Annotated in this window: 60 protein-coding genes (1 of these 60 cut by a window edge); 44 read left to right on the plus strand and 16 right to left on the minus strand. The window is 69.9% G+C overall.

Features of this window, described 5'->3' with window-relative positions:
* Positions 1-13: 13 nt before the first annotated feature.
* From ABJF88_16475 to ABJF88_16495, 5 genes are all read left to right on the plus strand, one after another.
* Entirely contained in the window at positions 14-142 is a 129-nt protein-coding gene (locus ABJF88_16475) for a flagellin (protein ID MEP0548532.1), read from the plus strand.
* A gap of 472 nt (positions 143-614) precedes the next feature.
* Complete coding sequence (locus ABJF88_16480; protein MEP0548533.1) at positions 615-917, plus strand: flagellar export chaperone FliS; 303 nt, start codon at positions 615-617, stop codon at positions 915-917.
* A 29-nt stretch (positions 918-946) separates the two neighbouring features.
* A complete protein-coding gene (gene fliD / locus ABJF88_16485; GenBank protein MEP0548534.1) occupies positions 947-2,422 on the plus strand; it encodes a flagellar filament capping protein FliD in 1,476 nt (491 codons plus the stop codon).
* A gap of 13 nt (positions 2,423-2,435) precedes the next feature.
* Positions 2,436-2,774 carry a hypothetical protein gene (locus tag ABJF88_16490; GenBank protein MEP0548535.1) on the plus strand — a complete coding sequence of 113 codons (339 nt, stop codon included), beginning with the start codon at positions 2,436-2,438 and terminating at the stop codon, positions 2,772-2,774.
* Between the two features lie 105 nt (positions 2,775-2,879).
* Positions 2,880-3,230, plus strand: coding sequence for a hypothetical protein (locus ABJF88_16495; protein ID MEP0548536.1), 351 nt, complete (start codon positions 2,880-2,882; stop codon positions 3,228-3,230).
* Positions 3,231-3,302: 72 nt separating this feature from the next.
* On the opposite strand, the gene ABJF88_16500 is transcribed toward ABJF88_16495, so the two are convergent.
* A complete protein-coding gene (locus tag ABJF88_16500) occupies positions 3,303-4,748 on the minus strand; it encodes a sigma-54 dependent transcriptional regulator (GenBank protein MEP0548537.1) in 1,446 nt (481 codons plus the stop codon).
* Between the two features lie 232 nt (positions 4,749-4,980).
* On the minus strand, positions 4,981-5,718 hold the full coding sequence (locus tag ABJF88_16505) for an ATP-binding protein (protein ID MEP0548538.1): 738 nt from the start codon (positions 5,716-5,718) through the stop codon (positions 4,981-4,983).
* Positions 5,719-6,027: 309 nt separating this feature from the next.
* Here ABJF88_16505 and ABJF88_16510 point away from each other — a divergent pair, with 309 nt between their 5' ends.
* From ABJF88_16510 to ABJF88_16650, 29 genes are all read left to right on the plus strand, one after another.
* Positions 6,028-6,366 carry a flagellar basal body protein gene (locus ABJF88_16510; protein ID MEP0548539.1) on the plus strand — a complete coding sequence of 113 codons (339 nt, stop codon included), beginning with the start codon at positions 6,028-6,030 and terminating at the stop codon, positions 6,364-6,366.
* Between the two features lie 11 nt (positions 6,367-6,377).
* Positions 6,378-6,881 carry a flagellar basal body rod protein FlgC gene (gene flgC / locus ABJF88_16515; GenBank protein MEP0548540.1) on the plus strand — a complete coding sequence of 168 codons (504 nt, stop codon included), beginning with the start codon at positions 6,378-6,380 and terminating at the stop codon, positions 6,879-6,881.
* 5 nt (positions 6,882-6,886) lie between these two features.
* Positions 6,887-7,165: a hypothetical protein gene (locus ABJF88_16520; GenBank protein MEP0548541.1), complete on the plus strand. Its 279-nt coding sequence runs from the start codon at positions 6,887-6,889 to the stop codon at positions 7,163-7,165.
* A 14-nt stretch (positions 7,166-7,179) separates the two neighbouring features.
* Positions 7,180-7,494 (plus strand): flagellar hook-basal body complex protein FliE, encoded by a 315-nt coding sequence (fliE, locus tag ABJF88_16525; protein MEP0548542.1) that lies wholly within the window; start codon positions 7,180-7,182, stop codon positions 7,492-7,494.
* A gap of 50 nt (positions 7,495-7,544) precedes the next feature.
* Positions 7,545-9,158, plus strand: a complete 1,614-nt coding sequence (gene fliF / locus ABJF88_16530; protein ID MEP0548543.1) for a flagellar basal-body MS-ring/collar protein FliF — start codon at positions 7,545-7,547, stop codon at positions 9,156-9,158.
* Between the two features lie 8 nt (positions 9,159-9,166).
* The gene (gene fliG / locus ABJF88_16535) at positions 9,167-10,228 is read left to right on the plus strand and encodes a flagellar motor switch protein FliG (GenBank protein MEP0548544.1); all 1,062 of its coding nucleotides are present in this window, start codon (positions 9,167-9,169) and stop codon (positions 10,226-10,228) included.
* 3 nt (positions 10,229-10,231) lie between these two features.
* Positions 10,232-11,014, plus strand: a complete 783-nt coding sequence (locus ABJF88_16540) for a hypothetical protein (GenBank protein MEP0548545.1) — start codon at positions 10,232-10,234, stop codon at positions 11,012-11,014.
* Between the two features lie 3 nt (positions 11,015-11,017).
* Complete coding sequence (locus ABJF88_16545; protein ID MEP0548546.1) at positions 11,018-12,349, plus strand: FliI/YscN family ATPase; 1,332 nt, start codon at positions 11,018-11,020, stop codon at positions 12,347-12,349.
* 75 nt (positions 12,350-12,424) lie between these two features.
* Positions 12,425-12,880: a flagellar export protein FliJ gene (locus ABJF88_16550; protein MEP0548547.1), complete on the plus strand. Its 456-nt coding sequence runs from the start codon at positions 12,425-12,427 to the stop codon at positions 12,878-12,880.
* Positions 12,880-13,440 carry a hypothetical protein gene (locus ABJF88_16555; GenBank protein ID MEP0548548.1) on the plus strand — a complete coding sequence of 187 codons (561 nt, stop codon included), beginning with the start codon at positions 12,880-12,882 and terminating at the stop codon, positions 13,438-13,440. The genes ABJF88_16550 and ABJF88_16555 overlap by 1 nt, the downstream gene beginning before the upstream one ends.
* A gap of 1 nt (position 13,441) precedes the next feature.
* Positions 13,442-14,977 (plus strand): hypothetical protein, encoded by a 1,536-nt coding sequence (locus tag ABJF88_16560; protein MEP0548549.1) that lies wholly within the window; start codon positions 13,442-13,444, stop codon positions 14,975-14,977.
* A gap of 23 nt (positions 14,978-15,000) precedes the next feature.
* A complete protein-coding gene (locus tag ABJF88_16565; GenBank protein ID MEP0548550.1) occupies positions 15,001-15,738 on the plus strand; it encodes a FlgD immunoglobulin-like domain containing protein in 738 nt (245 codons plus the stop codon).
* A 31-nt stretch (positions 15,739-15,769) separates the two neighbouring features.
* Positions 15,770-16,165: a flagellar biosynthesis protein gene (locus tag ABJF88_16570; GenBank protein MEP0548551.1), complete on the plus strand. Its 396-nt coding sequence runs from the start codon at positions 15,770-15,772 to the stop codon at positions 16,163-16,165.
* Positions 16,166-16,312: 147 nt separating this feature from the next.
* A complete protein-coding gene (locus ABJF88_16575) occupies positions 16,313-17,560 on the plus strand; it encodes a flagellar hook protein FlgE (GenBank protein MEP0548552.1) in 1,248 nt (415 codons plus the stop codon).
* Between the two features lie 246 nt (positions 17,561-17,806).
* Positions 17,807-18,598: a MotA/TolQ/ExbB proton channel family protein gene (locus ABJF88_16580; GenBank protein MEP0548553.1), complete on the plus strand. Its 792-nt coding sequence runs from the start codon at positions 17,807-17,809 to the stop codon at positions 18,596-18,598.
* A gap of 14 nt (positions 18,599-18,612) precedes the next feature.
* Positions 18,613-19,323 (plus strand): flagellar motor protein MotB, encoded by a 711-nt coding sequence (locus ABJF88_16585; protein MEP0548554.1) that lies wholly within the window; start codon positions 18,613-18,615, stop codon positions 19,321-19,323.
* Positions 19,308-19,811, plus strand: a complete 504-nt coding sequence (locus tag ABJF88_16590) for a flagellar basal body-associated FliL family protein (GenBank protein ID MEP0548555.1) — start codon at positions 19,308-19,310, stop codon at positions 19,809-19,811. The genes ABJF88_16585 and ABJF88_16590 overlap by 16 nt, the downstream gene beginning before the upstream one ends.
* Positions 19,808-20,776 (plus strand): FliM/FliN family flagellar motor switch protein, encoded by a 969-nt coding sequence (locus ABJF88_16595; GenBank protein ID MEP0548556.1) that lies wholly within the window; start codon positions 19,808-19,810, stop codon positions 20,774-20,776. The genes ABJF88_16590 and ABJF88_16595 overlap by 4 nt, the downstream gene beginning before the upstream one ends.
* On the plus strand, positions 20,766-21,200 hold the full coding sequence (gene fliN, locus ABJF88_16600) for a flagellar motor switch protein FliN (GenBank protein MEP0548557.1): 435 nt from the start codon (positions 20,766-20,768) through the stop codon (positions 21,198-21,200). Before ABJF88_16595 ends, fliN begins: the two co-directional genes overlap by 11 nt.
* 159 nt (positions 21,201-21,359) lie before the next feature.
* The gene (locus tag ABJF88_16605) at positions 21,360-21,887 is read left to right on the plus strand and encodes a flagellar biosynthetic protein FliO (GenBank protein ID MEP0548558.1); all 528 of its coding nucleotides are present in this window, start codon (positions 21,360-21,362) and stop codon (positions 21,885-21,887) included.
* Complete coding sequence (gene fliP, locus ABJF88_16610; protein ID MEP0548559.1) at positions 21,880-22,725, plus strand: flagellar type III secretion system pore protein FliP; 846 nt, start codon at positions 21,880-21,882, stop codon at positions 22,723-22,725. The genes ABJF88_16605 and fliP overlap by 8 nt, the downstream gene beginning before the upstream one ends.
* Before the next feature lie 82 nt (positions 22,726-22,807).
* Entirely contained in the window at positions 22,808-23,077 is a 270-nt protein-coding gene (fliQ, locus tag ABJF88_16615; GenBank protein ID MEP0548560.1) for a flagellar biosynthesis protein FliQ, read from the plus strand.
* A 104-nt stretch (positions 23,078-23,181) separates the two neighbouring features.
* Entirely contained in the window at positions 23,182-23,952 is a 771-nt protein-coding gene (gene fliR / locus ABJF88_16620) for a flagellar biosynthetic protein FliR (protein MEP0548561.1), read from the plus strand.
* Between the two features lie 149 nt (positions 23,953-24,101).
* On the plus strand, positions 24,102-25,175 hold the full coding sequence (gene flhB, locus ABJF88_16625; GenBank protein ID MEP0548562.1) for a flagellar biosynthesis protein FlhB: 1,074 nt from the start codon (positions 24,102-24,104) through the stop codon (positions 25,173-25,175).
* A 9-nt stretch (positions 25,176-25,184) separates the two neighbouring features.
* Positions 25,185-27,275 (plus strand): flagellar biosynthesis protein FlhA, encoded by a 2,091-nt coding sequence (gene flhA, locus ABJF88_16630; GenBank protein MEP0548563.1) that lies wholly within the window; start codon positions 25,185-25,187, stop codon positions 27,273-27,275.
* Positions 27,276-27,287: 12 nt separating this feature from the next.
* Entirely contained in the window at positions 27,288-28,631 is a 1,344-nt protein-coding gene (locus ABJF88_16635; GenBank protein MEP0548564.1) for a flagellar biosynthesis protein FlhF, read from the plus strand.
* On the plus strand, positions 28,622-29,392 hold the full coding sequence (locus tag ABJF88_16640) for a P-loop NTPase (GenBank protein MEP0548565.1): 771 nt from the start codon (positions 28,622-28,624) through the stop codon (positions 29,390-29,392). Before ABJF88_16635 ends, ABJF88_16640 begins: the two co-directional genes overlap by 10 nt.
* Before the next feature lie 21 nt (positions 29,393-29,413).
* A complete protein-coding gene (locus ABJF88_16645) occupies positions 29,414-29,674 on the plus strand; it encodes a hypothetical protein (GenBank protein ID MEP0548566.1) in 261 nt (86 codons plus the stop codon).
* A gap of 9 nt (positions 29,675-29,683) precedes the next feature.
* Positions 29,684-30,472, plus strand: a complete 789-nt coding sequence (locus tag ABJF88_16650; protein ID MEP0548567.1) for a FliA/WhiG family RNA polymerase sigma factor — start codon at positions 29,684-29,686, stop codon at positions 30,470-30,472.
* A gap of 70 nt (positions 30,473-30,542) precedes the next feature.
* Here the strand turns inward: ABJF88_16650 and ABJF88_16655 are convergent, their stop codons facing one another.
* Both ABJF88_16655 and ABJF88_16660 read right to left on the minus strand, forming a co-directional pair.
* Positions 30,543-31,118, minus strand: coding sequence for a Rad52/Rad22 family DNA repair protein (locus ABJF88_16655; GenBank protein ID MEP0548568.1), 576 nt, complete (start codon positions 31,116-31,118; stop codon positions 30,543-30,545).
* Between the two features lie 277 nt (positions 31,119-31,395).
* Complete coding sequence (locus ABJF88_16660) at positions 31,396-32,112, minus strand: hypothetical protein (protein ID MEP0548569.1); 717 nt, start codon at positions 32,110-32,112, stop codon at positions 31,396-31,398.
* Positions 32,113-32,302: 190 nt separating this feature from the next.
* Between ABJF88_16660 and ABJF88_16665 the strand changes: the two genes are divergently transcribed.
* On the plus strand, positions 32,303-35,371 hold the full coding sequence (locus tag ABJF88_16665) for a BamA/TamA family outer membrane protein (GenBank protein ID MEP0548570.1): 3,069 nt from the start codon (positions 32,303-32,305) through the stop codon (positions 35,369-35,371).
* Positions 35,372-35,428: 57 nt separating this feature from the next.
* Positions 35,429-36,253, plus strand: a complete 825-nt coding sequence (locus tag ABJF88_16670) for an aldo/keto reductase (protein ID MEP0548571.1) — start codon at positions 35,429-35,431, stop codon at positions 36,251-36,253.
* A 55-nt stretch (positions 36,254-36,308) separates the two neighbouring features.
* Here the strand turns inward: ABJF88_16670 and ABJF88_16675 are convergent, their stop codons facing one another.
* On the minus strand, positions 36,309-37,148 hold the full coding sequence (locus tag ABJF88_16675; protein ID MEP0548572.1) for an RNA polymerase sigma factor RpoD/SigA: 840 nt from the start codon (positions 37,146-37,148) through the stop codon (positions 36,309-36,311).
* A gap of 299 nt (positions 37,149-37,447) precedes the next feature.
* Between ABJF88_16675 and folP the strand changes: the two genes are divergently transcribed.
* From folP to ABJF88_16695, 4 genes are all read left to right on the plus strand, one after another.
* On the plus strand, positions 37,448-38,398 hold the full coding sequence (gene folP, locus ABJF88_16680) for a dihydropteroate synthase (protein ID MEP0548573.1): 951 nt from the start codon (positions 37,448-37,450) through the stop codon (positions 38,396-38,398).
* Positions 38,395-39,213 carry a diadenylate cyclase CdaA gene (gene cdaA, locus ABJF88_16685; protein ID MEP0548574.1) on the plus strand — a complete coding sequence of 273 codons (819 nt, stop codon included), beginning with the start codon at positions 38,395-38,397 and terminating at the stop codon, positions 39,211-39,213. The genes folP and cdaA overlap by 4 nt, the downstream gene beginning before the upstream one ends.
* A 108-nt stretch (positions 39,214-39,321) precedes the next feature.
* Positions 39,322-39,984, plus strand: coding sequence for a protein-L-isoaspartate(D-aspartate) O-methyltransferase (locus ABJF88_16690; GenBank protein MEP0548575.1), 663 nt, complete (start codon positions 39,322-39,324; stop codon positions 39,982-39,984).
* Between the two features lie 21 nt (positions 39,985-40,005).
* Positions 40,006-40,983 (plus strand): DUF368 domain-containing protein, encoded by a 978-nt coding sequence (locus ABJF88_16695; GenBank protein ID MEP0548576.1) that lies wholly within the window; start codon positions 40,006-40,008, stop codon positions 40,981-40,983.
* Between the two features lie 21 nt (positions 40,984-41,004).
* Here the strand turns inward: ABJF88_16695 and ABJF88_16700 are convergent, their stop codons facing one another.
* Genes ABJF88_16700 through ABJF88_16720 form a run of 5 tightly spaced genes read right to left on the minus strand, consistent with a single transcriptional unit; the run spans position 41,005 to position 44,588 of the window.
* Positions 41,005-41,526, minus strand: a complete 522-nt coding sequence (locus ABJF88_16700; protein MEP0548577.1) for a hypothetical protein — start codon at positions 41,524-41,526, stop codon at positions 41,005-41,007.
* Between the two features lie 33 nt (positions 41,527-41,559).
* The gene (locus ABJF88_16705; protein MEP0548578.1) at positions 41,560-41,841 is read right to left on the minus strand and encodes a EutN/CcmL family microcompartment protein; all 282 of its coding nucleotides are present in this window, start codon (positions 41,839-41,841) and stop codon (positions 41,560-41,562) included.
* Positions 41,838-42,152: a EutN/CcmL family microcompartment protein gene (locus ABJF88_16710; protein ID MEP0548579.1), complete on the minus strand. Its 315-nt coding sequence runs from the start codon at positions 42,150-42,152 to the stop codon at positions 41,838-41,840. Before ABJF88_16710 ends, ABJF88_16705 begins: the two co-directional genes overlap by 4 nt.
* A gap of 41 nt (positions 42,153-42,193) precedes the next feature.
* Positions 42,194-42,601, minus strand: coding sequence for a PaaI family thioesterase (locus ABJF88_16715; GenBank protein MEP0548580.1), 408 nt, complete (start codon positions 42,599-42,601; stop codon positions 42,194-42,196).
* Positions 42,602-42,641: 40 nt separating this feature from the next.
* Entirely contained in the window at positions 42,642-44,588 is a 1,947-nt protein-coding gene (locus ABJF88_16720; GenBank protein MEP0548581.1) for an ATP-binding protein, read from the minus strand.
* A 711-nt stretch (positions 44,589-45,299) separates the two neighbouring features.
* Between ABJF88_16720 and ABJF88_16725 the strand changes: the two genes are divergently transcribed.
* Positions 45,300-46,700 carry an aminotransferase class I/II-fold pyridoxal phosphate-dependent enzyme gene (locus tag ABJF88_16725; protein MEP0548582.1) on the plus strand — a complete coding sequence of 467 codons (1,401 nt, stop codon included), beginning with the start codon at positions 45,300-45,302 and terminating at the stop codon, positions 46,698-46,700.
* Between the two features lie 62 nt (positions 46,701-46,762).
* On the opposite strand, the gene ABJF88_16730 is transcribed toward ABJF88_16725, so the two are convergent.
* The 4 genes from ABJF88_16730 to ABJF88_16745 form a co-directional block, all read right to left on the minus strand.
* The gene (locus ABJF88_16730) at positions 46,763-47,911 is read right to left on the minus strand and encodes a phosphopentomutase (GenBank protein ID MEP0548583.1); all 1,149 of its coding nucleotides are present in this window, start codon (positions 47,909-47,911) and stop codon (positions 46,763-46,765) included.
* Positions 47,912-48,027: 116 nt separating this feature from the next.
* The gene (locus tag ABJF88_16735; GenBank protein ID MEP0548584.1) at positions 48,028-49,476 is read right to left on the minus strand and encodes a hypothetical protein; all 1,449 of its coding nucleotides are present in this window, start codon (positions 49,474-49,476) and stop codon (positions 48,028-48,030) included.
* Between the two features lie 373 nt (positions 49,477-49,849).
* A complete protein-coding gene (locus ABJF88_16740) occupies positions 49,850-51,055 on the minus strand; it encodes a KamA family radical SAM protein (protein MEP0548585.1) in 1,206 nt (401 codons plus the stop codon).
* 59 nt (positions 51,056-51,114) lie between these two features.
* Positions 51,115-51,357 carry a hypothetical protein gene (locus ABJF88_16745; GenBank protein MEP0548586.1) on the minus strand — a complete coding sequence of 81 codons (243 nt, stop codon included), beginning with the start codon at positions 51,355-51,357 and terminating at the stop codon, positions 51,115-51,117.
* A 295-nt stretch (positions 51,358-51,652) separates the two neighbouring features.
* Here ABJF88_16745 and ABJF88_16750 point away from each other — a divergent pair, with 295 nt between their 5' ends.
* The 3 genes from ABJF88_16750 to ABJF88_16760 all read left to right on the plus strand — a co-directional run bounded on the left by ABJF88_16750 (position 51,653) and on the right by ABJF88_16760 (position 53,433).
* The gene (locus ABJF88_16750; GenBank protein MEP0548587.1) at positions 51,653-52,618 is read left to right on the plus strand and encodes a hypothetical protein; all 966 of its coding nucleotides are present in this window, start codon (positions 51,653-51,655) and stop codon (positions 52,616-52,618) included.
* A gap of 240 nt (positions 52,619-52,858) precedes the next feature.
* Positions 52,859-53,188 carry a DUF6883 domain-containing protein gene (locus tag ABJF88_16755; GenBank protein ID MEP0548588.1) on the plus strand — a complete coding sequence of 110 codons (330 nt, stop codon included), beginning with the start codon at positions 52,859-52,861 and terminating at the stop codon, positions 53,186-53,188.
* On the plus strand, positions 53,185-53,433 hold the full coding sequence (locus tag ABJF88_16760; protein ID MEP0548589.1) for a DUF4926 domain-containing protein: 249 nt from the start codon (positions 53,185-53,187) through the stop codon (positions 53,431-53,433). The genes ABJF88_16755 and ABJF88_16760 overlap by 4 nt, the downstream gene beginning before the upstream one ends.
* Before the next feature lie 101 nt (positions 53,434-53,534).
* On the opposite strand, the gene ABJF88_16765 is transcribed toward ABJF88_16760, so the two are convergent.
* Both ABJF88_16765 and ABJF88_16770 read right to left on the minus strand, forming a co-directional pair.
* Entirely contained in the window at positions 53,535-54,536 is a 1,002-nt protein-coding gene (locus tag ABJF88_16765) for a D-alanine--D-alanine ligase (protein ID MEP0548590.1), read from the minus strand.
* Positions 54,533-54,895: the 3' end of a hypothetical protein gene (locus ABJF88_16770; protein ID MEP0548591.1), read on the minus strand. 471 nt of this gene lie beyond the right edge of the window; only the last 363 of its 834 coding nucleotides appear in the window; its start codon lies off the right edge, out of view; it ends in the stop codon at positions 54,533-54,535. Before ABJF88_16770 ends, ABJF88_16765 begins: the two co-directional genes overlap by 4 nt.

Below are 54,895 nucleotides of genomic sequence, written 5' to 3' on the forward strand. Positions count from 1 at the left end.
GGCGCGGAGCCGGATCGAGGACGCCGACTTCGCCAAGGAGCAGATGGAGATCGTGAAGCTCCAGATCCTCCAGCAGACCGGGCTCGCCACGCTGGCCCAGTCGAACTCGGCCTCGCAGTCGGTCCTCTCCCTCATCGGGTAACCCCCCCGCCTGAGTCCGAGCGGATAGCCGCCGCCCTCCCACTCGGGGGGCGGCGGTGCGCGTTTAAGGCCGCGAGCTAGGTACGCGGCAAAACAGGGAATCGTCATCTCGACCGAGCGAAGACACGTGTGTCGAAGCGAGCGGAGAGATCTCCCACGTCGAGCCAATTTGCGCGGTGGGAGATGGGCTTCGCCGACCCCGAAGGGACGCGTCCCTTCGGGGTTCCTCGACTTCGCTCGGGATGACAAGATCGAGATTTCGTCGTGTACTGAGGGCCGCGAGATAATCCGCGCTTGCTCGCTTAGTGCCGAGCCCCCCGCCCCGATAACCGCCCTAACCCCGGCACCGGCCTCGCGGAAAACGATGCCGACCGGAGGAAAGGGCTTCACCGCCCCGCCGCCCGATCCGCCGCTTTCCCCACCTCCGCTTCTTGGAACCAGACTTGCAGCGCGCCATGCATCCCAACGCCCACATGCGCCAGTACCAACACCAAGCCATCGCCACCGCCTCGCCCGAGCGGCTCGTGGTCAAGCTCTACGACCTCGGCATCGCGGCGTGCTACCGCGACGACCGGCCGAAGGTGCGCGCCGTCCTCGTCGAGCTGATGGCCGCGCTCAACCACGACCGCGGCGGCGAGATCGCCGGCCGGCTCCAGGTCCTCTACGAGTACTGCCTCAACGAGAGCGCGCTGGGCAACCTCGGCGTCGTCGCCGAACTCCTCGGCGGGCTCCGCGAGGCGTGGCAGGAAGGTGTCCTCTGCCGCCCTGCCGCCTAGCCCGCCCCCGCTAGCCCGATCCCGCGCCCATGCCCATCGCCGCGTTCAACGCCAACGACCCCTACGAGCAGCTCATCGCGCAGATCATCTCGATCGAGCGCCAGCCGCAGATCGCGATCCGGACGCGGCAAGAAAACCAGAAGGTCTTCAAGGCCGTCCTGACCGACTTCAACAGCACGCTCTCCGCGCTGAACGCCAGCATCGACCGGCTGAAGGACCCCATCTCCAACCCGTTCACCGCACGTGCGGCGACGGTCCCCGAGGGCGCCGGCTTCGGCGTCACGGCCTCCGACCGCGCCGCGACCGGCTCCCACACCGTCCAGGTCGAGCGCCTCGCCGCCACCGACACCCGGCTCTCGCAGCGGTTCGAGCGCGACGGCACCGGGCTCCGCTCGTTCTTCGACGCGAGCGGTGCCCAGACCTTCACGATCGAGGTCGCGAGCCCGACCGACGAGGAGCCCGAGCGGCGCGTCGGCATCGACGTCACCGTCGAGCCCGAGGGGACGACCGACGCCGATATCCTCGCTGAAGTCCGCACGGCCATCAACGACGCGATGAGCGCGGCCGCCGCCGACGGCACGATCCGGCCGGGCGATAAGGCCGGGGCATCGCTCGTCAACGAGACCTCCGACACCTCCCGGCTCACGCTCCGCAGCGGGGACACCGGCTTCGCGAGCCGCCTCACCTTCACCGATTCCGGGGACGGCCTCCTCAGCCTCCTCCAGCTCGACCGCGCCGCGCTCGCCGGGGACATCGGCGCCGGCGGGCAGGTCACGGCCGTCGGGACGAGCGAGACCGACTCCGCGCTCAACAGCGTCTTCAAGCTCGACGGCCTCACGCTCTACCGCAGCACCAACGAGGTCACCGACGCGCTCGACGGCCTCACCCTCTCGCTCGGCGCCGTCGGCGAGGCCGCAACGTTCAGCGTCGGCCCCGACAGCGACGCGATCGTGAAAGACGTCGAGGCCTTCATCAAGAAGTACAACGACGCCCACGCCTTCATCAAGCGGAAGTCGAACGTCGACCCCGACGCGGGTGCGCGCGGCGACTTCGCCGGCGACTCCGCCATCACGAGCCTCCGCTTCGGAATGCGGAACGACGCGCTCCGCACCGTCGGCAGCCAGCCCGAGGGTGCCCCCGCCCGCTTCGCCGACCTCGGCATCGAGATCAACGACGACGGGACGCTCAAGCTCGCCGACCGCGAGAAGCTGCTCACCGCCGTCGAGGCCAGCCCCGACGCCGTGCAGTCGTTCTTCGGAGCCGACGACGGCGTAGCGACGCGGCTCTCGGAGCGGATCGGCACCTTCCTCGGCACCGACGGCATCCTCAAGCGCCGGACGAAGACGATCGAGGACAAGATCGGCCGCTACGACAAGCAGATCACACGCTGGGAGGAGCGCCTCACGATGCGCGAGGACCAGCTCCGCATGCAGTACGCCCAGCTCCAGGAGTCGCTCGCTCTCCTCCAAGGCCAGCAGGATTCGCTCAACTCCTTCTTCTACTAAGCCGCGCTGCTCGATGCCTATCCCCGCCGTGCAAGCCATCCTCGCCTGCGGCGATGAGCTAGCCGCCGCCCTCGAAGCGAACGACTTCGACCGGGTCGCGGCCCTCGCAGCCGAGCGCGGTACGCTCGTCGCCACGCTCCTCGATGGCCCGCCGCTCGGGGCGCGCACCGAGGCGTCGGACGCCGTTGCCGCCGCGCTCGCAACGCAGCACCGCGCGCTTGCCGGGGCCCTCGCTGCCCACAGCGCCGAGGCCGCCGAGGCCCTGGGCTCCCTCGCCCAGCACCGCCGGGCGCAGACGACGTACGACGGCGGTGTGCCCGTCGCCCGCATCCTCGGGCCTGTCCACGGCTAACACGCCGATCGGCCGTACTTTTTTCTTCGCCCGACCACTTAGTACACTTCCGAACCTCCCGATAAAGAGACGGAGCCCCCTTTCCACCGTTCCGCCGTACAGGCCATGAGCATCCAACCCCTCCGCTCCGGTACCGCCCGCCTCGACCCGAAAGCCTCCGACGCTGCCGGTGAGGCCCGCCCGACGCCGCCCGTCGCCAAGACCTCCGACGCCGGCTCGGCCGCGCAGGACCGCATCGAGCTGTCCGACGCTGCCCGCGCCCGGACCAACGAGCCCCAGGACCCGGCCCTCGAGAGCGCCCGCGAGACCCTCCGCAGCCTGCCCGGCCTCGACCCCGAGCGCAAAGCGATCATCCTCGGCAAGCTGGAGGAGAACGCCTACGGTCAGCCGGACACCATCAAGCGCCTCGCCGAGCGTCTCCGCTCCGACCTCAACGGCCAGCCCCCCACCGAGTAGCGCGCCCCCAAACGGAACGGGGGCGGCCGGGTCGCGGCCGCCCCCGTAGGGCGTTTCCCGTAGAAGCTGAGCTCACATCGCGATGTTGAGCTCGGTGTGGCCTTCCTCGCGGTACTTCTTCAGCTTGTTGCGGATCGTACGGGCGCAGATCCCGAGCAGCTCGGCCGCCTCGCGCTGGTTGTTGTCCGTCTCCGCGAGCGCCTCGAGGATCATGTGGCGCTCCATCTCCTCGATCGTCAGGCGCGCCCCGTTGCTCCCCGTGAGCGAGAGGCCGACCGGCATCGCAGGGGTGGCCGCGTTCGAGAAGAACGTGTTCACCACGTCCTCCGGCTGAATGACCGTCGCGTCAGCGGCCATGACCACGCCGCGGTGGACCATGTTCTCCAGCTCGCGGACGTTGCCGGGCCAGTCGTAGCTCTCGAACCGGCGGAGGAGGCCCGCGTCGAGCGTCTTGAGCGGGAGCCCGTAGAGCGTGCAATACTTCTCGATGAACCGCTCGGCGAGGAGGGCCACGTCCGAGAGCCGCGCCCGCAGCGGGGGCAGCGTCAGCGGGAAGACGGCGAGGCGGTGGTAGAGGTCCTCGCGGAAGACGCCCTCGGCCACGGCCTCCTTCAGGTCCCGGTTGCTCGTCGCGATGATGCGGACGTCGGCCTTGCGCGGCTTCGGGTCGCCGACGCGCTGGAACTCCTGCTCCTGCAGCACGCGGAGGAGCTTGGCCTGGACCGCCGGATCGATCTCCGTCACCTCGTCCAGCAGCAGGGTGCCGCCCTGCGCCTGCTCGAACGCGCCGGTGACGTCTTCCACGGCCCCGGTGAACGACCCCTTCCGGTGCCCGAACAGGTGGCTCTCGACGAGCTCGCGCGGGAGGTTCGCGCAGTTCACTGCGACGAACGGGCCGTCGGCACGGTCGCTCTCCTCGTGGACGAGCCGGGAGATGACCTCCTTGCCCGTCCCGCTCTCGCCGTGGACGAAGACGGACGCTTTGCTCCGCGCCATCCGCGGGATCAGCCGGCGCAGCGCCTGGATGCTCTCGTGCTCGCCGACGAAGGGGACCCGCTTGCCCGATCCGGCGCGCCGTGCGCGCGTGGGGGCAGCGGAGGTGGCCGGCGTGGCCGTCGTCGACTCGGCGGGTGCCGCGGCGTCACGCCGGGCGAGGTGGTCGCGGACGCGCTCCAGCAGGGCCGAGGTCGAGAACGGTTTCGGGAGGTAGTCCACAGCGCCGTGCGCCATCGCCTGCACGGCGTGCTGGATGTTCGCATGCCCCGTGATCATCACGACGGCCACGTCCGGGTACTCCTCGCGGACGTGAGCGAGAAGCTCGAACCCGTTCATCTCGGGCATCTGGATGTCCGTGATCACGAGGTCCACGGGTTCCGCGGCGAGAACGCCGATCGCCTCGGCCCCGCTGTGGCAACTCGTGACGCGCATCCCGTGGCGCGTCAGCAGTCGGTCGAGGACCCCGTGCAGCAGTTGTTCATCGTCGACGACCAGGATGTGCGGCTGCTCCTTGTTAATCATGGGCTTAGAGTATATGTGTGGCAAAATAATGGCAGGACACGAACGATGGGGGGCCAACCCGAACATCTTCGACAGAGCACACCGAACATCTTCGACCGATCACAACCGCCAGAAAAACTAAGATTCGACGAATCCAATTACATCTGTCTCAATATAGGAATTCCGTTCCACTTGTGCCCGCCGCGCACCAAGCGTATCTCATGAAGGGGATAGCACCACTCGTCTCTATCCTTCACACATAACATGTAGTAACGCCAGGGAGCAAAAGAGTAAAGGTGATCCCCGGTGTCCGACCGGCCGCGTCGGCGGCGAGGCTCAGGTGCCCTTCGTGCGCGACGGCGATCCGCCGGGCGATCGAGAGCCCGATGCCGAGGTTCTGCGACTTCGTCGTAAAGAAGGGGTCGAAGACGCGCGGGCCGTGCTCGCCCAGGGAGCCCGGATTCCACACGTCGAAGCACACGGCCCCGGCTCCCGTGCGGCGGATCGACAGGCGCACGGGAGCCGCGTCGTCGCCCGCCTCGCGCGCGGCGTCGAGCGCGTTGTGGAGGAGGATGAGCAGGGCTTGCTGGAGCAGCACCGGATCGGCCGCCACCTCGCCCTCGTCCTCGACGACGAGCCGGACGCCGGCGCCTTGCTCGCCCAGCCCGAGGAGCACGCCCTCGGCCACGCGCCGCGCGTCCAGGCTGCGGAGCACCGGCGTGAGGCTGAAGCTGTAGCGCTGGAGATCGGCCAGCATTCCCTCGATGGCGGCGGCGCTCTCGATGATGCGCAGGGCCATCTCTCGTTCCTCGTACGTGCCGAGTTCGTCGGTCAGCATCTCGGTGTAGCACTGGATGCTGGTGAGCGGGCCGCGCAGGCGGTGGGCGAGGATGTGGGCGAGGTCGGCGACGGCCTGGTCCCGGTCGATGCCGGCTTCGAGCGCGGCGGGGAGGTGGGCGAGGGTCGGGGCAGGGGAGTGGTGGTCGGGCATAGTCGAGTCGAGGGGTGGCGCCACGGGCGGGGCGGTCATGTTTTTCCGGGGAGCGAGCGAGCGCGGCGGCAACTTTTTCCGGGGGCGGCCGGCGGCTCTTTCCTGAAACAGCCCTGACGTTCGCTACGGCTGTTTCCGCCCCCCGTGCAGGCGCACACGCGGTTGGTACGGGCACAGAGGGCATAAACCAGGCCCGAACCGGCCACGCCCGACATCGGGACCGGGCGCTCGTTCGCCCCGCCCGAGGCGGCATCGGCGGGGCGGCACGGTGGTTGACAGAGAGCCGATATCACTACGCGCCCTCCCCCTATGGATACGCCCAAGCTCTCCGTCCTCCGCCACGCCATGCAAGCGTACGCGATGCGGGCCCAGACGCTCGCCGACAACATCGCGAACCTCGAGACGCCCGGCTACCAGCGGGAGGCCGTCCGGTTCGAGGACGAGCTGCAGGCGCGGCGCCGGAGCACTCCCGCCCTCCGCAGCCCCGAGGACGTGCAGGCGCGGATCGACGTGGAGGAGGGGCCCGCCATGCTCGAAGACGAGCTGATGAGCCTCGCCGACACGCAGATGCGGACGCAGCTCACCGCGCGCGCCCTCCGCGAGCACTTCGACCTCCTCCGCACCGGCATCACCGGCCGCGCCGGCTAACCCCTGTCCCCATGCCGATCATCCGCAACACCCCATCCCTCTCCATCTTCCGCACCGCCGCCCGCGGGCTCGAAGCGCAGCGCCTCGCCCTCGGCGCGGCCACGGACAACATCGCGAATGCGACGTCGTCGCGCGCCGAGGACGGCGAGCCCTACGCCATCAAACGCGCCGTCCAGACCGCCGACTCCGCGCGCTCCCGCTTCGGCCGCACGCTCACCGAGGCCCAGACCCGCCTCCGCACGACGGACGAGCGCCACCTCCCCAACGGCCGCCTCACCGGCCGCTTCGGCGACGACGACCTCGGCCTCACGACGGACATCGCCGAGATCGACGCCGAGCGGCTCGAGTACGACCCCAACCACCCCCACGCCGACGCCGAGGGCTACGTCCACTACCCCGACGTGAACGTGGTCGAGGAGATGGCCCACATGATCTCGGCCAACCGCGTCTACGAAGCCAACCTCACGACCGTCCAGGCCGCGAAGGAGATGATCAAACGCACGCTCGAAATCTGATCCCGATGAAGATCCCGCACCACCGTCTCTCCGCCGCCGCGGCCTACGAGCGCGTCCAGACGCCGCCGGCCCCGTCGCCCGCCCGCCCCGCGGCGCCGCCCGCCGACGCCGCCCCGGCGAACGCGGCCGCCGCGACGAGCGCGCTCTCGGCCGACGAGCAGCAGATGATCGACCGCTACTTCCCGCCGCAGCCGAAGCTCGAGCTCCGCCTCTACGGCCCCGGCCGCGAGGCGCAAACCGTGAGCCCCGGCGCCGTCGGCGGCCGCCTCGACCTCAGCGCCTGACCGCCCCCCGCATCATGAACGTCTCCGAACTCCAGCGCCTCCAACGCCTCGCCCCCGCCGGCACCGACGGCTTCGCCCGCACGCCCTTCGGCGGCGGCGCGGCCGAGGGCACCGGCTTCGGCGACACCCTCGCGGGCGCCATCGACAAAGTGGACGCCTCGCAGAAGGTGGCCGACGAGCAGGTCGAGGCGTTCGTCGCGGGCGAGCAGGAGAACGTCCACGAAGTGATGATCTCGATGAACGAGGCCAAGCTCCACTTCCAGCTGATGACCGAGGTGCGCAACCGCATGCTCGAGACCTACCAGGAACTCATGCGGATGCAGGTCTGACGCTTGCCAGCCTGACGCCTCCGTAGCCCGCCCCGCCGCCGACCCCGCCCATGCCCTTCGTCCAGAACGCCCGCCAGTTCCTCGCCCGGCTCGCGCCGGGGCAGCAGGCTCTCCTCGCTCTCGTCCTCGTCGGCGGAATCGCCGTGCTCGGCGGCATCGCCTACTGGGCGAACCAGCCCGACTACGCCCTCCTCTTCGGTCGGCTCGAAGCGACTGATGCCAGCCGCGTCGTCGAGACGCTCCGCTCGGAGAACATCCCGTACAAGCTGGAGGAGAGCGGGACGGCCGTCTACGTCCCCCGCCAGCAGGTCTACGACCTCCGCCTCCGCTTCACCGGCGAGGGCCTCGTCTCCGACGGGCCCGTGGGCTACGAGCTCTTCGACGGCAACATGCTCGGGATGACGGACTTCATGCAGAAGCTGAACTACAAGCGCGCGCTCGAAGGCGAGCTCGCGCGGACGATCGCGGAGATGCGGCAGGTGGCCCAGGCCCGCGTCCACCTCGTCCTCCCCGAGCGCAGCCCCTTCCGCGACCAGCAGACGAAGCCGAGCGCGAGCGTCGTCCTCCAGCTCGGCGGCAGCGGCTCGCTCGACCGAGGCCAGGTCGAGGGCGTCGCCTCGCTCGTCGCCGGCGCCATCGAGGGCATGGCCGTCGCCGACGTGACCGTCCTCGACACGCGCGGCACGCTCCTCTCCAACCCCGACGCCGGCAACGCCGACCTCACGCTCACCTCGAACCAGCTCCGCACGCAGCGCGCCGTCGAGGGCCACCTCACCGAGAGCGGGCAGTCCATGCTCGACCGGGTGCTCGGGCCGGGCAAGGCCGTCGTCCGCATCGCCGCATCGCTCGACTTCAGCCGGAACGTGCAGGAGACCGAGGCCATCGACCCCGAGAGCGCCACGGTCATCAGCGAGGAGCGGCTCGAAGAGAACGCCGAGTTCGACAACTCGAACTCCACCGTCCGCAACTACGAGCTGTCACGGACGCGGGCGCGCTCGGAGAAGAGCGTCGGCGACATTCGCACCCTCACCATCTCCGTCATCCTCGACCACAAGCGGAACCCGATCCAGCCCGCCGCCGACACCGACGAGCCCGCGGCCGAGCCCGTCCCGTATACCGATCAAGAGCTGCGCGAGATCGAGGCCCTCGTCAAGAACGCCGTCGGGTTCAACCCCGAGCGCGGCGACCGCTTCGCCATCCACCAGGCCCAGTTCGACACGTCGATCGACGACCAGATCGTCGAGGAGCTGCGCGGGCACGAGAACGCCGAGCGGCTCCAGCTCTACCTCCGCTACGGGCTGATGGTGCTCGCGCTCCTCCTCGCGGCGTGGCTCATCCGCTCCGCCGTCCACCGCGTCTCCGACGCCGCCGCCTCCGACGACCCGCTCCAGCTCAAGCGGACCGACGCCGCGCCCGTCCTCGGCCGCCACACGGCCGGTGCCCTCGCCGCCCAGTCGGCCCCTGCCCTGCCCGCCCCCGCCGAGCCCACCTTCGACGCCGACGACTTCTACACGAGCAAGCTCTCCGGCGAGGCGAAGGCCCGCCTGAAGGCGAAGGAGAAGATGTACGAGGAGACCAAGCAGCAGGTCATCAGCCAGCCCGAGGAGACGGCTGAGCTCCTCCGCGCCTGGCTCGTGCAGGACCAACCCGTCGCCGCCAACTAGCCCCCGCCATGACGCCGCCCCCCGCCCCGCCCGCTGCCCCGCCGCCCGCGCTCGAACCGGCGCAGCTCGATCCTGCCTCGCTGAGCGGTGCCCAGCGCTCCGCCGTCCTCCTCATCGCCCTCGGCGTGGAGGCCGCCAGCAAAGTGCTCCCCCTCCTCCCCGACGCCGACGTCGAGCGGATCTCCGTCGAGATCGCTCGCTTCCGCAACGTCTCCAGCGAGGTCGTGGAAGCCGTGCTGATGACGTACCGCGACGCCACGTTCGGCTCGAACCACCTCGTGCAGGGCGGGAAGACCGTCGCCCGCGAGATGCTCCTCAACGCGCTCGGGACCGAGCGGGCCGACCAAGTGATGATGAAGGTGCAGGCCGCCACGGCGATGTCCGCCTTCCAGCTCCTCCAGACCGTCACGACCGAGCAGATCGTCCGCTTCATCCGGAACGAGCACCCGCAGACGGCCGCCCTCATCCTCGACCGGATGACGCCGCGCCGCGCCAGCGAGGTCCTCGCCGTGCTCGACCACGACTTTCAGAGCGAGGTGGTCTACCGGCTCGCCACGATGAGCGAGGCCGCGCCCGAGTTGCTGCAAGAGGTCGAGGACGTGATCCGGCAGGAGCTCGGGCCCGTCTTCGGCGGAGCCACGGCGCAGGGCGGCGTCGAGAAGGTGGCCGCCATCCTCAACAGCGCGGGGCGCTCCACCGGCACCACGATCATGGAGAGCCTCCGCGAGCGCTCGCCCGACCTCGCCGGCAGCATCAAGAGCTTCATGTTCGTCTTCGACGACCTCATCACGGTCTCGGGCCGCGACCTCCAGCGCCTCCTCACGGGCGTCGACCAGAAGGACCTCGCGCTCGCGCTCAAGGGCGCCTCGGACGAGCTCAAAGCCAAAGTCCTCGAGAACGTCAGCGACCGCGTCCGCGAGTCGATCGTCGAGGAAATCGAGCTGCTCGGGCCCGTCCGCGTCACGGACGTGGAAGAGGCGCAGCAGCGCATCGTCGAGGTCGCACAGGACCTCGAGGAACGCGAGGAGATCGCCCTCTCCGCGCAGCCGGCCGAGGAGGTGCTGCTCTAACCGATGACCGTCCTCAAACACCTCGCTCCCCCCGCCGCGCCTGCGTCCGAGCCCGCGGCCGAGCCGCTCCGCCACCGCGGCGTGCTGCGGAGCGCCCACGCCCGCCGCGCCTCCCGCCCGTTCGAGGTCCAGGCGAACTGGGCGCCGGACTTCCCCGTCGCGCCCGACGCCGAAGCGGAGCCCGAGCCCGAGCCCGGTCTCGACGACCTCCGCGCCGCGTGGGAGACCGAGGCCCAGCAGCGGCTCGACGCGGCCGTGGCAGCCGCCCGCGAAGCCGCCTTCGCCGAGGGCCACGCCGTCGGCCGCGAAGCCGTCCTCGCGGAGACCGCCGCCGCCGCCGAAGCCGCGTACGCCACGGCCGCCGCCGGCCTCGACCAACTCCACGCCGACTGGTCCGACCACCTCCACCGCATCGAGCCCCTGCTCGTCCAACTCGCGCTGGACGCGACCGAGTTGCTGCTCGGCTCCGGTCTCCCCGACGCCGTCCGCGACGCGACGACCGAGGCCCTCACGGCCGCCGTCGAGCAGCTCGCCGCCGACGCCCCCCTCACCGTCGCGACGCACCCCGTCGACTACCTCCACCTGCAGGAGGGCGGCTTCGTGGAGCACCTCGCCGCGAGCCACCCCGGCCTCCGCTGGACGCCGAACCCCGCGCTCGCCGAAGGCGACTGGGTCGTCGAGTCGCCGAAGGCGGCCGTCCGCCGGATCCGGTCCGAGATGCTGCGCCACCTCCACGACCGCCTCGGTCTCCACGCCGACGACGGCACCGACGAGGAGGACGTGTAACCCATGTCCTTCGTCGCCCACACCCTCCAGCAGCTCCACGCCATCCCCACCGGGCCGGTCGTCTACGGGAAAGTGCAGGCCGTCGTCGGTCTCCTCATCGAGGCGAGCGGGCTCGACGCCGCCGTCGGCGAGCTGTGCTACATCCACGAGCGCGTGGGCGGGCGCCGGCTCAAGGCCGAGGTCGTCGGCGTGCGCAGCGGGACGACGGTCCTGATGCCGCTCGAAGAGACGCACGGGCTCCGGGCCGGCTGCCTCATCGAGTGCTCACGCCTGCCGCTGACGGTCCGCGTCGGCCAGGCCCTCCTCGGCCGCGTGATCGACGCGAACGGCCGCCCGCTCGACGGGAAGGGTCCGCTCGCGCTCATGGCTGAGCAGCCCGTCCACCGCGAGCCGCCGTCCCCGCTCGACCGGCAGACCATCCACGAGCCACTCGCGACCGGCGTCCGCGCGATCGACGCCTTCCTCACGATCGGGAAGGGGCAGCGGATCGGGATCTTCGCCGGCTCCGGCGTCGGCAAAAGCACGCTCCTCGGGATGATCGCCCGCGAGGCCAAGGCCGACGTCAACGTGATCGCCCTCATCGGCGAGCGCGGGCGCGAGGTGCGCGAGTTCATCGACGACAACCTCGGCGAGGAGGACCTCGCCCGCTCCGTCGTCATCGCCGTCACCGGCGACCAGGCGGCGATGAGCCGCGTGAAGGGCGCGAGCGTCGCCCTCGCCGTGGCCGAACACTTCCGCGACGAGGGGAAAGACGTGCTCCTCATGATGGACTCCGTGACGCGCGTGGCGATGGCGCAGCGCGAGATCGGCCTCGCCGTGGGCGAGCCGCCGACGACGCGCGGCTACACCCCGAGTGTGTTCGCCCTCCTCCCGCGCCTGCTCGAACGGGCCGGGCCGGGCGCCACCGGCACCATCACCGGCATCTTCACCGTGCTCGTCGACGGCGACGACATGAACGAGCCCATCGGCGACGCCGCGCGCGGCATCCTCGACGGCCACATCGTCCTCTCGCGCAAGCTCGCCCACGCCAACCACTTCCCGGCCATCGATGTGCCCGGCAGCGTGAGCCGCGTGATGAACCGCGTGGCCTCGGCCGAGGCGCTCGCCGCCGCCGACGAGGCGCGCCGCCTGCTCGGCGCCCACCGCAAGGTCGAGGACCTCCTGCGGATCGGGGCCTACGAGCGCGGGCAGGACCCGCTCACCGACCGCGCCCTCGCCGCCCACGGCGCCCTCACCGAGTTCCTCCAGCAGGGCGTCCACGAGCCCATCGATCCCGACCCTGTCGGCACGCTCCGCGCGCTCCTCGCCACGATTCCGACGCCGCCCACCCGCTAGCGCGCGGTTTGGCCGACTCCTTGCATTCCTCCCGACACGCCTCCTTCCCCCACGTATTCGCCCGCTAGAGCCCGCATGTCTGGAAAGAAATTCCGATTCTCCTTGCACGATGTGTTAGAACTGCGCCGCCACCAGGCCGAGCGCGCCGAGCAGGACCTCGCGCGCGCCTATCGGGACCGGCAGGCGCAGGAATCCGCGCTCGAAGCCGCCGAGCGTCGCCTCCACGAACTCGCCCACCGCACGCCGACCTCCGGCGTCGCCGACCTCGTCTCGCTGCGCCAGCTTGCCGCCTACCGGCTCGACGCGCAGCGGGCCGCGCAGGCCGAGGCCCAGACGCTGGAGCGGCTCCGCCGCGAGGAGGCGCAGGCGAAGCGCGCGCTCGTCCTCAAGCGCCGGCCTGAGGAAGCGCTCGCCATCCTCCGCGACGACGAGCACTCCGCCCACCGCAAAGCAGCCGACGACGCCGAGTCGGCGTTCCTCGACGAGCAGGCCGTGGTCGCCCACTGCCGTAAGCAGCGCGAGGCGGCCTGATGAAGCAGGTGATTCTCCCCGCCGTACTCGCCCTCGTCTGCTTCGCCGCGAGCCTCGTCGGCACCTACGCCGTCGTGCCGAAGCCCGCGCCGGAAGATGCCGCCGCCGACAGCCTCGCCGTGGCGGAGGCCGAGGCCAAGCCCCGCTCGACGATCAGGAATGCCGACGCGCCGGCCGTGTTCGACGCCGCGCTTCAGGACTCCCTCAGCGTCCTCCGCCGCGAGCTCGACGACGCCCGCCGCGAGCTCGAGACCGCTGGCACACCGCCCGTCGACCGGCAGGCCGAGGCGCAGGCGCTGAGCGGCACGCTGAGCAAGCTCGAAGACGCCGAGCTCCGCGCCATCCTCACCCGGCTCGATCTCGAAGTCGTCGAGATGCTCTACGCCGCCTCGTCGGCGCGGAACCGGACGCGGCTGCTCCAGGCCCTCCCGTCGGACCGCGCCGCGCGCTTCGTCCGCTACCTCACGACGGGGTCCGCCGGGGACGACGCGCCCGCACCCGTCGCCGAGAGCCCCGTTTCGGAAGCCGCTCCCGCGACGCCGACAGAGACCCAGGGCTGACATGACGCCATTCCTCGCCACCCTCACGCCGCTCGTTCCGGCCCCCGACGTCGACCTCCGCCCCGGCGGCGGTATGCCCGAATTGGACGGAGCGGCGTTCGCGACGCTGCTGAATGGAGCGCTGCTGCATTCGGCTGCCGCCGAGGGCGCGGTTGCAGCCGAGGGTGAGGGGGACGTGCCCGTCGGGGCCGCGCTCACCCAAGAGGTGGCTGCCGAGACCGAGCATGCCGCAGAGGAGAGCGAGAGCACGGAAACAGAGGAGGCCGAGCACAGCACGCAGACCGCCGATCGGGCGTCCGCTGCGGTTTCCATCCCCCTCGCGCCCACCGTAGCGACGCCTCTGGTTTCCGCTTCCGAAACCGGCGAAATGGCTCCGCCCGCGATGTCCCCTCCGAGTCGTCCTGCGCCAGCGCTGCCGGTCCCTTCGGCCGACGCCCCGCCGTCCACGCCTTCGGCTTCGGCCGCCACATCGGGCGCATCGGAACAGACCCTCGCTCCTCCCTCCTCTCCCGATGCCCCCGCCGAAGCGCCGGTGCGTACGACCGGCAGCGGGGAAGCTGTAGAACCCGCCGCGAGCGACTTGACGGCCGAAGGCTCCTCGCCCCCGGTCGATGCTTCGATGGTGGACCCCGCACATCCGGTCAAGGCAGCGTCCTCGCCCCTACCGCCGACGACGTTCGCGCCGATGCCCGACGCCACGGCGCCTTCGCTCGACGCTGAGGCCCAGCCCTTCGAGTCGACGCCGCCGACGGATCTGTCTGAGCCCGCGAGCCCGCTCGACTCGACGGCGCTCGACCCGATCGCACCCGACCCGACGGCGCTTCCGGCTGACTCCGTCGAGGTGGCTCCCGAACCCGTTGGGGACGATGCCTCCACCGAGCCCACGGCTCCGTCTGCGGACGACGCGGAGCCGGCGGCGGCCCAGCAGCAGGAAGGGTCGTTCGAGGGCGACGGCCAGAGCCCGCAGGATCAGCCGACGGACGAACGGTTGCTATCCGTCGACCGCACGGCCACGACCCCTGATCAGGTCGAGGGCGACCCATCGATCCCACCGATGAGCGAGGCGGCCGACGGTCCCGCAGCGTCGGCGCGCGCCGAGACGCCGCCGTCGCTCCAGCGCACGCTTCCCGTGGCGTGGCTCCGCGCCGTGCTCGACCAGCCGCTCCGCGGCCTCCCACCCGGCGCAGCAGCGCAGTCGCTCCAAATCCGACTCGACGACGGCGAAGGCACCCTCACGATCGAGACGCACCGGGACAACGACCGCGTCAGCGTGTCCGTCGCCTTCAGTGACGGGCACCTCCGCAGCCTCGCCTCCGCCAGCGCCGACCGCATCCACGCCGTGCTACAAGAGCACTTCGGCGCGAGCGTCGACCTCTCGCTCACGAGCGACGGCTCCGACGATGCCCCGTCTGACGGCCGCAATGACCGGGGCTTCTCCCGTTCCGTGCCCCGCGCCGACCTCGCGGCTCCCGCCCGCACCACCGCTTCTCCCTCACGCGCCCGCCTCAGCGGGGGCCGACACGAATGGGTCGGCTAGCCCCGCCCTCAACCCGCACGCCCATGGAGATCACCTCGCTCACACCCGCCGCCGACACCCCGGCCGGCCCGACCACGCCGCCGACCACGTTCGGCGACCCGTCGCTCGGGAAGGACGAGTTCCTCAACCTGCTCGTCGCCCAGCTTCGAAACCAAGACCCGCTGAACCCGCAGGAGGGGCACGAATTCGTCGCCCAGCTCGCGCAGTTCTCGTCCGTCGAGCAGCTCGCCAACATCAGCTCGACGCTCAACACGCACTCCGGCCAGCTCGCCGCGCTCGCCGAGGGGATGTCCGCTTCGGCCGCGCAGCAGGCCGCGCTCGCGGGCACGCTCACGAGCGGGATGAACCTCAGCACGGCCTCCGCGCTGATCGGGCAGACCGTCGAGGTCGCCGGCAACGAGCTCGGGTGGAACGGGTCGGACCCGGCCGCCTTCGGGTTCGAGCTCGCAGACTCCGCCGCCGACGTCGAAGTCACCGTCCGCGATGCCGAGGGCAACGTCGTCCGCACGTTCGCGCTCGGCGGGCAGGGCGAGGGCGCGCACAACCTGACGTGGGACGGCCGCGACGGCGACGGCGCCCCGCTCCCCGAAGGCGACTACACCTTCGAGGTCAGCGCCCAGAACGCGGACGGCGACGACGTGGCCGCGACGAGCTACATCCGTGGCACCGTGGACCGCATCACCATCGAGAGCGGCGGCGTGTCGCTCTGGTTCGGCGGCCGGTCCGTCCCGCTCAGCGACCTCCGCAGCATCGTTTCCTGATTCTCACTCCATCCACCCAACGCTTACGCCCATGAACGTTCGCCAGCTCGCGGCTCGCGTGGAAGGCCCCGGCAACGCCGGGCTCGCTCCGCCTGCCTCGCGGGCGCCCGACGCGCCGGGATCCGCCTTCGCCGACGCGCTCCGGCACGCCGAGCGGGGCGCGCCCCCCGACGACGGGATCACGCTCTCCGCGCATGCCGAGCGCCGCATCGAAGCCCGCGGCATCTCGCTCGACGCGGCCGAGCGCCAGTCCCTCGCCGACGCCGTCCGGCTCCTCGACGCGAAGGGCGCCCGCGAGGCGCTCCTCCTCCGCGCCGACGCCGCCTTCGTCGTCAGCGTCCCCTCGCGCACCGTCGTCACGGCGGTCAGCACCGACGAGATGCGCGACCGCGCCTTCACCCAGATCGACAGCGCCTTCGTGCTCTAGCTCCACCCAGTTCACGCTCCACCCCTTCACGCTCGACCCTTACCTCCCAACCACCCCGGCAGGACCCGCCCTCCGACGCTTCCGCGCGGAACAGGGACGCCGGACCGCGACCGACCGACGGACGTCGCGGACCACCCCCCACACACCATGATTCGCTCCCTCCGCACCGGCGTCCTCGGCCTTCGCAGCCATCAGTTCCGCATGGACGTCATCGGTAACAACATCGCCAACGTCAACACCGTCGGCTTCCGGCGCAGCCGCGTCGCCTTCCACGACATGCTCGGGCAGAAGATGCTCGGCATCGGGCAGACGATCGGCGGCGCGAGCATCGGCAACGGCGCGACGGTCGGCTCGATTGACCAGGCCTGGAGCCAGGGCTCGTTCGAGTACACCAACCTCGCCACCGACCTCGCCCTCGGCGGCGACGGCTTCTTCGTTGTCCGCGGCGCCGAAGGCAACGCGCTCACCCGCAGCGGCAACTTCCAGTTCAACGCCGACGGCCAGCTCGTCACCTCGAACGGGATGAACGTGCAGGGCTGGGCCTACAACCCCGACGGCACCATCAACACCGGCGCCCTCCAGGACGTCCAGATCGCGCTCGACGCGACGGCCCCGCCGGAGGAGACGGGGAACGTCACGCTCGGCGGCAACCTCTCGGCCGACCTCGTCCCGAACGAGGACGGCAGCGAGGCCACGATGTCGACCGTCGTCTACGACGCCCAGGGCCAGCCGCACACGCTCGTGCTCACCTTCGGCATGACCGACGCCGACACGTGGACGCTGACCACGGCCCAGATCGCCGGCGACCCCGACGCCGAGCCGCCCGTCCCCGCCACCGACCTCACCGGCTCGGGCATCGAGCTCGACTTCGACATCGACGGCAACATCATCGGGCCCGACCCGGCGACGATCGACCTCAGCGGCGTCTTCCCCGGCAGCAACGGCGACGACCTCGCGATCACGCTCGACATCGGCAACCTCACGCAGTACGGCGGCTCCTCCACGGCGAACGTGAACGCCCAGGACGGGCAGGCCGCCGGCCGGCTCATCGGCTACGGCATCGACCCCTCGGGCTCGCTCGTGCTCAGCTTCTCGAACGGGGAGCAGCGCGCGATTGCCCAGCTCGCGATCGGAACCGTGGCGAACCCGAACGGGCTGGAGCAGCTCGGCGACAACTTCTACGGGCTCACGGCCGGCGCCGGCGACCTCGTCCTCGGCCGCGCCGGGGAGGAGATCAACACGGCGGTGATCTCGGGCGCGCTCGAGACGAGCAACGTGGACCTCGCCGCCGAGTTCACGGACATGATCGTGACGCAGCGGGGCTACCAGGCCTCGGCCCGCGTCATCACCACGTCGGACGAGATGCTGCAGGAGGTGGTGCAGCTGAAGCGGTAGGCTCGGCGGCCCTCCGCTGACGCCCGCCCCTCCCGCCTCGTCCGGCGGTTTCCGAAGCCCCGCGCCGCTCGCCGGCGCGGGGCTTCGTGCGTCGGGGAAAATCCGCCGGCCCGCCTTAAGCCGGGCGCGGATCTCCGATAACCGGAGCACGTCCCCGGCAGCCCCCCTGCCGGGCGAGCGGCAACATGTTCCGCCCGCCGCCGCCAATCCTTTCCGCCCTCCCCGGTCCGCTGCCCCCGACGTCGGATGAATAAGACCACGCTCCTCGGCCTCGTCACCGGCCTCGTTCTCATCTTCGGCACGATCGTCACAGGCGATGGGTGGATCACGTTCCTCGACCCGAAATCGCTCATGATCGTGTTCGGGGGGACGGGCGCGGCGCTCGCCATCGCGTTCTCCTTCCCCGAGTTGAAGACGATCCCCGGCGGCGTCAAGGCCTTCTTCGCCTTCCAGGACCCCATCTATCCCCGGTTCGTGGGGGAGTTCACCGACCTCGCCCGCCTCGTCCGCCGCGACGGGCTGCTGGCCCTCGACCGGAAGATCGGCGAGATCGACCACGACCTCATGAAGTTCGGGCTGGAGATGGCCGTGGACGGCGTGGAGGCCGACGAGGTCGACGAGCTGATGAAGAGCCGGATCGGCGAGGAGCTGCAGGGGCGTGCGCTCACCGGCCGCTTTTTCAACACGGCGGGCACCTACGCCCCCGCCTTCGGGATGGTTGGCACGCTGATTGGGTTGATCCAGATGCTCCAGAACCTCAACGACCCCAGCGCCATCGGCCCCGCCATGGCCGTCGCCATGATCACCACGTTCTACGGCGCCCTCGTCGCCAACCTCATCTGCCTGCCGTTCGCGGCCAAGCTGAAGGCGCAGACCAGCGCCGTCGCGAAGGAGTACGAGATGGTGCGGACGGGCGTGCTCGCGATCGTCCGCGGCGAGAGCCCGATCATGGTCGAGAAGCGCCTCGCGCTCTACGTCGGGGGCGACGCCCCGGAGGCGACCGCTGAGGAGCCCACCCCCCTTAAACGCGCTGCCTGACCCACTGACCGCCCGTGGCCGACGACTTCAACCTTGAGGAGGACGACGAACCCACCGCCCCGTTCTGGATGGCGACGTTCAGCGACATGATGACGCTGCTGCTCACGTTCTTCGTGATGCTCGTCGCCATGTCGGAGGTGGAGGTGAAGAAGTTCGAGGAGGCCCTCAGCTATTTCCAGGGCGGCACCGGCATGCTCACCTACGAGTCCGTCACGCCCACGCTCCGCCGCCACTCCAGCGTCGAGTACTCCCAGCGCGAGCACGCCATGCGCTTCGAGGAGGTGGAGCGCTACCTCCAGGAGCAGGGGCTCACCGACATGGTCGAGGTGAACCTGACCGAGACCGGGCTCAGCGTGTCCGTCACGGACTCCGTGATGTTCCGCTCCGGCGCCGCCGAGCTGATCGAGCCGTCGCAGCACCTGCTCGTCACCCTCACCGAGCTCCTCGGCGGCGCCGTCGCCGCCGTCCGCGTGGAGGGCCACACCGACGACCGCCCGATCCAGACCGCCCGCTACCCCTCGAACTGGGAGCTCTCCACGGCCCGGGCCGCCTCCGTGGTCCGGTTCCTGCTGGAGACGCCCGACGCCCTCTCCCCCGACCGCTACACGGCGCTCGGTCACGGCGAGCACCGCCCCATCGCCTCCAACGAGACGGGCGAAGGCCGGGCTCGCAACCGCCGCGTAGACATCTTTTTCGAATGGATCCAGACATGGCCGACCCCATAGTACCCGACCCCGCAGCCCCCCCCAAGCGTCGCTGGATCCCCATCGTCGCAGCGATCGTGGTGCCGGCCGTGCTCGGCGCGTGGGTCGCCGTGAGCCAGCAGGCCTCCCTCGCCGCCGTCCTCGGCGGCCCGGCCGAGGAGGTCGCACTGCCCGTGGAGGAAGAGCCCAAAGCGGAGCCCACGGAGTACGGCGAGTTCCTCGAGTTGCAGGGCCTCATCGTGAACCCCGCCGGCACGGAGGGCCTCCGCTACCTCATGGTGCACGTGGGGTTCGAGAGCGAGCAGGCGAAAGCGCTCGAAGAGCTGACGATGAAGGAGATCGCCGTGCGCGACGCCGTCATCAAGATCCTCAGCGCGAAGACCGTCCCCCAGCTCTCCGACATCGGCCGGCGCGACAGCCTCAAGGTGGAGATCCGCGACACCGTCAACGGGATGCTCCGCGAGGGGCAGATCGACCGCCTCTACTTCACGCAGTACGTCCTCCAATGACCCTGACGGCTTCCCCTCCTGCTCCTCCCGAAGGCCGGTCCGCCGGCGGCGCGCAGCCGTACGACTTCCGCCGACCCCGGCTGCTGTCGCACGACCGGCTCCGCGCCCTCCACGCCGTGCACGAGGTGTTCGGCCGGCGGCTCGCCGTCTACCTCTCGGCCCAGCTCCGCACGCTCGTCGAACTCTCCGTCACATCCGTCGAGCAGCGGACCTACGCCGACTACGTCGTGGCGAGCCGGGAGCCGGCCGCGTTCTTCGTCGGCACGGCGCGGGGGACGGACCACGCCCTGCTGCTGCAGATCGACACGCGGCTCGCGCTCTTCGTCGCGGAGAAGCTGTTCGGCGGGACCGGCGCGTTCGTGGACGAGCCGCGGTCGCTCTCGCAGATCGAACAGCGCGTCGCGCATCGCCTCGCCGACCGCGCCCTCGACGACCTCGGGGCGAGCTGGCGCGACGTCGCCCCGCTCTCGCTCACGAAAGGGGACTACGAGGCCGACGTCCAGTTCGTCCAGCTCCTGCCGGACGCCGAGCCCGTCGTCATCGTCACGTTCGAGGCGTGCGTCCGCGAGCGCTGCGCGCCGCTCACGCTCTGCTACCCCTTCGCCCTCGTCCAGCAGTTGATGGGCGCCACCCCCGCCAAAGAGAAGGTGACGCGCCCCGCCGCCGCCGAGCCGCCGCCGGTGCGTGCGCAGTACGCCGAAGCCGTGGGGACGACCGCCATCGAGCTCCGCGCCGAGCTCGGCCGGACCCGCCTCTCCCTCGGCGAGATCCTCAGCCTCGCCGTCGGCGACGTGGTCCCGCTCCAGCGCCGGCCCTCCGAGCCGCTCCCCGTCTACGTCGGCACACAGCCCCGCTTCAAAGCGCAGGCCGGGCGCTCCGGCTCGCGGTGCGCGCTCCAGATCGTCGAGGTTGTCGGTGCCGCTCCCTCCCCCGAACCCAACCCTCCGCACGCCGATGTCCGCTGATCAGCCCATGCCCGACGCCCCGCTCACCGAATCCCTCGCCGACACCGCGCCGTCCGAGCCCGCGTCGTCCGCCCCTGCGCCGTCCGCCACGCCCACCGTCGAAGTCGCCGCTGCCACGTTCCCCGACGTGGGCAGCGAACACCTCGGCGACGGCCCCGCGCGGGCGGCCGACCTCGGCGTGCTCCACGACGTCGAGCTCGACGTGACGGTCGAACTCGGCCGACGGCACCTCCCCCTCTCGGACGTGCTCCGCCTCGGCGCGGGGAGTGTAATCGAGCTGGAGAAGATGGTCGGCGAGCCGCTCGCGGTCTACGCCAACGGGCGGCTCATCGCCGAGGGCGAGGCCGTAGTCGTAGACGAGCAGTTCGGCGTCCGCATCACCCGGCTCGCCACGCCGAGCGCGGCCGGCAACGCTTTCCACTGAGCGGGCGCACTCGCGCGCGCGAGGACACACAATTCGGCCCCTGCGGCCCGTATGGCCAGCCGCCCCGGATGACCGGGGCGGCTGGCATCGTTTTCGCAGAGACCGGAATCACGTCGGCTCGTTTGCCGCCGCGCTCCGTCCCCGCCTCCGCCCGCCGCCATGCTCGCCCGTTTCTCCACCGCCGCCATCCCCCCGCCGTTGCTCCGCCGGATCGGCCTCTTCGCCGCCGGCCTGCTCGTGCTCTTCCTCGCCGTCCAGCTCATGCCGTCGGCCCCGCCCGACGCGGCGGCCGGGCAGGAGATTCGCGAGGCCGAAGCGCTCCGCGGCGGGCGGAGCGAGCGCGGCGGGCCCCGCCTGTTCAGCGTCGGCAACCTGATCGCGTTCGCGCTCCTCGCGGGCGGCGGCGCGTTTGCCCTCCACCTCCGCAAGCAGACCGGCGACCCCGCGACCGCTGCCCACCTTCACTCGGTCGGCCAGCTCCAGCTCGCGCAGGGCCAGCAGCTCCGGCTCGTCCGCTGCGGCGGCGACGTGCTCCTGCTAGGCGTCACGAGCGGGCAGATCACGCTGCTCCAGCGCTACCCCGCCGGCACGTTCGTCGGGCCCGAGCCTGAGCCCGAGCCCGACGCGCTCCCGCCCGGCTTCGCCGACCTCCTCCGCAGCAGCCTCGGCCGCCCGACCCATGCGTAACCCCGTGCCCCGCCTGCTGCTCCTCGCCGCTCTCCTCGCGTTCGCGCCCGCCGCGCTCGCGCCTGCCGTACTCGCGCAGGAAGCCTCGGCCGACCTCGCCGCTGAAACCGCCGCGCCCGCCCCTGCGCCCGATGCCCCGTCGAGTGGGTCGTCGGTCGGGTCCGTGCTCTCGCCGCTCCCCGGCGTGTCGCTGACGAAGGGGGACGAGGACCTTGCCCTCCCGATCCAGCTCCTCCTGCTCCTGACGGTGCTCACGCTCGCGCCGTCGGTCATCATCCTGATGACGAGCTTCACGCGGCTCATCGTCATCTTCAGCATCCTCCGCACGGCGCTCGGGATGCAGCAGTCGCCGCCGACGCAGATCATCATCGGGCTTGCGCTCTTCCTGACGTTCTTCATCATGGCGCCGGTCATCGAGGAGGTCAACACGAACGCGCTGGAGCCCTACCTCGCGGAGAAGATCACGCAGTCCGAAGCGCTCGCCCTCGCCGCCGCGCCGACGAAGGCGTTCATGCTGGAGCAGACGCGCGACAAGGACCTCATGCTGTTCATGGACATGGGCGGCCTCGACGCCGTAGCGACGCCGGAGGAGGTCCCGCTCCACGTGCTCGTCCCGGCGTTCGTGATCTCCGAGCTGCGGATCGCCTTCCAGATCGGGTTCATGCTGTTCCTCCCGTTCCTCATCGTGGACCTCATCGTGGCGAGCGTGCTGATGTCGATGGGCATGATGATGCTCCCGCCGGTGATGATCTCGCTCCCCATCAAGCTCCTCCTCTTCGTCCTCACGGACGGCTGGTACCTCATCGTCGAGTCCGTCGTGCGCGGCTACTTAGGGTAAGAGGTCGGGGGTTCGGGGTAGGATGTTCTCCCGGCTCAGCCCCTCATCGACCCTCGAACTCACAACCCCAAACTCTAAACCTGTGAATGCTGACGTTGCTCTTTTCTGGATGCGCGAGGCGATGGTGCTCGCCGTGACCGTCACCGCCCCGCTCCTCGGCGTGGCCCTCGCCGTCGGCCTCCTCGTGAGCCTGATCCAGGCCGTGACCTCGATCCAGGAGATGACGCTGAGCTACATCCCGAAAATCCTCGCGATCGCCGCCATGCTCCTCCTCCTCGCGCCGTGGATGCTGGAGCTGCTGACGGACTTCACCGCACACGCCTTCACGTTCATCCCGAACGTCTCGCGCTGAGCTGGGTGTGGACGTAAGGGGGTGAGGGCGTATGGGAGTAACGACTTGATCGCCTCCACCTGCTCCCACACGTCCACACTCACGCTCCCCCACACGCCCCCGCCGTGCTCCTCGACCCCGAGTACATCCTCCGCGTCTTGCTGGTCTTTGTGCGGATCGGGGGGCTGCTCGTGGCGGCGCCGTTCTTCAGCCAGAAGTTTATCCCGGTGCAGGTGAAGGTGATGCTGGCGGCGGTCCTCGCGTTCAGCCTCGCCGGGCTCGCAGGCGGCGCGCTCCCGCCGACCATCACGCACCCCGTCGGGTTCGTCGTCGCCGTCATCATCGAGGCGCTGACGGGGGTGATGCTCGGGTTCGCCGCGCAGTTCGTGTTCTACGCCGTGCAGTTCGCCGGCGACGTGATCGGGTTCCAGATGAGCCTGAGCCTCGCGCAGATCTACAACCCCATCAGCGGCGAGCCCTCGAACCCCATCGGGCGCTTCCTGACGCTGCTGTTCATGCTGCTCTTCGTCCTGCTCGACGGGCCGCAGCAGATCGTCATCGCGCTCGTGACGTCGTTCCAGATCGTCCCGCTCGCCGGGGCGAACCTCGCGGCGGGCGGCCCCCTCCTGCTCCAGTGGACGGGCGCGTTCTTCACGACGGCCCTCCGCCTCTCCGCCCCGTTCATGGTGACGCTCTTCCTCGTCGACGTCGCCCTCGGCGTGTTCGCGCGGATGGTCCCGCAGGCCGACCTCTTCTCGCTCAGCCTCCCGCTCAAGCTGCTCGTCGGGCTGAGCCTGTTCGCCCTCTTCCTCCAGGGCTTCGGCCCCGTCGTGCCCGACCTCGTCGCACAAATGGTAGGCGACATGGCTCGGCTCCTCGACGTGTTCGCGGGCTGAGGCGGTCCGGCTCGGGCGGAAAACCTTTCCCCGTCCGGCGGCGCGAGCTTCCGGAATCGGCCGGGATGCGGCGCTAGCGGCCGAATCAGCCCGTGCGGGCAGGCTGGCACACTCGTTGACTTAGGCTCCGCACACCCTAGCCTCGTCCCGTGAGCGACCAGCCCGACCGCCAAGAGAAGGTCCACGACCCAACCCCGCAGCGCCTGAAGAAGGCGCGCGAGGACGGCAACGTCTTTCGCTCGAAAGAGATGTCGTCGGTGGGGATGGTCGGCGTCGGCAGCGCGGTGCTCATCTTTGGGATGCCGCCCGCGTTCGGCGTGCTGCAGTCGATGATGACGCGGCTCTTCCTCGGCGCGCCGACGATGACGTTCAGCCCCGCGAGCATGCAGGCGCTCCTCGCCGACCTCGGCCTGCAAGTGGCGCTCGTGCTCGCCCCGTTCTTCGGCGTGCTCATGATCGCCGGCGTCGCGCTGAGCCTCGCGCAGACGGGGTGGAACGTGTCCGCGAAACCCCTCATGCCGAAGGCGAACCGGATCTCGCCGCTGCAAGGCATCAAGCGGCTGTTCTCGTCGAAGGGCCTGTTCGAGACGGGGAAGTCGCTCGCGAAGATCCTCGTCGTCGGCCCGCTCGCGTACATCGTCATCAAGGGCCACCTCCCCGAGATCCTCGTCCTCCACACCGTCCCGTTCGAGGGGATTTTCACGACGGCCGCCGGGTGGATCGCCGGGCTCCTCCTGCAAATGCTCCTCGCCCTCGCCCTCCTCTCGGCCGTGGACTTCGCGTTCGAGAAGTGGAAGTACAAGGAGGACCTGAAGATGACCGACCGCGAGGTGAAGGACGAGTCGAAGGATCAGGAGGGCGACCCCCACATCAAAGGCAAGCGGCGGCAGGTGGCGCGCGAGATGGCCCGCCGCCCGAGGCTCGACCACGCCGTGATGCAGGCCGACGTCGTGATCACGAACCCGACGCACTACGCCATCGCCCTCCGCTACGACCCCCTCGAGGGCGGCGCCCCGCGCGTGCTCGCCAAGGGCATCCGCAAGCGCGCCCTCCGCATCAAAGCCCTCGCCGCCGAGCTCGGCACGCCGACCGTCGAGAACCGCCCGCTCGCCCGTGCGCTCTACGCCGCCGTGCCCGAGGGGCACGAGATCGCCGAGGACCTCTACCCCGCCGTCGCCGCCGTCCTCGCCGAGGTCTACCGGGCGCGCGAGCGCGCCGCCTAATCCGCCCCCGTGTCCAGCCTCCCCGCCGCCGCCCCGCCCGCCGCCCCGCCCGCCTTCCGCGTGGGCGGCGAGGTCGTCGTCGCCTCCAGCGTCGTCTTCATCCTGCTGATGCTGGTGGTGCCGCTCCCCGGCTTCCTCCTAGACCTCCTGCTGGCGACGAACATCGCCATCAGCCTCGCCGTCCTCCTCACGGCGTTCTACGCGAACCGGCCGCTGGAATTCGCGATCTTCCCCGGCCTCCTCCTCATGACGACGCTGTTCCGCCTCTCGCTCAACGTGGCGAGCACGCGGCTGATCCTGAGCGAGGGGAAGGCGGGCGCGCTCATCGCCGCCTTCGGCGACTTCGTCGTGGCCGGGAATTACGTCGTCGGCGGGATCGTCTTCCTCGTCCTCGTCCTCATCAACTTCATCGTCATCACGAAGGGCTCGGGCCGCATCGCCGAGGTCGGCGCGCGGTTCACGCTCGACGCCCTCCCCGGCAAGCAGATGGCGATCGACGCCGACCTCAACGCCGGGCTCATCGGCGAGGCCGAGGCGAAGCAGCGCCGCGCCGACGTCTCGCGCGAGGCCGACTTCTACGGCGCGATGGACGGCGCCTCGAAGTTCGTCCGCGGCGACGCCATGGCCGGCCTCATCATCACGGCGATCAACATCGTCGGCGGCCTCCTCATCGGCGCGACGCAGCAGGGGATGTCGATCTCGGAGGCGGCGGCGACGTTCACGCTCCTCTCGATCGGCGACGGCCTCGTCAGCCAGATCCCCGCCCTCCTCATCTCGACGGCGGCCGGCATCATCGTCAGCCGCGCCTCGGGCGAGGGAAACATCGCGGGCGAGCTGGCGGGCCAGCTCTTCACGAAGTCGCAGCCGATCCTGCTGACCGGCGGCTTCCTCGTCCTCCTCGGTCTGATGCCAGGCCTCCCGATCCTCCCGTTCTGGATGCTCGCGGGCGGGACGCTCTTCCTCGGGCGCAAGCGGAGCCGGAGCGAGCACGCCGCCGCCGTCGAGGTCTACGAGACCGGCCTCCGCGATACGGCCGCGGCCGACGCCGAAGAAGAGACCACGCCTGCCGACCTCCTCCTCGTGGACCCGCTCGAACTCGAGATCGGCTACTCCCTCATCTCGATCGTGGACCCGAGCCAGAACGGCGACCTGCTGGAGCGGGTGAAGCTGCTCCGGCAGCAGCTCGCCGTCGAGCTCGGCGTCGTGATCCCGCCCGTCCGCATCCGCGACAACGTCGGAATCGGAGCGAACAAATACATCATCAAGCTGCGCGGGAACGCCGTGGCCGAGGGCGAGGTGATGCCCGGCTACCACCTCGCCCTCCTGCCCGACGACTCGGCCGACGCCCCGCCCGGCGTCCGCTGCGAGGACCCGACGTTCGGCCTCCCCGCGGTGTGGGTCGCCGAGCGGAACATGGGCGAGGCCGAGCGGCTCGGGCTCACCGTCGTCGAAGCCCCGGCTGTCGTCACGACGCACCTCCTCGAAGTTCTCCGCAAGCACGCCCACAAGCTGCTCGACCGGCAGGAGACGAAGAAGCTGATCGACAAGGTGAAGGAGGCGGCGCCGACGCTCGTCGAGGAGCTCGTGCCGGGGATGCTGACCGTGGGCTCGGTGCAGAAAGTCCTCAAGCGGCTGCTGATGGAGCGCGTCCCCATCCGCGACCTCGTGACGATCCTCGAAGCCCTCGCCGACCACGCCCCGACGACGAAGAACCTCGACGTGCTGACCGAATACGTCCGCGCCTCGCTCGCCCCGACGATTACGCGGCAGCTCATGGCCGGCGGCCCGAGCGTCCACTGCGTCGTGCTCGACCCCGTGCTGGAACAGCACTTGCTTGAGCAGGCCGAAGCCGGCAAGCTCAACCCGAACACGCTTGGCCTCGACCCCGCCCGCGCCGAGAAGTTCGTCGCCGAGGCGGACCGGCTCGCGAAGCGGCTGCTCAGCCAGGGCCACGCGCCCGTGCTCCTGACCTCGCCGGTCCTCCGTGCCGCCCTCTTCGGCTTCCTCTCGCCCATGCTCTCCGACATCACCGTGGTCTCGTACAACGACCTCGTCCCCGAAGCCGCCGTCGACGTCGACGCCCAGCTCAAGCTCGTCTAACGCCCCGTTTTCATGGATATCAAGACCCTGACAGGCCCCAGCATCCAGGCCGCGCTCGCCGAAGCGCGCCAACTCCTGGGCGACGACGTGATGCTGCTGGAGTCCGTCGCCGCGCGTGACGGCGAGCCCGCCCGGATCACGGTGATGGTGGACGCCGCGCTCGACCGGAAGCCCACCGCGCCGGCGGCCGTCCCCGTTGCCGAGCCGGCGTTTGTCGCGGCAGCTCCGGCGGCGTACGGCTACGCCGCGCAACGCGCCCGCCCCGTCGCCGCGATGCCGGAAGAACCTGCCGCGCCGCCCGCATTTTCTTCCCCTCGATCCGCTGCCGGCTCCGCCCCCACGCGGCCCCGCCTCTTCACCCCCGAGCCCGCCTCGGCTCCGGCCTCGGCCCCGGCTCCGGCCGTTGACCTCTCGGCCATCGAAGCCTTGCTCGACGCCCGACTCGGTCAACTCCACGACCGGATCGCCTCGCTCGAAGCCGGGCTCGGCGCGAGCGGCACCGTGCTCGGCGCAGCGAAGCAGTGGCTCTCGCACCCGCTCTACGGCGACCTCCTCACGCGCGGCCTCCGGCCCGAAACGGCCGACCGCCTCTTCCACGCCGTCGTCGAGCGCGGCTTCCGCGCCGACGACCGCAGCCCCGAGACCCTCGGCGAGATCCGCTGGGCCATCGCCCAGGAACTGCGCGGCCTCCTCCACCGCCCGACGACGCCGCACGACGCGACGGGCACGCTCGTCCTCGTCGGGCCGAGCGGGGCGGGCAAGACGTCGCTCCTGCTCAAGCTCGCCCTCCACCCCAGCTTTTACGGACGGCGGCGGACGGCCGCGCTCGTCCTCGTCCCCGAAGACGCCGACGCCCACCCGCACCAGAGCCCGGCCGACCTCTACCGCCGCCACGGCCTCCCGGTCATGGTCGCCAGCACGCCCGCCGAGGTCCGCCAGGCCCTCGCCCGCACCTCCGACTTCGACCAGCTCCTCATCGACACGCCGCCGCTTCACCCGCGCTCGGGCGAAGCCCGCAAGATGATGGAGTGGCTGCAAGGCCTCCTCGCCGAGGTCGGCGCGTTCGACGTCCACCTCGTGCTCGACGCGACGCGTGCGCTCGAAGGCTTCGGCGCCGACTACCTCCGCAGCCTCCCGCTCCGCCCGACGGCCGCCTCCCTCACCCGCCTCGACGAGACCGACGGATGGGGCCGCGTGGCCGAGTGGATGCTCGCGCTCGACCTCCCCGTCCAGTTCGTCTCCACGAGCCCTCGCGTGCCGGACGGCCTCCGCAAGTTCACGCCGGGCTGGTTCGTCGAGCAGGTCACACACGCCGCCGCCGACGCCGAGGCCGGAGACCTCTCGCCATGGAGCTAACACGATCCCACGGCCCGACGACGCTCGCCGTCGTCAGCGGCAAAGGCGGCGTCGGTAAAAGCGTCGTCGCCGTCAACCTCGCCGAATCACTCGCCCACGGCGGCGCCCGCGTCGCACTCGTCGACGTCGACTTCGGGCAGAGCGCGTGCGCGGTGCTCGTGAACGAGGCGCCGCCGTACACCGCACACGACTGGATGCGGGGCCGCGCCGATCTCACCGATCTCCGCTGGCAGACCGAGGCCGGCGTGACGCTCGTGCAGGGCGCCGCCGACCCGCTCGCCCCGGCCGAGACGACCGCCCTCCTCGCGAACCTCGGCCGCGTCGTAGACGCACTTCGCGCCGACCACGACTACGTCCTCCTCGACACGCCCGCCGGCGTCGACGGCCCCGTCCGCTGGGCGCTCGACCACGCCGACCTCGGCCTGCTCGTGCTCGTCGGCGAGCCGACGGCCGTGGCTGACGCGTACCGCCTCGCGCGGCTCGTGTGGGAGGCCGATGCCGGCTACCCGCTCGGCGCCGTCGTCAACCTCGCCGACACCGAAGCCGAGGCGACGAGCGTGAGCGAGCGGTTCGGCGCCATCACCGAGCGGTTCACCGGGCGTGCGCCCGACCTGCTCGGGTGGATTCCGTACGCCGCGCAGATGCGCCGCGCCGTCGCCACGCAGACGCCCGCCGTCCGCTCGCCCGGCTCGATGCGGCAAGCCTTCGCCGACCTCGCCGACGCCGTCGCCGCCCGCCGCCCCGCGCCCTTCTACCTCTAGCCCTACCCCGCACCGCCCGCCATGCAGTCCCTCACGCTCCAGATCAGCGGCATTGCCGCGCTCCTCATGCTGCTCAACCAGCTCTGGGGCTACGCGCCCCTCGAGCGGTCGCTCGTGGTGACGATCGGAGCGGGGACGGTGGTCTATAGCGTACTACTCGTGGGGCAGGCCGTCGTCCGCTACGTCATCACCGCTGCGGCGGCACCCGATATCGCAACGGATGATGCCCCAGCCGAGCCGCCGCCCGCCGATGCCTCCCCGCCCTCTCCACCCGTTTCGTAACGCGCTCCCATGAAGGAGGACGATCTCCAGACCCACGCCCTGCGCTACGCCGCCGACCCGACGCCTCGCCACCGCGAGGCCGTCGCCGTGGCCGCCGTCCCGCTCGTCCGCTCGCTCGTCGGCAAGCTGACGCTCCCGAACAACCCGCTTGCGACGTGGGAGGACCTCGAAGGGGCCGGCCTCCTCGGGCTCATGCAGGCGCTCGACACCTACGACCCCGGGCGCGGCGCGCAGTTCGTGACGCACGCCTACCGCCGCATCCAGGGCGCCCTCATCGACTACCTCCGCTCGATCGACGTGCTCTCGCGCGACAAGCGGCAGCTCATGGCCGCGGCCCAGAGCGCCATCGACACGCTCTACCAGATGCTCGGTGAGGAGCCGCAGGACGAGGACGTGGCGGACTACCTCGGCATCTCGCTTGACGAGTACCACAGCCTGCTCTCCGAAGCCCAGCACCGCTTCACCCTCTCCGTCGATCAGCCGATCGGAGACGAGGACGGGGCGCGGATGCTGGAGACCCTCGCGCACGACGACGGCGAGGACGGGTTCGATGCCGTCGAGGCGCGGTTCGAGCTAGACGTGCTGGAGAAAGTCATCCCCAACCTGCCCGAGCGCGAGCGCAACATCCTCGCGCTCTACTACATCGAGGACCTAACGCTGCGCGAAGTCGGCGAAGTGCTCGGCGTGAGCGACGCGCGCATTTCGCAGATCCTCGGCAAGACGCTCCTCAAGCTCCGCCACACGCTGTCGGCCACGCAGCCGCCCCGCTCGGCGGCGGAGATCCGCTCGGCGGCATAGCGGCTGAACACACGGAGGGGCGGGCGTCCAGCCAGACGCCCGCCCCTCGCTTCGCACCGCACGGCGTCACTCAGCGCATCACCTCCCCCGTGGGGAACGGGCTCTGCGGGGGGACGCGCTCGCCGTTGCGGGCGGTACCGTTGGGCCGTCCGCCCGTCGACCGGCGCGGGCCGCTCGGGCGCTGCGCCGGCGGCGAGGACGGGGCCGAAGGCTGCGGGACGTACTTCGCCGGGATGCGCGGGACCTCGGCGAAGCGGCCCTTGTCGTTGAGCGGCACCCACTGCGACGGCATCTCGTAGAGGTAGCGGCCGATGCCGAGCGCCGCGCCCGCGCGCTTCATCGCGTTCGAGAGCCCGCCCTTGACGGCTTCCACGTCGGTGTTGTCGGCGCCGTCCTCGCGCCAGACCCACTCGCCGTCGTCGTTCTTGAAGTAGATGCGGCAGAGGACGCCGCCCTCGGGGCCGGCGCGGAACTCGTTCTTCCAGTTGCCGGGGCCGAACACCTCGTCGAGCCGCTCCTGCACGGCGCGGGCGGTGATGTACGCCATCGCGAGGCCCTTGCTCTTGTCGCGTGTCGTCGCGCCGGGCTTCCACTCGATGTCGTGCGCCGGGAAGGGGTCGGTCAGTCGTTGCCAGTTGATGCTCATGGCGAGTCCTCGTGTGGTTTCGTTTCGCAGTAGCGACGGCGGGGCGCTGCGGAGCGCGGGGCCGCCAAGTCGCGGTAGCCCAGAGTACGGCGTCTCGCTGCCACCTCTTTGTCACACGAAGGGGGAGAAAGAATTCCTCCGAGGAACGAGGGCGCCGAGGTCCCGAAAACCGACAGGGCCGCTCCCCCATTCCGGGAGAGCGGCCCCTCGTGACGCTGAGGGGACACCCCTGCCCCTACAGCGGCCTCCTCACGAGGCTATGATTATGCGGCATCGGTTACGAGCCCGTCGGACGCAGACGGTGCGGCCGGGTGACGGCCTCGTCGACGTGCACCTCCCACGCCTCGCTGAACCGGCGGTCGAACCGGCGGAGGAGGATGAACGGGTTCGTGCCGTTGGCGGCGTGCCACAGCCCGCGCTCCGAGAAGTACTCCTCCTGCTCGGGATCGATTTCGTACGTCACCATCGCGGCGGCCTGTTCCGGGCGAAGCCGGAGGTTCTTCGCCTCGCGCGTGGCGAGCGTGGTCAGGTTGATACGCCCGCGTTCGGAGAAGAGGTCCGGCTGACCCGGGGCAGAAATCTCCCACTGCGCGACGAGGTAGAGGCAGTCGTCCATGTGATCGAGGAGGTCGGAGCCGCGGAGACGATAGAGGGCGTCCACGGCGGGCTGCCCGTCGGGCCGGTTCGAGGCGATGAGCGTGGCGTCGCGGCGGAGACGACGCTGGTGATCGCGGAGGTTCCGTCCCCCGCCGCACTCGATGGCGATGCGCCGCGGCCGGATCGGACCCGGCACCTCGGCGACGAAATCGACGGTGAAGAACGCGCCGGCCGTTTCGAGTTCGACCTCGCTGCGGAGCACGGCGTCTTCGCGGAGGTACTTCACGATGTGCCACGCGAACTCGTCCTGCACCGCCCCGTCATAGGGCGGCTCGTAGGCGGGGCCGGAGAGGAGGCCTTTCGGCTCGACGGCGTCGGGCTTAGAGAGACGGATCATCGGAGGAGGGGTCTGAGTCAGGGTTGAAGCGGCGGGACAGGCATCATCGCGCGCGCGTACGTGTAATATCCCTCGCCCGGGTGCCACCGGTTTGTCACAGCTCCTGGCACTAATTTTCGCCGCCCGAAGCAATGATTCCGCAGCGTACGGCGTGATACCCGTCCGCCCCTCCTTCTCCCTCCCCGACCGCATGCGACTCCTCGCGCTCGCCGCGCTTCTCCTCGTCCCCCACGCCGCCGAAGCGCAGGGCTTCCGCACGTTCAACGACCGCAACCACCCTGAAATCGACTGGCAGGTCGCCGAGACCGAGCACTTCGAGATCGTCTACCCCGAGCGGCTCGCCGGCATCGAGGCCGAGGCGGCAGCCGTCGCCGAGGAGACGTACGCGGCGCTCGCCGAGAACCTCGGCGTGACGTTCGACAAGCCGATCCGGGTCTATCTCTCGGACGAGGACGAGATCGCGAATGGCGTCGCGTTCAGCGTCGGCGCGGGATTCACGAACATCTGGGTCCACGTCAACGAGACGGCGGACATCTGGACGGGCGACGTGAAGTGGCTGCGGAAGGTGATGGCGCACGAGATCGCCCACATCTTCCACTACCGCGCGATCCGCTCGCCCATTGGCCTGCTCCAGAACATCTTCGCGAACCCGATCCCGAGCTTCTGGGCCGAGGGCTTCGCGCAGTACCAAACGGAGGAGTGGGACGCGCAGCGCGGCGACCGCTGGCTCCGCACGGCCGTCTTCGAGGATCGGCTGAGCTACGCCGACGGCACCTCGTCGTGGAACGGCCGGCTGAAGTACGCCGTCGGGAACGCGCAGGTGCGCTACCTCGCCGACACCTACGGCGACACGACGCTCGTGAACATTCTGGAGCACCGGAAGCGGCTGCTGCCCGGCGTCCGCGTCCACGACTTTTACAGCGCCTTCGAGGCTGAGGTCGGCACGCCGTACCGGGAGTTTTACGACGAGTGGCGCAAGCACGTCAACGTCTACTACAACACGCTCGCCGGGCAGATGGAGCGGACGGACTCGCTCGGGACGGCGCTGAAGATCCCCGGCGCGTACCTCTACGACGTGCGCTACAGCCCGGACACGTCGAAGGTGGCGGCGCTCGTGCTCTCGTCCGTGGCGCGGCCCGTCCGCCGCCTCGCCGTGATCGAGGGCCTCGCGGACACGACGCAGGCGCGGAAGGTCCGCGTGCTCGCCGAGGGCTCGATTGAGGCACCGTTCGCGTGGAGCCGCGACGGCGAGCGGATCGCGTACGCCCGGACCGTGCGCGGGCGCTACGGCTCGCTCGTGAACGACCTCTTCGTCGTGGACGTGGCGACGGGCTACACCGAGCGGCTCACGTACGACCGCCGCGCCTCGTCGCCGGCGTTCGGACCGGACGGGAGCGTCGCGTTCATCGGCAGCGCGGGCGGGACGGCGAACGTGTTCGTGCGCGCCGCCGACGGGGCCGAAACCCGCCTCACCGACTTCACCGGCGACGTGCAGCTCACGACGCTCCGCGCGAGCCCCGACGGCCGCCGCCTCGCCTTCGCCCGCTTCGGCCCGACCGGCGAGCGCGACCTCGTCGTGTTTGACTTCGACACGGGCGATCTCATCTCCGTCTCCGCCGGCGACGCCGACGACCGGATTCCGGTGTGGAGCTACGACGGCACGCGCCTCGCCTTCACCTCGCTCCGCGACGACGCGCCGAACGTGTTCGTGGTGGACCTCGCCCCCCCGCTTCTCTCGCATCGGGCTCCGGGACACGTCCCTGTGCCCTCAGGCGTCGAGAAGCTGTCCCCCTTCAAGGAGGACAGCCCGGTGAAGCCGGGAGCAAGCCTTGCGAGCGACCGCGAACCGGGCGGGGGGTCCGAACGCCGCGTCACCCACCTCTTCGGCGGGGCGACGGCCCACGACTGGCTCCCGCCCGACTCGCTCCACCCCGACGGCCGGATCGTGCTCGTGACGAGCGAGAGTAAGCGGCGCGAGCAGGCCTTCGCCGTCGACGCCCGCCGGACCGTCGAGGTCGAAGCTCCGGCGACGGCACCCGATGCGTACGCGACGTGGACCGCGCACCGGCCGCCGCGTACGATCCCGAACGCCATCGCCCCGGACGCCGCCCTCGTCCGGGATCGCTACAGCTACAACTCGTGGGCGAACATCACGCACGCCGGCTCCTTCGCCCTCCCCTACGCCGAGCTCGACGGGAGCGATTACGGCGTGTTCGGGACGACGCTCTGGCTCGAACCGCTCGGCAAGCACGTCTTCGTCGGGCTCGTCTCCGTGTCGATCCCGAAGTTCGCGGAGCAAACGCTCGGCTTCCTCTCGTACACCAACAACCAGTTCCTGCCGTCGCTCACGCTCAACGCGTACCGCTACCCGAGCCCGGCGCGGTGGTACGGCGCGGGACTCCTCGTCGAAGACCTCGTCGGCGGCGACCTCACGGCGACGCTCCCGCTCGACCTCACGACGGCCCCGTTCACGAGCACGTCCGTCGACGCCCGCGTCCGCTACGCCTACGCCGACCCGTTCGACGACAGCGCGTTCGACGACATCGAGACGACAGGGCTCGTGCGGCCGGAGGCGGGGTATCGGTCGGAGCTGCGGCTCGGGTTTACGGCGAAGCGGCAGCGACCGTACCGCTACAACGACGTCTACCCGCTCGACGGCATCGGGCTGCGCGCGCGCGTGACGGCGGGCCTGCCCGTGCTCGGCAGCGACGCCGAGTTTGTGCGCCCGGACCTCGCCGCGTACTGGGTGTCGCCGCAGCTCGGGATCGGCCGGTTCTACGCTTACGGCCGCGCGCAGGCGCGATTCGGCGACGCGCTCGCGCAGGACTTCGTCGGCCTCTCGCGCTACGACGACATCGACCTCCAGCTCCCGTTCGTCGAGCCGATCACGCTCTCGGAGTCAGAGCGCGTGCGCGGCTACCGGCGCTACGCCGTCGGCGACCGGCTCGTCTTCGGGACGCTCGAATACCGCCTCCCACCCGTGTTCGACCTCGGGACGCGGCTGCTCGGCTTCCTCGAACTCGGCCGCGTCTCGCCTGCCTTCTTCGTCGATGCCGCCGCCGTATGGACCGGAAATGACATCGACGACGCGGTTCGGCGCACGGGCGTCGGGTTCGAGCTGAAGAACCGGGTGAGCCTCGGCGGCTTCCCGCTCGTCCATGCGCTCGGCGTCGCGCAGGAGTGGGACGACCTCGGCCGGACCGTCGAATGGGACGCGATCGATCTCTACTACCGTATCCAGGCCACGCTGCCCTTTTAGCCAAACCTACGCGGCGACCGGGCGTTGACGGGGCTCCCCTCACCCAGCCCCTCTCCGATGATTCAGATCGACTTCCCCGGCGGGACGATGCCCGCCCTCGGCCTCGGCACGTGGCAACTCAAGGACGACGAGGCGACCGAAGCCGTCGCGCACGCCCTCGACCTCGGCTACCGGCACATCGACACGGCGCAGGTCTACGACAACGAGCGCGCCGTCGGCGTCGGGCTCCGCACCGCGGACGTGGACCGCGACGCCGTCTTCCTCACGACGAAGGTGTGGCGCGACAAGCTGAAGCGCCGCGCCCTCATCGCCTCGACCGACGACAGCCTCCGACGGCTCGACACCGACTACGTGGACCTCCTGCTCATCCACTGGCCGAATGAGGACGTGGAGCTTGCAGAGACGCTCGACGCGCTCCAGGAGGTGCAGCACCGGCAGCGGACGCGCCACATCGGCGTCTCCAACTTCCCGCCCGCGCTCTTCCGCGAGGCGCTGGCCATCGCCCCTGACCTCGTCTGCGATCAGGTCGAATATCACCCCTACCTCGCGCAAGAACCGCTGCTCGATGTTCTCCGCGCGCACGAGATGATCCTCACGGCGTACAGCCCGCTCGCGCGCGGCGAGGTCTTCGACGAGAGTGTCGTGCGCGAGATTGCCGAGACACACGGCAAGAGCCCGGCGCAGGTCGTGCTCCGCTGGCACCTGCAGCAGGACCGCGTCGCCGCGATTCCCAAGGCCGCCTCGGCCGCCCACCGCGCGAGCAACTTCGACGTGTTCGACTTCGCCCTCTCCGACGACGAGATGGCGCAGATTCACAGCCTCGCCCGCGAGGACGGTCGGATGATCGATCCCGATTTTGCCCCGGATTGGGATGCCGCCTGAACGCAGCGAAATGGTGTCGTAGAGACGCAGCATGCTGCGTCTACATGCCGTGCGTCTACCCCACGTGCATCTGCAGCTCTTCGCGGCGGTGCTTCTGGCGGAGCTTGCGGAGCGCCTTCTCCTTGATCTGGCGGACGCGCTCGCGCGTCAGGTTGAACCGCTGCCCGATCTCTTCGAGCGTCAGCGGGTGCTCGCGGCCGATACCGAAGTAGAGCCGCGTGATCTCGGCCTCGCGGGCGTGCAGCGTCGAGAGCGCCCGCTCGATGTCGATCTTCAACGACTCGTCCATGAGGTAGTCGTCGGGCGAGACCTCCTCCTCGTTCGGCAGCACGTCGAGGAGCGAGTTGTCGTCGTCCTCGTTGAACGGCGCGTCCATCGAGAGGTGGCGGCTCGTGTGCTTGAGCGCGTCGCGGACCTTCTCGGGGTCGATCTCGAGCTCGGCGGCAAGCTCGTCGATGTTCGGGTTGCGCTCGTGGACCTGGGAGAGCTTGGCGCTGGTCTTGCGGATCTTCGAGATCGTGCCGATCCGGTTGAGCGGGAGGCGGACGACGCGGCTCTGCTCGGCGAGGGCCTGGAGGATAGCCTGGCGGATCCACCAGACGGCGTACGAGATGAACTTGAACCCGCGCGTCTCGTCGAAGCGCTGCGCCGCCTTGATCAGCCCGTAGTTCCCCTCGTTGATGAGGTCGGAGAGCGTGAGCCCCTGCCCCTGGTACTTCTTCGCCACCGAGACGACGAAGCGGAGGTTCGCGCGGACCAGTTTGTGGAGCGCTTCGGCCTCGCCCTGCTTGATGCGCTGGGCGAGGTCCACCTCCTCCTCGGGCTTCAGCAGAGGAATCTGCCCGATCTCCTGGAGGTACTGGTCCAGCATGCGCTGCTGGCGGGGGACGTACATAGGGCTACGGGTTAGGGTTAAATCGGCACGAGGCGCGTCCACGGTCAGGCACCGCACCTACCGGGCGTAGCGTCGTCACGACGCCCGAGCGGGATACCGGTTCCTAGCCGCACACGGCCCGAATAATACAGGCGAAAAGACGGTGCCGCCCGGTTACACGGAACAGGCGCGGCCTCAGTTTCCCCGCCGCCCCCCTCGCCTACGAGCGGGACCATAAATTTCAACGCCTCCCGCCCGACCCTGCCCCCGCCCCGGCGGCCGGTCCTCTTCGTAGATTCCGGCTCTCCCGTCCGCCCCCCATGTCCCCTCTCCCCGCCGACCCCTTCCTCCTCGACTGCCGCGGCCGGCGGCTCGACGCGCGGCCGGGCCGGGCGCACGTGATGGGGATCCTCAACGTAACGCCGGACTCGTTCTCCGACGGCGGGCAGTTCTTCGGACACGGTCTCGACGTTGCGCTCCGCCGGGCCGAAACGATGCTCGGCGAGGGCGCCGTGCTGATCGACGTCGGCGGCGAGTCGACGCGGCCACGGGGGACGGTGTATGGCGAGGGGGCCGCGCCGGTCGGCGAGGACGAGGAGAAGCGGCGCGTGCTGCCCGTGATCGAGGCCGTGGCGGCACGGTTTCCCGAAGCGCTGATTTCGGTGGATACGTACAAACCCGGCGTGGCGGCGGCGGCGCTGGAGGCGGGCGCGCACCTCGTCAACGACGTCACCGGCCTCCGCGGCGGCGACGGCACGGCGCGAGCCGCGGCACGCTTCGGCGCTCCGCTCGTGGTGATGCACGCGCTCGGCGAGCCCGGCGCGATGCCGCACGCCCACGCCTACGGCGACGTCGTCGAAGAGGTCAAAGCCTCCCTCGCCGCCTCCGTCCGCGCGGCCGAAGCGGCGGGCGTGCACGACGTGATCGTGGACCCCGGCTTCGGCTTCGGGAAGTCGGCCGAGGAGAACCTCCGGCTCGTCGGACGGGCCGACGCTTTTCTCGCGCTTGGCCGGCCCGTGCTCGTCGGCATCTCGCGTAAGAGCACGATCGGCGCCGTCCTCGGGCAGCCGGGCACGCCGGTGCCCGTGGAGGACCGGCTCTTCGGAACGCTCGGCGCGACGGCCGTGGCCGTGCTGCGCGGCGCCTCCATCGTCCGCACCCACGACGTGCGCGCGACGGCGGAGATGCTCCGCGTGCTGATGGCGACGGTGACCGCCGCGGCCGACACCCCGGCGACCGAATCGGCCGCATTCGCGGAGGACGGCCGGTGACCCTCGCCATCAACATCGGCTTCATCCCGTTCGACTGGCAGGACCTCCTCGACGTCCTCATCGTCGCGTTCCTCGTCTACCAGCTCTACCGGCTGATCCGCGGGACGATCGCGGTGCAGGTCTCGTTCATCCTGCTCGGCATCTACATCGTGGACGTGCTCGTGCGCGCCGCCGGGCTGACCACGCTGCGGGCGCTCTTCGGTGCGATCAGCGAGGTGTTCGTCCTCGCCGTCATCATCCTCTTCCAGCCCGAGATCCGGCGGCTCCTCTTCATGCTCGGCCGCAACCCGCTCGTCCGCCGCTTCGTGGCGACGCCGGCGCGCGAGAAGGCCGTCAACGAGTTCGTCGCCGCCGCCACCGAGATGTCGGAGAACCGGATCGGCTCGCTGACGGCGTTCGCGCGGTCGTCCGGCCTGCGGAACTACGCCGAGAGCGGGACGCCGATCAACGCCGACGTCGAGCGCGACCTCCTCACGAGCGTGTTCTTCCCGAACTCCCCGCTCCACGACGGCGCCGTGATCATCGAGGACCAGAAGATCGCGGCGGCGCGGTGCATCCTCCCCGTCTCCGAAGCGCGCCGGCTCGACCCCCACCTCGGCCTCCGCCACCGCGCCGCCGTCGGGCTGACGGAGCGGACGGATGCGTTCGTCGTGGTGACGAGCGAGGAGACCGGGAGGATATCGGTCGCGGAGAACGGCATCATCCACACCGGGCTCACGCCGCAGGAGCTCCGCACCCGCCTCACCGAAGCCCTCGTCCAGCGCAACCCCGACGAGCCCCCGCCGCCCGCCACGGACGATCTCGACGGGGCCTGACGCCCAGCGCGGCCGGGCCTGCGCTATTCACGGAGGGTGCGCCGCCGCCCGGTCCGGGTCGCGCAAACGCCGTCGTACCTTCAGCCCCCTCGTCCTCGCCTCCCTGCTATGCCGCCCCGCACGTACGACCGCCAGCGCAACGCCCTCGTCGCCCTCCTCCGCGAGAAGGGGATCACGGACGAGCGCGTGCTCCGCGCCATCGCGGCCGTGCCCCGCCACGAGTTCGTCGAGGCCGCGCTGCAGCACCGGGCCTACAAGGACGAAGCCCTGCCGATCGGGCTGAAGCAGACGATCTCGCAGCCGTTCACCGTGGCGTATCAGTCCGCCCTCCTCGGCGTCGGCTCGGGCGACAAGGTGCTGGAGATCGGGACGGGCAGCGGCTACCAGGCCGCCGTCCTCTGCGAGCTCGGCGCGCGCGTGTTCTCGATCGAGCGCCACGGCCCGCTCCTCGAACGGACCCAGACCGTGCTCGACCGCCTCGGCTACCGCGCCCTCACCCGCCACGGCGACGGCACGCTCGGCTGGTCCGCCCCCGCCCCGTACGACGGCATCGTGGTGACGGCAGGCGGCACCGAAGTCCCCGACGCCCTCCTCGAGCAGCTCCGTCCCGGCACGCCCGGCACCCCTGGCGGTCGGCTCGTCATCCCCGTCGGCGACGCCGACAAGCAGACGATGCTGCGCATCACGCGCACCGGCCCCGAGCACTTCCACCGCGAGGAGTTCCTCGACTTCCGCTTCGTCCCGCTCGTCGCCGAAGACGGCGGCCGCTGACGCCCCTCTCTCCTCTCCCGTATGGCTTCCCCGACCTCGCGCCCCCGCGCGCTCTTCACCCACTTCACGCAGGGCCTGCTGATGGGCTCGGCGGACATCATCCCCGGAGTCAGCGGCGGGACGATGGCGCTCATCGTCGGGATCTACAAAAACCTCATCGCCGCGATCGGCGATGCCGTCACGGTGGTGCTGCTGCTCGTGCGCGGCCGGGGGCGCGAGGCGATGCGCCAGTTCGCGGCGCTCGAATGGTCGCTCCTGCTGCCCGTCGTCGGCGGGATCCTGCTCGCGATCGCGCTCGGGTCGCTCTTCATCCCCGAACTGCTGGACCGCTACCCGGTCGAGTGCCGGGCGCTGTTCTTCGGGCTCGTCGCGGCCTCGCTCGTGATCCCGTGGCGCGAGCGGCGAGAGCACCGCGCCTCGCATTACGCGATCGCCCTCGCCGGGGCCGTCATCGCGTTCGTGCTCGTCGGCCTCCCGCGCAGCGCCGACGCGGCCGACCCGTCGCTCCTACGCATCGGGCTGACGGCGGCCGTCGCCATCAACGCGATGATCCTGCCGGGTGTGAGCGGGGCGTTCCTGCTCGAAGTGCTCGGGCTTTACCGGACGACGCTGGAGGCGCTGCGCGCGCTCGACGTGGTCTACGTCGCCGCGTTCGCCCTCGGCGCGGCCGTCGGCCTCGGCGCCGCCGCGAAAGCGCTCTCGTGGCTGCTCGACCGCCACCACGACCTCACAATGGCCGTGCTCGTCGGCCTCCTCGCGGGCTCGCTGCGGGCGCTCTGGCCGTGGGTCGGCCGCATCGCCCACGTCCACTCGGACGGGACGACGACGTACGTCCCGGACCCGTCGGTCCTCCTCGCGCCGGGCGAGGGCTGGCCGCTCGCGCTCGGCCTCGCGCTCCTCGGCTTCGCGTTCGTGACGGCCCTGGCGTGGATCGGCCGCCGCCGCATCGCCACCGGCGACGAGACCCTCGCCCGCGAGCACGACGACGTGCACGCCTGAGCCTTGAATGTCCCGCCGCGCTCAGTCGTCGCGCGGGACGGCGGGCGTGCCGTAGACCGTCCGGCTCCCCTGATCGAGCCCCGCGAGCCCGCCGATGACGGCCCCGGCCGCCCCGAAGAGCACGCTGCCGACGAGCGCGCCACCGACCGGGCTGAATTGAATAATCTCGCCGTCGTCGTTTGCTCCCCCCACGGCACCGACGACCACGCCGAGGCCTGCGCCGTAGACCGCTCCGAGCCCGAGCCCTTCGAGGACGCCGCGCCCCCGGTCGGTGAAGCGCACCGACGCGAGTTCGCTTGTAGGGACGGAGCGCATCTCGCCCGTGCTCGGGTCGATCCACGTCGTCGCGTCGGGGGCGATGTGGAGGCCACGCGCGCGGACCTGCTCGCCACCGTCGAGCGTCACGAGCGCGGACTCGGATTCGGCGCGGGTGTTGACGCCGGCGCGGGAATCAGGCGACGTAGCATCGAACGGGCGGCTGTGCGTGCAGCCGGTGATCGTGAGCGCGGCGAGCACGAGGAGGCGGGAGCGAAGCGAACTCATAGCAGACAACCGTCAGTTGATCGATAGCCCAAGCTAACGCATCGACGGCCGGTTCACCTCGTCTACGACACCGACGATCGTCGCGTCCGTCGCGGTGAGGTCGTTCTTCGGCTTGAACGGGATCGCCGCCTCGGCGCTCGTCACGAAGATCACGGTATCGCCGACGCCCGCGTCCACGGTGTCGAGCGAGACAATCGGGCCGCCCTTGAGCGAGCCGTCGAAGTGGAGCGGCTGCACGAGCAGCATCCGCTTGCCCTCGAGCGACGGATCCTTCTGCGTCGCCCACACGCTGCCGATGACGTGGCCGAGGTTCATCGGCTCGTGACCGCGGCGCGGCGCTTCACCTCTTCGACCTCGCCCTCGTCCACGTCGAGCCGGTCCACGATCGCCATGATGACGGCGTCGACGGGCTTGCCCTGCGTGAGCGCCGTCTGCCGCCCGCTCGACCCCTGCGCCACGAGCACGATCTCGCCGACGCCCGCGCCGACCGAATCGACGGCGACGACGAACGCCTCTTTCGGCGCGTAGTCGAGCCCGACTTCGCGGACGATCTGGAACGTCATCCCGACGGTCTGCTCGTCCTTGCGCGTGGCCCAGACGGTGCCGATGACTCTGCCTAAAATCATGAGGGTGCGGAAGCGGTGGAGAGGGAGAATACGGCGGCGCGCTACCGTTCGCCAGCGTCGACGAGCGCGATCGTGCAGCGGCTGACGCAGACGAGCCGGTCGTCGTCGTCGGTGATGCGGATCTGCCAGACCTGCGTGGTGCGGCCCGCGTGGAGCCGCTCACCGACGGCGCGGAGCGTGCCCGATTGCACGGGGCGAACGTGGTTCGCGTTGATCTCCAGCCCGAACGACACCTTCTCGGGGAGCACGCCGACGGCCGCCCCGATGCTCGCCACGCTCTCGGCAAGGACGACGCTCGCGCCGCCGTGGAGGTAGCCGAGCGGCTGGTGATGGTCCGGCGTCACCGGCATCGTTGCGACCACGCGCTCGGGCTCGATCTCTTCGAAGACGATGCCGAGGAGGTCACCGAGACCGCCGGTGGCGGAGAACGGGAGGTCGGGGAGGGCCATGCGGGGAGAGGCGGCGAGTGGAGGCGTAAAGGTACGCCCGCTACGCCTCCGTCTCCATCGTCCGCTCGCGGCCGGCGAAGCGCGTCGGCGGTGGGGCTTCCACCCGCGGCAGCCGCACGGTGAACGTCGAGCCGGCGCCCTTCGCGCTCTCGACTTCGATCGCCCCGCCCATCAGGTCCACGAGCTGCTTCGTGATCGCGAGGCCGAGACCCGTCCCCTCGTGCGAGCGGTCGAACCCGGTGGACTCCTGCTTGAAGTTCTCGAAGAGGTAGGGCAGGAAGCCCTCATCCACGCCGATGCCGGTGTCGCGGACGCGCAGCACGGCCAGCCCGCCCTCGGCGTCGACCTCGACCGTCACGCCGCCCGTGCGGGTGAACTTGATGGCGTTGCCGACGAGGTTGTTGAGGATGCGATGGAGGCAGCCGGGGTCCGCCGCCGCCCACACGTCCGGCGTTCGATGTTCGAGCGTGAGCGTGAGCCCTTTCCCGTCGGCGAGCGTGCGGAGCACGTCGAGGGTGTGCTCGGCCTCGTCGGCCACGCGAACGGGCTCGGCGACGACGTGCATCTCGCCCGCCTCGATCCGCGCCATGTCGAGGACGGAGTTGATCGTGCCGAGCAGGCGGATGCCGGCCCGCTGGATGATCTCGACCATCTCGAGGTGCTCGCCGTCGAGTTCGCCCGTGAGCATCTGCGTCGAGCCGATGATGCCGTTGAGCGGGGTGCGGATCTCGTGGCTCATGTTCGCGAGGAAGTTCGACTTTAGCCGGCTCGCCTCCTCGGCCTGCTCCTTCGCCCGGATCAGCTCAGCCTCGACGCGCTTCTGCGGCGTGAGGTCTTTCGCCACGCAGACGACGCCGAGCACGTCGCCCTCGTCTCCGCGCATGGCGGCGGCCGAAAGCGAGACGGGCAGCCCCGGTCCATCGCTCCCGCACAGCCGAGTCTCCCGGTTTCCCGAGTAGCCCGCCCGCACCACTTCGCCGAGGAGCGTGTCGGCCTCGGCCGCGCCGCCGCCGAGGAGCGAGCCGAGCGGCTGCCCCTCGAGCGCCGCCGCCGAGCCCCCGACCGCCGCGCCGGCAGCCTCGTTCGCCATCTCGATCACGCCCTCCGCGCTCACGACGAGGAGGGGGTCGGCCATCGAGTGGATGATCGTGTCGAGGTAGTGCTTCGAGACGGTCGTGCGGCCGAGTTCCTCCGTCATCAAGTTGAAGGCGTCGGCGAGGTCGCCCACCTCGTCCTGCGAGCGGACGTCGAGCCGGTAGTCGAGGTGGCCGCGCCCGACGAAGCGCGTGGCCTCGGTCAGCGAGAGGATCGGGCCGGAGATGGAGTTGGCGATGAGGATGCCGAGCACGAGCGTCATCCCGATGGCGAGGAGGACGGCGACGAACAGCATCCGGTCTGCCTGCGTGAGCTGGACGCGGACAGCCTCCGTCTCCGTCGCGAAGCTGAGGCCCGCGCTGCTGCGGTACTGGGCGAGCGGCGGCAGGAGTTCGTACTGAAACGTGGCCTCGATGGAGTCGGCGAGGAGCGAGGCGGCGAGGCGGCCGGCGCGCGACTCCGTCAGCTCGACGAGGTGCTCCACTTGCCGCTGGTAGTCGCTGAACGCCATGCCGAGCGCAGCGAGCGATGCCAGCCGCTCGTCGGCGGCGGCGAGGTCGCCCGGGCGCTCCCAGCGTTCGGCGCGGGCGCGGCCCTTCGCCGTCGCCGATCGGCCCTCCGCGAGGTGGCCCTCGAACTCCGTCAGGGTTTGCTGGAGGGCCTCGGCCGTCACCTCGCTCCGCTCTGCGACGAGATCCCGTGCCGAAGCGAGGCTCTCCCGCAGGGCGAGCGTCATCTCGATGGCGTGGCTGATCTCCGGCACCGCGCTCTCGCTGAGGTGCGTCACGCCGGACTCCACGCGCCGGTTCATCGTCTGCGCCACGTACCCGACGCACCCCACCAGCAGCGCGACGAGGGCGAAACCGAGCAGGAGCTTCTGGTAGAGTTTCATCGGTCGTGCGGTGTTTCCGCGTGCTAGTGACGGCGATACCGGAACAGGATACCCATCCAGTTTAGGCATCCTCGTATGACACGGTACGCGCGCAAAGGGAAACGCCTCGTGCCCGACCAAGAGGTAAGAACGTGCCTACGCCGGGTGCTTTCTACCCCCGGCAGGTCGGGGACAGTCCGGACTAGTCGTCCAATTGCTCTCCCCACCACGCCATCATTCCCTCTTCCGTCCGACCGAGGGGAGCGCCCACCGCGCAGTACTCGCCCCACATCATCTCGCGAATCTGAGCGGCAAAGACCGGATCTCCGTCGGCGAGACGCAGGATCCGGGGGGCGAGGGCGAGACGGCCTGCGGCAGCAGCCGCGGGGCTGGGAGCGACGGTGTAGGCGGAGTACGACATGGCTGAGGAATCGAGTAAGAGAGGACTCCTGCCCCCAGGCTAATTCTGTGCCTCCGCGCTTCCGCCGCGTTCCCAACGACCCTCGTAACCGTGTGGCGGCAGCGCCGAGATACTAACCTTACTATTAATTTTTCGCTATTCTAATTACCGTAAGCCGTTGGCTATCCGGCCATTAACCCTAAGGCCGTTCGGAGGATTTTACAACTACTCTTTTTACACATGACAAAATACAGTATGCTACACCGTAGGTAAACACTGTTTTCAGGGTTTCCCCCACCCCCTGCGTGTGCCCACCACCTTAACACTCCGCCATGCTTCCTAAGGAAATCGCGGCCCGGACCAGCCGCCCTTCCACAACGACCGTCACGGATTCGGACATCGACCCCGGCCCACTCGGCCTTCGCGAAGTGATCGTGCGCTCGCGCCGGATGAGCCTCCGCGAACGCACTCGCTTTTTCACGACGTGGGTGCAGGGCATGCGGCGGCGCGAGGACAGCCTCCACCTCCGCCCCATCGCCTCCCCGACCGACCGCGTCACCCTCGTCGGTGATCACACGACGGAGGGCGACCGCGAGATGCTGATGTTCGGGGCGAACTCGTACCTCGGGCTGATGACGCACCCGTACGTCAAGCAGCGGATGAAGGAGGCCATCGACACCTACGGCGTCGGCCTCAGCGGGTCGCCCCTGCTGAACGGGCGGAGCCGGCTCCACATGGCGCTCGAAGAGCGGATCGCCGCGATGAAGGGGAAGGAGGAGGCGGTCATCTTCCAGAGCGGCTACGGCGCGAACGTCGGCCTGCTCTCGACGCTCACCGGCCGCGCCGACCACATTCTCTGCGACCGGCTCAGCCACGCCTCGTTCATGGACGGGACGAAGATGAGCGCGGCGCGGACCCTCACCTTCGGCCACAACGACATGGCCGAGCTTGCCGCCCTCCTCGAAGGGCTCGACGACGACCCCGGCGACACGTTCGTCGGCGTCGAGGGCGTTTACTCGATGGACGGCGACCTCGCCCCGCTCGACGAAGTGGCCGCGCTCTGCCGCCGCCACGACGCCTTCCTCATCGTCGACGACGCGCACGGCACGGGTGTAACCGGCCCCGGCGGCCGGGGCTCGGCCTCGCACTTCGGCGTGACGAGTGAGGTAGACCTCATCCTCGCCACGTTCTCGAAGGCGTTCGGCGTCACCGGCGCCGCCGTCGCCACCTCGCGCGAGATCGCGGAGTACCTCCGCTACAACGCCCGGAGCTACGTCTTCTCGACCTCGATCCCCCCGGCGTCCGTCGCCGCCGTGATGGCGAGCCTCGACCTCATGGAACAGGAGCCGGGCATCCACGAGCGGCTCCGCCACCTCATGGCGTACACGGCGCGCGGCCTCCGCACCCTCGGCTTCGACCTGCCCGAGCCGGAGTCCGCCATCATCGCGATCATGGCGCCGGAAGGACTGGACGTCCGCTCCTCGATCCGTGACCTCCACCGGCGCGGCATCTTCCTCAACACCATCGAATACCCCGCCGTGCCGGTCAACCAGCAGCGGTTCCGCATCAGCCTGATGGCGACGCACACGGAGGAGGACGTGGACCGGATGCTCGACACGTTCGCCGACGTGTGGGACGCCTATGCACCCCCGGAGCACCGCCTCAGCCGCTCCGGCCCGGCCAACGTGACACACTTCGGTGACGGCCTCGCCGGCCCTCCGCCGTCGCTGTAACCCCGGACCGCGTATCCTCACGCCGTAGGGGCGACCGGCCGGTCGCCCCTACTTTTTTTGCTTCAACGGAACGAACGGCCGCCGCTCTCGAACGCCACGCCGAAGTGTGCCGCGACCGTCGCCGCGTGATCGGCGAAGGTGGTGCAGGTGCCGAGATCACGCGGCTCGCCGCCGACGAGGAGGATGGGGACGTGCTCGCGCGTGTGGTCCGTGCCGGGGAAGCACGGGTCGTTGCCGTGGTCGGCGGTGAGGAGGAGCCGGCCGCCGTCGGGCAGCGCGGCGAGAATCTCGGGCAGCGCGCGGTCGAAGGCTTCGAGTGCGCGGGCGAAGCCAGGCGCGTCGTTGCGGTGCCCGTAGAGCTGGTCGAAGTCGACGAGGTTGGTCCAGATGAACGTCCGGTCATCGCCGCTGCGCATCGCGTCGAGCGTCCGCGCGACGCCCTCTTCGTTGCTCGTCGTCTTGAGGATCTCGTCGAAGCCGACGTTCCCGAACAGGTCGCCGATCTTGCCGACGGCGACGGTGCGGACGCCCGCCGCCTGCAACGCCTCTTGCAGCGTCGTCCCGGACGGCTTCAGCGAGTAGTCCTTCCGTTTCGCTGCGATGCGCTCGTACGCCCCCGCCGTGCCGGTGAAAGGCCGCGCGATCACCCGTCCCACGGCGTGCTCGCCGACGCAGACCTCTTCCCGTGCGATCCGGCACAGTTCGTAGAGCCGTTCGAGCGGGATCACGTCGGTGTGGACCGCGATCTGGAAAACGCTGTCGCCGGAGGTGTAAACGATGGGGTGACCCGTCCGCTCGTGCTCCGGCCCGAACGCCTCGATCACGGCCGTGCCTGAGGCCGGCTCGTTCGCGAGAATCCCGCCACCGCCCGTCGCGTCGAGGAACCGCTCGACGACCTCGGGCGGGAAGCCGTCGGGGTACGTCGGGAACGGCGTGGCGACGTGGAGGCCGGCCAGCTCCCAGTGCCCCGTCGTGGAATCCTTGCCAGCGGAGATTTCAGTCATCCGTCCGAACGACGCAGTGGGCGCGTTCGTCGCGGGCACGCCGTCGAGCGGGGCGATGCAGCCGAGCCCGAGCCGGGCGAGGTTGGGGAGCGCGGGGCGCTCGGCGGCACAGACGTGGCCGAGCGTGTGGCTGCCGGCATCGCCGTAGGCCTCGGCGTCGGGCTGCGCACCGGTGCCGACGCCATCGAGCACGATCGTGACGAACATGAGGCTTACGTGTGGAGGTGTGGGAGTATGGACGTGTGGACGTCTCCCTATCCCGCCCGCTCTCGTTCAATCACCCAATCGGCGACCGCGAAGCAGCGGCGCAGCCAATCACTCAATCACCCGATAACGACCGGTTCCTGCGCGGCGACGGCCTCTTGCAGCGCGTTCGCGGCGTCGGCGCGGAGCGCGTCGGCGTCGGCGTGGCGGGCGCCGAGTTGGGCGACGCCAATCGCGAGCGGGAGGCCTTTCTCGGCCGCGCGGTCGCGCACGTCGTCGGCCCACGCTTCGAGGGCGTCGAGCTCTTCGTGGAGGAACACGCCGTACATCTGCTCGCCGAAGCGCTCGATGCGGCCGTGGTGCGGGTGGTCTTCGAGGTGGAGCCGGAGCTCGCGCTCGGCGGCGGCGACGGCGTCGGCCCCGTCCTCGGCGACCTCTTCGGCGTCGGCGCGGTAGACGAGCGCGAGGGCGAGGGCGTGCTCCTGCGCGCGGGCGCGGCTCATCTCCTCGGCGATGATGGAGCGGCGCGTCGGGACCGAGCGGAGGTTGGCCTCGGCGTCCTCGGGCTGCGCGAGCATCGTCCCGAGCAGGCCGGCATAGCTGAGCAGGAGCGTGCGCTGGCGCTCAGTGAAGCCGACCTGGTCGGGCGCGAGGTCGACGACGAGGAAGACGGGCTGGTTCTGCTCGTCGCGGACGGGGAGCACGGCGACGCCGCCGACGTGGACCGGCTGCCGGTAGTAGGGCAGCGCGCGGATGAGCGGGTCGTTCTCCTCGAGCACGGTGATCGAGCGGTCGAGCGAGACGTGGCTGGCGAGGTGGTCGGCGGCGGCGAAGCGGCCTTCGCGGCGCACGGCCGGGCTGTGCGAGAGCGCGGCCTCGAGGGTGTACGCGTTGCCCGAGCGGTCAGACGAGAAGAGGGCGACGGTCTGGACTTCGGTCGCGGCCCACAGCGCGCGGAGGTAGGAGTTAATCGCTGTCGGCGAGTGGACGCGCCAGAACGGGGAGTCGTCGCGGGACTGGAGCACGGGGACGGGCTCGACGCGGCGGCCCGTGGACGCGGCGCGCGGGGCATAGACCTCGTCTTCGTGGACGGCATCCTCGTCTGCCTCTTCGGCATCCGGCAGTTCGTCATCCGATGGGTCAGCCTCGGATGCGGCGACGTACGCCACCTCGTCCCGGTCCTCGTCGCCCCACGCCTCGTCGACGGCGGTCGTCTCGGCCTCGGGGTCGAGCTCGGCTTCGAAGTCGTCGGCGACGGCGAGATTCCACCCGTCCTCCTCGACGTCGTGGTGGGCCGGCGGCGCGTCGTACTCGGACGACGCGGCCTGCTTGGGCCGGATGCCGGAGATGCCGAGCGAGCGGAGTTCGGACTCGCGCGACGGGATGGCCTCGTCGCGCTGCCGTTCCGACGCGGCGCGGCGGCGGCGGCGCTTGAAGGCCAGGGCGAGGAGGGTGAGCAGGGCGAGGAGGAGGAAGGCCCCGGCGATGACGAGGAGGAGCGTGTTTTCCATCAGGTATCCAAGGACGGCCGCGATGACGGCTAGCGCAGGGAGGATCACTCGGGCCATAGTGCTGTGCGCTAGCCGCGCATTTCAGAGGGGAGATGCCGCGTCGAATCTACCCGCGCACGGCCCCGATGTCAACAGATTGACGCGGGTTTGGGCAGACCGTCTCACGATGAGAAGTAACGCGCGACCCGGTCACCACCCCGCCCTTCCTGTCTCGATCTCGTGCCGCACCGAGCGACGTAATACGCTCTGGAACACGAACTGCATAGCTTCCCGTACGACCCCGAGCTAACGTGTCGTACCGATAGCTCCGATCGCCCCCGATTTTCTTCGCGCTGAGTCCGGCTGCTGACCCGACCCGAGCGCGCGCGCCCGGCCCCTCAGGAGTGAGGGGGCCGGGCGCGCTCTTTTTACCACCGGCGCCGACCGGCACCTACCCCACCTCGGCGTAGCCCTCCGGCACGGGCACGAACGTCGGCGCGCCCGTCGGGATCGTGGCGATGCCGGCGGGGAGGTCGACGCTCGGCAGCGTGAGCGCGGGCGTCTCGCCATCGAGCGGGTTCGGTTCGGCCCAGAGGTCGCCGCGCGTGCTCTCCATCACGACGTGGTCGCCGGCGCGGCCGAGGACGTAGTCGCGCGTGAGCGGGACTTTGCCGAACGGGGTGTCGAGGACGTACGTCGGCACGGCGAAGCCGGAGGTGTGGCCGCGCAGCCCGCGCATGATCGCCATGCCCGTCTCGATGGGCGTGCGGAACGCCGCCGTCCCGCCGATGAGCTGGGCTTGGTAGATGTAGTACGGCCGCACCCGCATCGCCACAAGCCCCTCGACGAGCGCCTTCATCGTCGCCACGTCGTCGTTGATCCCGCGCATGAGCACGGTCTGGTTGCCGACGGGCACGCCCGCCTCGGCGAGCTTCGCGCATGCGGCGGCGGCCTCGGGCGTCAGCTCTTTCGGGTGGTTGAAGTGGGTGTTGAGCCACACCGGATGGTGCGCCCGCAGGAGGTCGCAGAGATCGTCGGTGATGCGGTACGGCAGCGTCACCGGCAGCCGCGAGCCGATGCGGATGACCTCGACGTGGGGGATCGCACGGAGCCGGCCGAGCAGCCAGCCGAGATTCGCCTTGTTGAAGACGAGCGGGTCGCCGCCGGTGAGGAGCACGTCGCGGATTGCCGGGTGCGCCGCGATGTAGTCGATCGCCTCGCCGAGCTCGTCCTTCCGCATCATGAAATCGGCGTCGCCGACCATCCGCTTGCGGAGGCAGTAGCGGCAGTAGATCGCGCACTCGGCCGTGACGCAGAAGGCGACGCGGTCGGGGTAGTTGTGGATGAGGTTCTTCACCGGCGAGTGGCCGACCTCGTCGAGCGGGTCCACGACGCCGACGATGTCGGGCGCGAGCTCGCTCATCCGGGGGACGACCTGCCGCCGCACGGGGCAGTCCGGCCCGCCCATCAGGCTCGCGTAGTACGGCGTGATGTTCCAGCGGAAGATGTCCGCCGTCGCCTCGATGGCCGCCAGTTCGTCGGCCGTCGGCTCGATGTAATCGCGGAGCGCGGCCTCGTCGTGGACGCGGTGGCGCATCTGCCAGCGCCAATCGGCCCACTGCGGATTTGGAATTTCGGATTTGGGGTGGGCTTCCATCGGTGCCTGGAATCGTAGGGGCGAACGGCGTTCGCCCGCTTCGGGATGGGCGCGCTGCCTCACGGGCGGCCGTCCATGTTGGGGTAGCGGCGGAATGCCTTCATCACGGCGGGGTCGCGCGTCGTCTCGAACGCCTCGCCGCACTTGCCGCAGCGGAACGTGATCTCGCGGGGCTGCGCGGAGATGCCGTTGAAGAAGTTGAGCCAGCCGCCGACGCCGTAGCGCATGTCGGGGCGGGCGAAGTGGTGGTAGCGGTCGTGCCCGCACGAGCAGGTGGGGCGCGGGGAATCGGGCGTGCTCATGGGTCCACCCTACGCCGCGACCGCAGAGCGGATTCCGAACGCCGTGTGGATTCAGCGCCCGCCCGGGATGCGCATGCGGAACCGTTCCGCCACGCCTCGCCCGCACCCGACCCCGCCGACGGGGACGCCTCGGGATGGCGTAGGACATGCGCGCCGAGCCACCTATCTTGGCCGGCGGCGGTTAGCACGGCGCCCGCCACCGTTCATGTTATGTAGGGACGATTTCAGTTTAGCCCCGTGTGGTTATATGGTTTGCATCCTCCCCAATTCGACTGATCAGAGGTAGTCCTGTCTTATGGATCTCCTAGAAGACATCAGGAGCAAGCTCCCCGCAATACAGTCCCACCCTTCTGAGGAGGGGATCAAGGCCGCCCTGCGCCATGTGGAGGTAGCAGAGCGCTGGTTGCTGCGGGGACGTGACGAAAAAGACGAGGACCTATTTAATGATGTCATATACCGGACAAACCAGGCGTTCGAAGGAATGCTAAAAGAGGCCTTCACCGTCTTGGCGAGCCAAGACGGATCTAGTTTGTCAACTTACAAAATCGAAAACCATCTTGTTAGTAGCAACATTTTATCAGATAGAGTGATGGCCCTTTTTACCAACTATAGACAAGAGTGGCGCAACAAATCAACACATGATCACAAGCTATTCTTTAGTGAACAGGAAGCACTTCTTGCAATTGTGAGCGTGTCTGCATTTGCCACTATTTTAATAGACCAGATAATCGAATTCACCAGTGCCCAAGCAGAAAAAGAAAAAGTTGAGAACAGGAAAGCCGAGCTGACCGCTGAGATCGATAGCGCCAAGAAGTCCTCTTTCCGGGAAGAGGTGATCTCCCTCCTTATGCTATTTGGAAACGAATTATCTAATGAAATTGACGGTCAAACTGAAATGAGAGAAGTGGAATTAATAGGAAGAATGGTTGGTTTCATCCAGACTGTAGACCCATCTATTAACATAATGAGGGAGCCTATTTTGTCGGATGGAAGATCAAGAGCTGATTTAATACTAAGCAGAGGTAAGACCAATATTGTTGTGGAAGTAAAACGAGGTTCTCCCAGATGGTTTAAGAGCTTTCAAGAGAGAGGGCTGTCCCAGGTCATGAACTACATGGACATGTCGGCCACCAGGCACGGGATTCTATATATATCCCCTTACTTGAAAGGTCAAGACATGCGTCACGATGAGGTTTTTTCAGCGAAAGGGCCACAAAAAACCACAATTGATATGTTGGTACCTGTGAAGCCGGACGCATAACCAGCGTTCGCAGGCCCACCGGCCACTTCACCGCCTTTGCTGCCTTACCGACAGCGGCTACTTTGCTCGTTTCACCGTATCGCCGCGTGCGACGGGTAAAGTGCCATCCATTCTACCCCACGCCGAGGCGGCGCAGCCCGCGCGCGAGGAGGTCGGCGAGGAGGTCGGGGTAGGGCCGGTTCATCAGCTCGGCGATGATGGCGAACGTGCCGTCGGGTACTACTCCGTACCTTCAGCGGGATGAAGATCCCGAATGCTGCCGCCGCCTTCGTTCCCCCGGACAAGCTGACCGGCTATCTCCTCGCGCTTGCACACCCTGTCGGCGGCCCGAAGGCACGGTTCTTCCGAGCGCATGGGTTCGACGAGACCAACACAGCGGAGCTAGAAGGGGGCTTGCTCGCTATCGTTCGCCGCGCGGACGCCGAAGCCAGCGAGAGCCCGCACGGCACGAAGTACGTCGCAGACGGCCGGCTCCCAACCCCGAGCGGTCGTCGCGTGCGGGTGCGGACGGTCTGGGTCGTGGACCCAACGGACCCTCGCCCGCGTCTCATTACCGCCTACCCTGCGTGACCTACCGAGAACATCTCATGATCCGAGAACATGATACCGTAGTGCTAAGGCGCGACCTCCCGACTCTGGGCCTGAAGCGAGGGGATGTCGGAGCGGTGGTTCACGTCTACGGCGATGGGGCGGCTGTGGAGGTGGAGTTCGTCGCTGGAGCCGGGACGACGGTTGGGGTGGAAACGCTGGAACTGGAGGATGTACGTCCGCTCGGCCGGGACGAGATTCTACACGCACGCCCCATAGCTGCTTGACCCTTCGCTGTACGCCGCCGGGCTTCCCCGCCTTACACGTCGGGTCCACGTTGCTATCACCGGAGGCCGGGTCGCCCAGCGAGAGGGAGCGGCCATGCGCTCTACCCCACGCCGAGACGGCGCAGTCCACGCGCGAGGAGGTCAGCGAGGAGGTCGGGGTAGGGCCGGTTCATCAACTCGGCGATGATGGCGAACGTGCCGTCGGGCGCGAACGTCGGGAGCGGGTTGATCTCCAGAAACCACGGCTTCCCGCGCTCGTCCACGCGGAAGTCCACGCGCGCGAAGTCCCGGCACTCCAGCTTGGCGTAGATGCGGAGCGCGAGGTCGCACAGCCGCGCCTCCAGCACGCGGTCGAGCGCGCCGTGGATGACGTAGTCGAACGGGGCGGCGGGGTCCTCGTGGCGGTCGAGCGCGTGGAGGCCGATGCCGGAGTTCCGCTCCGTCGCCCGCTGCAGCACGGGCAGCGCCTCGGCCGGGTCGTTCCCGACGACGGCCACGGTAAACTCGCCCCCGACGACGAAGCGCTCCACGAGCACGTCCTGCCCGTAGAGCCGCGTCTGCCGCTCGACCTCGCGGCGCACGCCGTCCGGCGTCTCGGCCCGGCTCGACGGCGCGATCCCCTTCGCGGTCCCCTCGTAGCGCGGCTTCACGAAGAGTGGAAACGGCGGGAGATCCGTCTCGTCCACCGCGTCGGCCGAGGCCAGCACGCGCCAGTCCGGCGTGGCAATTCCGGCGGCGCGGGCGAGGTCCTTCGTCCACGCTTTGTCGAGCGAGAGCGACAGCGTGAGCGCGTCCGACCCGAGGCACGGCACGCCCGCGAGTTCGAGGAGCGTCGGCGCGTGGCCTTCGCGGTTGCGGCTCCCGTAGCTCTCGGCGATGTTCACCGCCGCGTCGAGGCCGAGGGAAGGCTCCTCCTGCATCCAGGCCAGGAGCGCCTGCGCCGAGCCGATGCGGACGGGCTCGTGCCCGAGCGCGCGGACCGCCGCTTCGAGCACGGCGACGGTCTCCTCCGGCTCGAACTCGGCGTCCCAGTCCGGCGGGGCGTCGGGCGGCGGCGGCGTGTCGCCGAAGCGGTCGTAGACGAGGCCGATGCGCAGGCTCACGAGTGCGTGCGGCTACGCCCGGGCCTAGACGACTCCGCATCGGCCTCCGGCAGATCGTCGAGGCCGAGGCGCGGTGCGCGTTCCGGTTCGGCCTCCGTCGGCACTGCGGACCGCTCGGCAGCAGGCGCGGCGTCCCGGGCGATGAGGTCGATCCGGTCGAGGGCGTGCTCGAAGCGCTCGGCCTGCCGGTTGGCGTAGGTCCCGAAGCCGAAGCGGCTGCCGCCGAACATCAGCAGAGCGAACGCCGCGAACATCGCCGGAAGGAGCATCACGCCGGGCTCGAAATCACCGACGGCGAAGAGCACGCCGAACAGCAGCGCGACGAGGGCGAACGTCGCCGACGCCGCCGTGAGCCCGAG

The organism is Rhodothermales bacterium, assembly GCA_039944855.1.
In the GTDB taxonomy this organism is placed as follows: domain Bacteria; phylum Bacteroidota; class Rhodothermia; order Rhodothermales; family JANQRZ01; genus JBBSMX01.

Excerpts from the sequence above, each read along its gene's own strand:
- ABJF88_16480 (MEP0548533.1), top strand. The coding sequence starts at position 615 with ATGCGCCAGTACCAACACCAAGCCATCGCCACCGCCTCGCCCGAGCGG.
- fliD (MEP0548534.1), top strand. The coding sequence starts at position 947 with ATGCCCATCGCCGCGTTCAACGCCAACGACCCCTACGAGCAGCTCATC.
- ABJF88_16490 (MEP0548535.1), top strand. The coding sequence starts at position 2,436 with ATGCCTATCCCCGCCGTGCAAGCCATCCTCGCCTGCGGCGATGAGCTA.
- ABJF88_16495 (MEP0548536.1), top strand. The coding sequence starts at position 2,880 with ATGAGCATCCAACCCCTCCGCTCCGGTACCGCCCGCCTCGACCCGAAA.
- ABJF88_16500 (MEP0548537.1), bottom strand. The coding sequence starts at position 4,748 with ATGATTAACAAGGAGCAGCCGCACATCCTGGTCGTCGACGATGAACAA.
- ABJF88_16505 (MEP0548538.1), bottom strand. The coding sequence starts at position 5,718 with ATGCCCGACCACCACTCCCCTGCCCCGACCCTCGCCCACCTCCCCGCC.
- ABJF88_16510 (MEP0548539.1), top strand. The coding sequence starts at position 6,028 with ATGGATACGCCCAAGCTCTCCGTCCTCCGCCACGCCATGCAAGCGTAC.
- flgC (MEP0548540.1), top strand. The coding sequence starts at position 6,378 with ATGCCGATCATCCGCAACACCCCATCCCTCTCCATCTTCCGCACCGCC.
- ABJF88_16520 (MEP0548541.1), top strand. The coding sequence starts at position 6,887 with ATGAAGATCCCGCACCACCGTCTCTCCGCCGCCGCGGCCTACGAGCGC.
- fliE (MEP0548542.1), top strand. The coding sequence starts at position 7,180 with ATGAACGTCTCCGAACTCCAGCGCCTCCAACGCCTCGCCCCCGCCGGC.
- fliF (MEP0548543.1), top strand. The coding sequence starts at position 7,545 with ATGCCCTTCGTCCAGAACGCCCGCCAGTTCCTCGCCCGGCTCGCGCCG.
- fliG (MEP0548544.1), top strand. The coding sequence starts at position 9,167 with ATGACGCCGCCCCCCGCCCCGCCCGCTGCCCCGCCGCCCGCGCTCGAA.
- ABJF88_16540 (MEP0548545.1), top strand. The coding sequence starts at position 10,232 with ATGACCGTCCTCAAACACCTCGCTCCCCCCGCCGCGCCTGCGTCCGAG.
- ABJF88_16545 (MEP0548546.1), top strand. The coding sequence starts at position 11,018 with ATGTCCTTCGTCGCCCACACCCTCCAGCAGCTCCACGCCATCCCCACC.
- ABJF88_16550 (MEP0548547.1), top strand. The coding sequence starts at position 12,425 with ATGTCTGGAAAGAAATTCCGATTCTCCTTGCACGATGTGTTAGAACTG.
- ABJF88_16555 (MEP0548548.1), top strand. The coding sequence starts at position 12,880 with ATGAAGCAGGTGATTCTCCCCGCCGTACTCGCCCTCGTCTGCTTCGCC.
- ABJF88_16560 (MEP0548549.1), top strand. The coding sequence starts at position 13,442 with ATGACGCCATTCCTCGCCACCCTCACGCCGCTCGTTCCGGCCCCCGAC.
- ABJF88_16565 (MEP0548550.1), top strand. The coding sequence starts at position 15,001 with ATGGAGATCACCTCGCTCACACCCGCCGCCGACACCCCGGCCGGCCCG.
- ABJF88_16570 (MEP0548551.1), top strand. The coding sequence starts at position 15,770 with ATGAACGTTCGCCAGCTCGCGGCTCGCGTGGAAGGCCCCGGCAACGCC.
- ABJF88_16575 (MEP0548552.1), top strand. The coding sequence starts at position 16,313 with ATGATTCGCTCCCTCCGCACCGGCGTCCTCGGCCTTCGCAGCCATCAG.
- ABJF88_16580 (MEP0548553.1), top strand. The coding sequence starts at position 17,807 with ATGAATAAGACCACGCTCCTCGGCCTCGTCACCGGCCTCGTTCTCATC.
- ABJF88_16590 (MEP0548555.1), top strand. The coding sequence starts at position 19,308 with ATGGCCGACCCCATAGTACCCGACCCCGCAGCCCCCCCCAAGCGTCGC.
- ABJF88_16595 (MEP0548556.1), top strand. The coding sequence starts at position 19,808 with ATGACCCTGACGGCTTCCCCTCCTGCTCCTCCCGAAGGCCGGTCCGCC.
- fliN (MEP0548557.1), top strand. The coding sequence starts at position 20,766 with ATGTCCGCTGATCAGCCCATGCCCGACGCCCCGCTCACCGAATCCCTC.
- ABJF88_16605 (MEP0548558.1), top strand. The coding sequence starts at position 21,360 with ATGCTCGCCCGTTTCTCCACCGCCGCCATCCCCCCGCCGTTGCTCCGC.
- fliP (MEP0548559.1), top strand. The coding sequence starts at position 21,880 with ATGCGTAACCCCGTGCCCCGCCTGCTGCTCCTCGCCGCTCTCCTCGCG.
- ABJF88_16635 (MEP0548564.1), top strand. The coding sequence starts at position 27,288 with ATGGATATCAAGACCCTGACAGGCCCCAGCATCCAGGCCGCGCTCGCC.
- ABJF88_16640 (MEP0548565.1), top strand. The coding sequence starts at position 28,622 with ATGGAGCTAACACGATCCCACGGCCCGACGACGCTCGCCGTCGTCAGC.
- ABJF88_16645 (MEP0548566.1), top strand. The coding sequence starts at position 29,414 with ATGCAGTCCCTCACGCTCCAGATCAGCGGCATTGCCGCGCTCCTCATG.
- ABJF88_16650 (MEP0548567.1), top strand. The coding sequence starts at position 29,684 with ATGAAGGAGGACGATCTCCAGACCCACGCCCTGCGCTACGCCGCCGAC.
- ABJF88_16655 (MEP0548568.1), bottom strand. The coding sequence starts at position 31,118 with ATGAGCATCAACTGGCAACGACTGACCGACCCCTTCCCGGCGCACGAC.
- ABJF88_16660 (MEP0548569.1), bottom strand. The coding sequence starts at position 32,112 with ATGATCCGTCTCTCTAAGCCCGACGCCGTCGAGCCGAAAGGCCTCCTC.
- ABJF88_16665 (MEP0548570.1), top strand. The coding sequence starts at position 32,303 with ATGCGACTCCTCGCGCTCGCCGCGCTTCTCCTCGTCCCCCACGCCGCC.
- ABJF88_16670 (MEP0548571.1), top strand. The coding sequence starts at position 35,429 with ATGATTCAGATCGACTTCCCCGGCGGGACGATGCCCGCCCTCGGCCTC.
- ABJF88_16675 (MEP0548572.1), bottom strand. The coding sequence starts at position 37,148 with ATGTACGTCCCCCGCCAGCAGCGCATGCTGGACCAGTACCTCCAGGAG.
- folP (MEP0548573.1), top strand. The coding sequence starts at position 37,448 with ATGTCCCCTCTCCCCGCCGACCCCTTCCTCCTCGACTGCCGCGGCCGG.
- ABJF88_16690 (MEP0548575.1), top strand. The coding sequence starts at position 39,322 with ATGCCGCCCCGCACGTACGACCGCCAGCGCAACGCCCTCGTCGCCCTC.
- ABJF88_16695 (MEP0548576.1), top strand. The coding sequence starts at position 40,006 with ATGGCTTCCCCGACCTCGCGCCCCCGCGCGCTCTTCACCCACTTCACG.
- ABJF88_16700 (MEP0548577.1), bottom strand. The coding sequence starts at position 41,526 with ATGAGTTCGCTTCGCTCCCGCCTCCTCGTGCTCGCCGCGCTCACGATC.
- ABJF88_16705 (MEP0548578.1), bottom strand. The coding sequence starts at position 41,841 with ATGAACCTCGGCCACGTCATCGGCAGCGTGTGGGCGACGCAGAAGGAT.
- ABJF88_16710 (MEP0548579.1), bottom strand. The coding sequence starts at position 42,152 with ATGATTTTAGGCAGAGTCATCGGCACCGTCTGGGCCACGCGCAAGGAC.
- ABJF88_16715 (MEP0548580.1), bottom strand. The coding sequence starts at position 42,601 with ATGGCCCTCCCCGACCTCCCGTTCTCCGCCACCGGCGGTCTCGGTGAC.
- ABJF88_16720 (MEP0548581.1), bottom strand. The coding sequence starts at position 44,588 with ATGAAACTCTACCAGAAGCTCCTGCTCGGTTTCGCCCTCGTCGCGCTG.
- ABJF88_16725 (MEP0548582.1), top strand. The coding sequence starts at position 45,300 with ATGCTTCCTAAGGAAATCGCGGCCCGGACCAGCCGCCCTTCCACAACG.
- ABJF88_16730 (MEP0548583.1), bottom strand. The coding sequence starts at position 47,911 with ATGTTCGTCACGATCGTGCTCGATGGCGTCGGCACCGGTGCGCAGCCC.
- ABJF88_16735 (MEP0548584.1), bottom strand. The coding sequence starts at position 49,476 with ATGGCCCGAGTGATCCTCCCTGCGCTAGCCGTCATCGCGGCCGTCCTT.
- ABJF88_16740 (MEP0548585.1), bottom strand. The coding sequence starts at position 51,055 with ATGGAAGCCCACCCCAAATCCGAAATTCCAAATCCGCAGTGGGCCGAT.
- ABJF88_16745 (MEP0548586.1), bottom strand. The coding sequence starts at position 51,357 with ATGAGCACGCCCGATTCCCCGCGCCCCACCTGCTCGTGCGGGCACGAC.
- ABJF88_16750 (MEP0548587.1), top strand. The coding sequence starts at position 51,653 with ATGGATCTCCTAGAAGACATCAGGAGCAAGCTCCCCGCAATACAGTCC.
- ABJF88_16755 (MEP0548588.1), top strand. The coding sequence starts at position 52,859 with ATGAAGATCCCGAATGCTGCCGCCGCCTTCGTTCCCCCGGACAAGCTG.